General features: G+C 64.8%; 55 protein-coding genes and 1 pseudogene (2 of these 56 cut by a window edge). 33 read left to right on the top strand and 23 right to left on the bottom strand.

Going from position 1 to position 55,642, the window contains the following annotated elements; genetic code table 11:
- On the bottom strand, positions 1-1,267 hold the 5' portion of the coding sequence (gltX, locus tag LZ536_RS00590) for a glutamate--tRNA ligase (RefSeq protein ID WP_249846374.1). Its footprint begins 146 nt before the window's first position; the window shows 1,267 of its 1,413 coding nt (coding positions 1-1,267); its start codon is at positions 1,265-1,267; its stop codon lies off the left edge, out of view.
- Between the two features lie 37 nt (positions 1,268-1,304).
- Here gltX and LZ536_RS00595 point away from each other — a divergent pair, with 37 nt between their 5' ends.
- Entirely contained in the window at positions 1,305-3,434 is a 2,130-nt protein-coding gene (locus LZ536_RS00595; protein ID WP_249846375.1) for a ComEC/Rec2 family competence protein, read from the top strand.
- Here LZ536_RS00595 and LZ536_RS00600 read toward each other — a convergent pair.
- From LZ536_RS00600 to LZ536_RS13145, 4 genes and pseudogenes are all read right to left on the bottom strand, one after another.
- Entirely contained in the window at positions 3,431-3,778 is a 348-nt protein-coding gene (locus LZ536_RS00600; RefSeq protein WP_249846376.1) for a VOC family protein, read from the bottom strand. The two genes, LZ536_RS00595 and LZ536_RS00600, sit on opposite strands and share 4 nt — an antisense overlap.
- A 5-nt stretch (positions 3,779-3,783) precedes the next feature.
- Positions 3,784-4,440, bottom strand: coding sequence for a transcriptional repressor LexA (gene lexA / locus LZ536_RS00605; protein ID WP_249846377.1), 657 nt, complete (start codon positions 4,438-4,440; stop codon positions 3,784-3,786).
- Between the two features lie 69 nt (positions 4,441-4,509).
- Positions 4,510-5,079 carry an anthranilate synthase component II gene (locus LZ536_RS00610; protein WP_249846378.1) on the bottom strand — a complete coding sequence of 190 codons (570 nt, stop codon included), beginning with the start codon at positions 5,077-5,079 and terminating at the stop codon, positions 4,510-4,512.
- Between the two features lie 847 nt (positions 5,080-5,926).
- Positions 5,927-7,156, bottom strand: a pseudogene (locus LZ536_RS13145) (peptidylprolyl isomerase); the annotation flags it as partial.
- On the opposite strand from LZ536_RS13145, the gene tpiA reads away from it, so the two are divergent.
- From tpiA to LZ536_RS00635, 4 genes are all read left to right on the top strand, one after another.
- The gene (tpiA, locus tag LZ536_RS00620; protein ID WP_249846379.1) at positions 7,080-7,811 is read left to right on the top strand and encodes a triose-phosphate isomerase; all 732 of its coding nucleotides are present in this window, start codon (positions 7,080-7,082) and stop codon (positions 7,809-7,811) included. The pseudogene LZ536_RS13145 and the gene tpiA overlap by 77 nt on opposite strands.
- A gap of 59 nt (positions 7,812-7,870) precedes the next feature.
- Complete coding sequence (gene secG / locus LZ536_RS00625) at positions 7,871-8,227, top strand: preprotein translocase subunit SecG (protein ID WP_249846380.1); 357 nt, start codon at positions 7,871-7,873, stop codon at positions 8,225-8,227.
- Positions 8,228-8,296: 69 nt separating this feature from the next.
- A complete protein-coding gene (gene pyrG, locus LZ536_RS00630; protein WP_249846381.1) occupies positions 8,297-9,931 on the top strand; it encodes a CTP synthase in 1,635 nt (544 codons plus the stop codon).
- 405 nt (positions 9,932-10,336) lie between these two features.
- Positions 10,337-10,540 (top strand): hypothetical protein, encoded by a 204-nt coding sequence (locus tag LZ536_RS00635; RefSeq protein ID WP_249846382.1) that lies wholly within the window; start codon positions 10,337-10,339, stop codon positions 10,538-10,540.
- A 77-nt stretch (positions 10,541-10,617) separates the two neighbouring features.
- Here the strand turns inward: LZ536_RS00635 and LZ536_RS00640 are convergent, their stop codons facing one another.
- Positions 10,618-12,807, bottom strand: a complete 2,190-nt coding sequence (locus LZ536_RS00640) for a copper-transporting P-type ATPase (protein ID WP_249846383.1) — start codon at positions 12,805-12,807, stop codon at positions 10,618-10,620.
- An 85-nt stretch (positions 12,808-12,892) separates the two neighbouring features.
- Here LZ536_RS00640 and LZ536_RS00645 point away from each other — a divergent pair, with 85 nt between their 5' ends.
- From LZ536_RS00645 to trxB, 3 genes are read left to right on the top strand one after another with little or no spacing between them, the layout of a single operon-like run.
- Complete coding sequence (locus tag LZ536_RS00645) at positions 12,893-13,162, top strand: metal-sensitive transcriptional regulator (protein WP_249846384.1); 270 nt, start codon at positions 12,893-12,895, stop codon at positions 13,160-13,162.
- Complete coding sequence (locus LZ536_RS00650; RefSeq protein WP_249846385.1) at positions 13,159-14,571, top strand: hypothetical protein; 1,413 nt, start codon at positions 13,159-13,161, stop codon at positions 14,569-14,571. Before LZ536_RS00645 ends, LZ536_RS00650 begins: the two co-directional genes overlap by 4 nt.
- A gap of 20 nt (positions 14,572-14,591) precedes the next feature.
- Entirely contained in the window at positions 14,592-15,557 is a 966-nt protein-coding gene (gene trxB, locus LZ536_RS00655; protein ID WP_249846386.1) for a thioredoxin-disulfide reductase, read from the top strand.
- 3 nt (positions 15,558-15,560) lie between these two features.
- On the opposite strand, the gene LZ536_RS00660 is transcribed toward trxB, so the two are convergent.
- Positions 15,561-15,848 carry an acyl carrier protein gene (locus tag LZ536_RS00660; RefSeq protein WP_249846387.1) on the bottom strand — a complete coding sequence of 96 codons (288 nt, stop codon included), beginning with the start codon at positions 15,846-15,848 and terminating at the stop codon, positions 15,561-15,563.
- A gap of 56 nt (positions 15,849-15,904) precedes the next feature.
- Between LZ536_RS00660 and LZ536_RS00665 the strand changes: the two genes are divergently transcribed.
- Both LZ536_RS00665 and LZ536_RS00670 read left to right on the top strand, forming a co-directional pair.
- The gene (locus LZ536_RS00665; RefSeq protein ID WP_249846388.1) at positions 15,905-17,416 is read left to right on the top strand and encodes an acyl-CoA ligase (AMP-forming), exosortase A system-associated; all 1,512 of its coding nucleotides are present in this window, start codon (positions 15,905-15,907) and stop codon (positions 17,414-17,416) included.
- Positions 17,413-18,642, top strand: coding sequence for a pyridoxal-dependent decarboxylase, exosortase A system-associated (locus tag LZ536_RS00670; protein ID WP_249846389.1), 1,230 nt, complete (start codon positions 17,413-17,415; stop codon positions 18,640-18,642). The genes LZ536_RS00665 and LZ536_RS00670 overlap by 4 nt, the downstream gene beginning before the upstream one ends.
- Here LZ536_RS00670 and truA read toward each other — a convergent pair whose 3' ends face one another.
- Together truA and fmt are read right to left on the bottom strand one after the other, a co-directional pair.
- Positions 18,643-19,383 (bottom strand): tRNA pseudouridine(38-40) synthase TruA, encoded by a 741-nt coding sequence (gene truA, locus LZ536_RS00675; protein ID WP_249846390.1) that lies wholly within the window; start codon positions 19,381-19,383, stop codon positions 18,643-18,645. It abuts the gene before it with no gap.
- On the bottom strand, positions 19,380-20,285 hold the full coding sequence (gene fmt, locus LZ536_RS00680; RefSeq protein ID WP_249846391.1) for a methionyl-tRNA formyltransferase: 906 nt from the start codon (positions 20,283-20,285) through the stop codon (positions 19,380-19,382). Before fmt ends, truA begins: the two co-directional genes overlap by 4 nt.
- Before the next feature lie 48 nt (positions 20,286-20,333).
- On the opposite strand from fmt, the gene recR reads away from it, so the two are divergent.
- The 3 genes from recR to LZ536_RS00695 are packed head-to-tail and all read left to right on the top strand — an operon-like array spanning position 20,334 to position 21,881.
- Positions 20,334-20,930, top strand: coding sequence for a recombination mediator RecR (gene recR / locus LZ536_RS00685; RefSeq protein WP_249846392.1), 597 nt, complete (start codon positions 20,334-20,336; stop codon positions 20,928-20,930).
- Between the two features lie 31 nt (positions 20,931-20,961).
- Complete coding sequence (gene def, locus LZ536_RS00690; RefSeq protein ID WP_249846393.1) at positions 20,962-21,510, top strand: peptide deformylase; 549 nt, start codon at positions 20,962-20,964, stop codon at positions 21,508-21,510.
- Positions 21,507-21,881 (top strand): DOPA 4,5-dioxygenase family protein, encoded by a 375-nt coding sequence (locus tag LZ536_RS00695; RefSeq protein WP_249846394.1) that lies wholly within the window; start codon positions 21,507-21,509, stop codon positions 21,879-21,881. Before def ends, LZ536_RS00695 begins: the two co-directional genes overlap by 4 nt.
- Here the strand turns inward: LZ536_RS00695 and LZ536_RS00700 are convergent.
- Positions 21,878-22,276, bottom strand: a complete 399-nt coding sequence (locus LZ536_RS00700) for a four-helix bundle copper-binding protein (RefSeq protein WP_249846395.1) — start codon at positions 22,274-22,276, stop codon at positions 21,878-21,880. The genes LZ536_RS00695 and LZ536_RS00700 overlap by 4 nt on opposite strands.
- Positions 22,277-22,369: 93 nt before the next feature.
- Here LZ536_RS00700 and LZ536_RS00705 point away from each other — a divergent pair, with 93 nt between their 5' ends.
- Positions 22,370-23,704, top strand: a complete 1,335-nt coding sequence (locus LZ536_RS00705; protein ID WP_249846396.1) for a DNA recombination protein RmuC — start codon at positions 22,370-22,372, stop codon at positions 23,702-23,704.
- On the opposite strand, the gene LZ536_RS00710 is transcribed toward LZ536_RS00705, so the two are convergent.
- The 9 genes from LZ536_RS00710 to LZ536_RS00750 are packed head-to-tail and all read right to left on the bottom strand — an operon-like array spanning position 23,701 to position 30,637.
- The gene (locus LZ536_RS00710) at positions 23,701-24,705 is read right to left on the bottom strand and encodes an META domain-containing protein (RefSeq protein ID WP_249846397.1); all 1,005 of its coding nucleotides are present in this window, start codon (positions 24,703-24,705) and stop codon (positions 23,701-23,703) included. The two genes, LZ536_RS00705 and LZ536_RS00710, sit on opposite strands and share 4 nt — an antisense overlap.
- Before the next feature lie 30 nt (positions 24,706-24,735).
- The gene (locus LZ536_RS00715) at positions 24,736-25,527 is read right to left on the bottom strand and encodes an META domain-containing protein (RefSeq protein WP_249846398.1); all 792 of its coding nucleotides are present in this window, start codon (positions 25,525-25,527) and stop codon (positions 24,736-24,738) included.
- Between the two features lie 2 nt (positions 25,528-25,529).
- On the bottom strand, positions 25,530-26,339 hold the full coding sequence (locus tag LZ536_RS00720) for a TrmH family RNA methyltransferase (RefSeq protein ID WP_249846399.1): 810 nt from the start codon (positions 26,337-26,339) through the stop codon (positions 25,530-25,532).
- On the bottom strand, positions 26,339-26,611 hold the full coding sequence (locus LZ536_RS00725) for an HPr family phosphocarrier protein (protein WP_249846400.1): 273 nt from the start codon (positions 26,609-26,611) through the stop codon (positions 26,339-26,341). Before LZ536_RS00725 ends, LZ536_RS00720 begins: the two co-directional genes overlap by 1 nt.
- Complete coding sequence (locus tag LZ536_RS00730; RefSeq protein ID WP_249846401.1) at positions 26,608-27,015, bottom strand: PTS sugar transporter subunit IIA; 408 nt, start codon at positions 27,013-27,015, stop codon at positions 26,608-26,610. Before LZ536_RS00730 ends, LZ536_RS00725 begins: the two co-directional genes overlap by 4 nt.
- Before the next feature lie 14 nt (positions 27,016-27,029).
- Positions 27,030-27,947, bottom strand: coding sequence for an RNase adapter RapZ (gene rapZ, locus LZ536_RS00735; protein WP_249846402.1), 918 nt, complete (start codon positions 27,945-27,947; stop codon positions 27,030-27,032).
- Positions 27,944-28,381 (bottom strand): HPr kinase/phosphorylase, encoded by a 438-nt coding sequence (locus tag LZ536_RS00740; RefSeq protein WP_249848516.1) that lies wholly within the window; start codon positions 28,379-28,381, stop codon positions 27,944-27,946. The genes rapZ and LZ536_RS00740 overlap by 4 nt, the downstream gene beginning before the upstream one ends.
- Entirely contained in the window at positions 28,381-29,946 is a 1,566-nt protein-coding gene (locus LZ536_RS00745) for a sensor histidine kinase (RefSeq protein ID WP_249846403.1), read from the bottom strand. The genes LZ536_RS00740 and LZ536_RS00745 overlap by 1 nt, the downstream gene beginning before the upstream one ends.
- Positions 29,915-30,637 (bottom strand): response regulator transcription factor, encoded by a 723-nt coding sequence (locus tag LZ536_RS00750; RefSeq protein WP_249846404.1) that lies wholly within the window; start codon positions 30,635-30,637, stop codon positions 29,915-29,917. The genes LZ536_RS00745 and LZ536_RS00750 overlap by 32 nt, the downstream gene beginning before the upstream one ends.
- Positions 30,638-30,740: 103 nt before the next feature.
- Here LZ536_RS00750 and rfbA point away from each other — a divergent pair, with 103 nt between their 5' ends.
- From rfbA to LZ536_RS00795, 9 genes are read left to right on the top strand one after another with little or no spacing between them, the layout of a single operon-like run.
- Positions 30,741-31,619, top strand: a complete 879-nt coding sequence (gene rfbA / locus LZ536_RS00755; RefSeq protein ID WP_249846405.1) for a glucose-1-phosphate thymidylyltransferase RfbA — start codon at positions 30,741-30,743, stop codon at positions 31,617-31,619.
- Positions 31,612-32,166: a dTDP-4-dehydrorhamnose 3,5-epimerase gene (gene rfbC / locus LZ536_RS00760; RefSeq protein WP_249846406.1), complete on the top strand. Its 555-nt coding sequence runs from the start codon at positions 31,612-31,614 to the stop codon at positions 32,164-32,166. Before rfbA ends, rfbC begins: the two co-directional genes overlap by 8 nt.
- Positions 32,166-33,215, top strand: a complete 1,050-nt coding sequence (gene rfbB, locus LZ536_RS00765; protein WP_249846407.1) for a dTDP-glucose 4,6-dehydratase — start codon at positions 32,166-32,168, stop codon at positions 33,213-33,215. Before rfbC ends, rfbB begins: the two co-directional genes overlap by 1 nt.
- Positions 33,212-34,090, top strand: coding sequence for a dTDP-4-dehydrorhamnose reductase (gene rfbD / locus LZ536_RS00770; protein WP_249846408.1), 879 nt, complete (start codon positions 33,212-33,214; stop codon positions 34,088-34,090). The genes rfbB and rfbD overlap by 4 nt, the downstream gene beginning before the upstream one ends.
- A gap of 32 nt (positions 34,091-34,122) precedes the next feature.
- Positions 34,123-35,109, top strand: coding sequence for a UDP-glucose 4-epimerase GalE (galE, locus tag LZ536_RS00775; protein WP_249846409.1), 987 nt, complete (start codon positions 34,123-34,125; stop codon positions 35,107-35,109).
- Between the two features lie 14 nt (positions 35,110-35,123).
- The gene (locus tag LZ536_RS00780; protein ID WP_249846410.1) at positions 35,124-35,576 is read left to right on the top strand and encodes a GFA family protein; all 453 of its coding nucleotides are present in this window, start codon (positions 35,124-35,126) and stop codon (positions 35,574-35,576) included.
- A 1-nt stretch (position 35,577) separates the two neighbouring features.
- The gene (locus tag LZ536_RS00785; protein WP_249846411.1) at positions 35,578-35,955 is read left to right on the top strand and encodes a DUF423 domain-containing protein; all 378 of its coding nucleotides are present in this window, start codon (positions 35,578-35,580) and stop codon (positions 35,953-35,955) included.
- Entirely contained in the window at positions 35,952-37,172 is a 1,221-nt protein-coding gene (locus LZ536_RS00790) for an MFS transporter (RefSeq protein ID WP_249846412.1), read from the top strand. The genes LZ536_RS00785 and LZ536_RS00790 overlap by 4 nt, the downstream gene beginning before the upstream one ends.
- Entirely contained in the window at positions 37,169-37,933 is a 765-nt protein-coding gene (locus LZ536_RS00795) for an alpha/beta fold hydrolase (RefSeq protein ID WP_249846413.1), read from the top strand. Before LZ536_RS00790 ends, LZ536_RS00795 begins: the two co-directional genes overlap by 4 nt.
- Before the next feature lie 18 nt (positions 37,934-37,951).
- Here the strand turns inward: LZ536_RS00795 and LZ536_RS00800 are convergent, their stop codons facing one another.
- Positions 37,952-38,383, bottom strand: a complete 432-nt coding sequence (locus LZ536_RS00800) for a hypothetical protein (RefSeq protein WP_249846414.1) — start codon at positions 38,381-38,383, stop codon at positions 37,952-37,954.
- Positions 38,384-38,493: 110 nt separating this feature from the next.
- Positions 38,494-38,973, bottom strand: a complete 480-nt coding sequence (locus LZ536_RS00805) for a peroxiredoxin (protein WP_249846415.1) — start codon at positions 38,971-38,973, stop codon at positions 38,494-38,496.
- Between the two features lie 123 nt (positions 38,974-39,096).
- Between LZ536_RS00805 and LZ536_RS00810 the strand changes: the two genes are divergently transcribed.
- From LZ536_RS00810 to addB, 7 genes are all read left to right on the top strand, one after another.
- A complete protein-coding gene (locus LZ536_RS00810; RefSeq protein ID WP_249848517.1) occupies positions 39,097-39,666 on the top strand; it encodes a YqgE/AlgH family protein in 570 nt (189 codons plus the stop codon).
- An 82-nt stretch (positions 39,667-39,748) separates the two neighbouring features.
- Complete coding sequence (gene ahcY / locus LZ536_RS00815; RefSeq protein WP_249846416.1) at positions 39,749-41,158, top strand: adenosylhomocysteinase; 1,410 nt, start codon at positions 39,749-39,751, stop codon at positions 41,156-41,158.
- A 259-nt stretch (positions 41,159-41,417) separates the two neighbouring features.
- Positions 41,418-43,766: a sensor histidine kinase gene (locus LZ536_RS00820; protein WP_249846417.1), complete on the top strand. Its 2,349-nt coding sequence runs from the start codon at positions 41,418-41,420 to the stop codon at positions 43,764-43,766.
- Positions 43,763-44,197 carry a tRNA (adenosine(37)-N6)-threonylcarbamoyltransferase complex ATPase subunit type 1 TsaE gene (tsaE, locus tag LZ536_RS00825; protein WP_249846418.1) on the top strand — a complete coding sequence of 145 codons (435 nt, stop codon included), beginning with the start codon at positions 43,763-43,765 and terminating at the stop codon, positions 44,195-44,197. Before LZ536_RS00820 ends, tsaE begins: the two co-directional genes overlap by 4 nt.
- Positions 44,194-45,180, top strand: a complete 987-nt coding sequence (locus tag LZ536_RS00830; RefSeq protein WP_249846419.1) for an aminoglycoside phosphotransferase family protein — start codon at positions 44,194-44,196, stop codon at positions 45,178-45,180. Before tsaE ends, LZ536_RS00830 begins: the two co-directional genes overlap by 4 nt.
- On the top strand, positions 45,180-45,935 hold the full coding sequence (locus LZ536_RS00835) for a nucleotidyltransferase family protein (protein WP_249846420.1): 756 nt from the start codon (positions 45,180-45,182) through the stop codon (positions 45,933-45,935). The genes LZ536_RS00830 and LZ536_RS00835 overlap by 1 nt, the downstream gene beginning before the upstream one ends.
- Positions 45,928-48,828 carry a double-strand break repair protein AddB gene (gene addB, locus LZ536_RS00840; RefSeq protein ID WP_249846421.1) on the top strand — a complete coding sequence of 967 codons (2,901 nt, stop codon included), beginning with the start codon at positions 45,928-45,930 and terminating at the stop codon, positions 48,826-48,828. Before LZ536_RS00835 ends, addB begins: the two co-directional genes overlap by 8 nt.
- A 5-nt stretch (positions 48,829-48,833) precedes the next feature.
- Here addB and LZ536_RS00845 read toward each other — a convergent pair whose 3' ends face one another.
- Positions 48,834-48,980, bottom strand: coding sequence for a hypothetical protein (locus tag LZ536_RS00845; RefSeq protein ID WP_249846422.1), 147 nt, complete (start codon positions 48,978-48,980; stop codon positions 48,834-48,836).
- Between the two features lie 41 nt (positions 48,981-49,021).
- Here LZ536_RS00845 and addA point away from each other — a divergent pair, with 41 nt between their 5' ends.
- Together addA and trxA are read left to right on the top strand one after the other, a co-directional pair.
- A complete protein-coding gene (gene addA, locus LZ536_RS00850) occupies positions 49,022-52,426 on the top strand; it encodes a double-strand break repair helicase AddA (protein WP_249846423.1) in 3,405 nt (1,134 codons plus the stop codon).
- A 41-nt stretch (positions 52,427-52,467) separates the two neighbouring features.
- Entirely contained in the window at positions 52,468-52,800 is a 333-nt protein-coding gene (gene trxA / locus LZ536_RS00855) for a thioredoxin (protein WP_249846424.1), read from the top strand.
- A 29-nt stretch (positions 52,801-52,829) separates the two neighbouring features.
- Here the strand turns inward: trxA and LZ536_RS00860 are convergent, their stop codons facing one another.
- On the bottom strand, positions 52,830-53,315 hold the full coding sequence (locus LZ536_RS00860) for a GFA family protein (RefSeq protein ID WP_348538796.1): 486 nt from the start codon (positions 53,313-53,315) through the stop codon (positions 52,830-52,832).
- Between the two features lie 59 nt (positions 53,316-53,374).
- Between LZ536_RS00860 and secA the strand changes: the two genes are divergently transcribed.
- A protein-coding gene (gene secA, locus LZ536_RS00865; RefSeq protein WP_249846426.1) for a preprotein translocase subunit SecA crosses the window boundary here: on the top strand, positions 53,375-55,642 show its 5' portion. 456 nt of this gene lie beyond the right edge of the window; the window shows 2,268 of its 2,724 coding nt (coding positions 1-2,268); the start codon lies at positions 53,375-53,377; its stop codon lies off the right edge, out of view.

Genomic DNA, 55,642 nt, shown 5'->3' on the forward strand with positions numbered 1-55,642 from the left:
CCCCGGCATCCTCGGCGACTTTCCGCACCGCAGAATCGAGCGCCTCATGTTCCCAATCCGGCAATTGTGCAAGTGCAGCATGAGCCCGTTCGAGCAGGGAACGCGTGTCGTCGCCGAGAAGGTCCGCAGCTGCCGGTTCTATAGTTAGCGGCCGGGTTGCGAACAGGAAGGCGGCGCCGTCTGACAGCTGATTTAGCGTTGCCGCACGGGCCTTCAATTCCGGCATGGCGCGGACCAGCTGACTCTTCTGGTCGGCATCGATTCCCAGTCGCGGAGCGACCAGCTCGGCCAGGCGGCCATCGTCGGCCTCGCGAATGTAATGGCCGTTGAGATTTTCCAGCTTCTTGAAGTCGAATCGCGACGGAGATTTGCCGACATGGTCGAGGTCGAACCACTCGACAGCCTGTTCGCGGCTGATGATTTCGTCATCGCCGTGGCCCCAACCGAGCCGCAACAGGTAATTGGTCAGCGCCTCGGGCAGGATGCCGAGCTCGTCACGATAGGCGTCGACCCCGAGCGCACCGTGCCGCTTCGACAATTTGGCGCCGTCTGAGCCGTGGATCAGCGGGATGTGCGCATAGGTCGGCTCGGGCCAATTCATGGCGCGAATGATCCCCAGCTGGCGGAAGGCGTTGTTCAAATGGTCGTCGCCCCGGACGATATGAGTCACGCCCATGTCGTGGTCGTCGACCACCACCGCCAGCATGTAAGTCGGGGTTCCGTCGGAACGCAGGAGCACGAAGTCGTCGAGCTCGGCGTTGGCGACGGCGACGCGGCCCTGGACCAGGTCCTCGATGACGGTCTCGCCCTCGCGCGCCGCCTTGATGCGAATGACGTAGGGCTGGCCCTCCGGCTGGTCGTTGCGGTCGCGCCATTCGCTGTCGATCCTGAACGGCCGGCGCTCGGCCTGCGCCTGCTCGCGGCGCGCCTGCAGCTCTTCCGGCGTCAGGTAGCAGCGATAGGCCGCGCCCTTGGCGAGCAGGTCGTGCGCGACCTCGGCATGGCGCGTTTCAAACTCTGACTGGAAATAGGGTTGGCCGTCGCCGCTGATCCCGAGCCAGTCGAGACCGTCGAGGATGGCATCGATCGCTTCCTTCGTCGAACGCGCCTTGTCCGTGTCCTCGATCCTTAAAAGGTATCGGCCACCGTGATGGCGGGCGAACAGCCAGTTGAAGAGCGCCGTCCGCGCGCCGCCAATATGAAGAAAGCCGGTCGGGGAGGGCGCAAAGCGCGTAACAACTGCCGGATTTTTGCCGCTTGCGCTCAAGCCCGCTTTCCTTTGTGTTTCTGGCCTGATGGATTGGGTGAGCGCCCCTAACATAGAGCATCCGGCACTGCCACAGGGGCGAATCGCTCATTTGTCGGTGCGGCTAACCGCGCTTCGTGCGCGTCTCGAAGCCTTCCTCGAAGCCGAGCGAGGTCAACTCCCGATCTGGGCCATTGCCGCCTTCGGCGCCGGCATTGCCTTGTGGTTCGCGCTGCCCGATCCGCAACAGTGGTCAGGCCTGCTGTTCCTGGCAGCGGGCGTCTCCTTGTTGGGCTTCACCTTGGTAGGGGGCAGGGTGGGAGCGGCTCTCGGCTGGTTCGGCCTCGCAATGGCCGCCGGCTGTGTGCTGGTCTGGTGGCGATCCGAGCAGGTGGCGACGATCCGTCTCGAACACCCGCGCATCGTCGAGCTGACGGCCAAAGTCGCCAGGGTCGAGGAACTGGCTGCCAAGGGCGACATCCGCCTGACGCTGGCGCCGTCCGACAAGAACCTCCCGCCGCAGGTTCGGGTTTCAATCCCTGCGGACGAGGCCAGGCCCGGGCTCGCGGCCGGTGCCGTCATCGCCATGCGCGCGCGCCTTACCGCGCCGCCTCCGATGGCGCTGCCGGGGAGCCATGATTTCGCCCGCGACGCCTGGTTCCGCGGCGACGGTGCGTCCGGGCGTTCGATGGGCCCTGTGGAGATCAAGGTGCCAGCAGAAGCGAGCGGGCTCGACGACCTCCGCGCGCGCCTCGATCATCATGTCCGCACGCAGCTGCCGGGCGCCAGCGGCGGCATCGCGACGACTTTGGTCTCCGGCGACCAGAACGCGCTTGGAGAGGAAGACGCGGACGCCATGCGGCGATCGGGCCTCACGCACCTCCTGTCGGTCAGCGGCCTTCATCTCGCGGCCGTCGTCGGCGGCGTCATGTTCCTGACATTGCGCCTGCTCGCGCTCAGCCGCTTCCTGGCTCTGCGTTTCAACCTTGTCCTGGTGGGCGCTGGTGCCGGGGCGCTCGCGGGTATTGGCTACACTCTCCTGACAGGGTTGCAGGTTCCGACGGTTCGTAGCTGCGTGGCTGCACTCCTCGTCCTTGGCGGCATGGCCCTCGGCAGGGAAGCGATCAGCATGCGACTGGTCGCCGTCGGAGCCCTGATTGTGCTCTTGCTCTGGCCGGAGTCAGTCGCCGGCGCGAGCTTCCAATTTAGCTTTGCGGCCGTGACCGCCATTGTCACGCTTCACAGCATGTCAGCCGTTCGCCGCTGGCTGCGGCCCCGTGACGAAGGTCTAGCGATGCGAACAGTCCGGGGCTTCGGCTCGCTTCTTCTGACCGGCCTCGTCGTTGAATTGGCCCTGGTGCCCTTCGCGCTTTTCCACTTCCATCGCACGGGCCTTTACAGCGTCTTCGCCAACCTTTTCGCCATCCCCTGGACGACTTTTGTAGTCATGCCGCTAGAGGCCACGGCGTTGTTTCTCGACCTGGGCGGTTTTGGTGCGCCATTCTGGACCGCTACCGGTTGGGCAATCGACCAGCTGCTGGCGCTTGCCCATTGGGTGGCGGGCATGAAGGGCGCCGTCGCAACCCTACCGACCATGCCGGTCGCGGCCTTCTCGACCATGGTGGCCGGCGGCCTCTGGCTCTGCCTGTGGAACGCCCGCGTTCGACTGCTTGGCTTGGTGCCGATTGCGCTTGGAGCGGCGGGCGCGATAGCCGCTCCCGCTCCGGACCTACTCATCACCGGCGACGGTCGGCATCTCGCCGTGGTCGGGGCAGACGGGCGTCCGGCCATGCTCCGCGAGAAGAGCGGTGATTTCGTTATGAGCCTGATGAGCGAGAATAGTGGGTTCGATGGTGACCCGCTGGCTCTCAGTGACATGCCCGGAGCGGCCTGCTCACGCGATTCCTGCATTGCCGACATTAAACGGGGCGGGCGAACCTGGCGCGTGCTGGCGACGCGTTCCGGACAAAAGCTCGACTGGCAGCCGCTGACGACCGCTTGCGCCTCCGCCGATATCGTCGTGTCGGAACGTTGGCTGCCGCGCGGCTGCCATCCGCGCTGGCTGAAGCTCGACCGCGACGCGCTCGAAGCCACCGGAGGTCTCGCAATCTACCTCAAGGATTCGCCACGCGTCGCCACCGTCGCTGAGCGCGTCGGCAGCCATCCATGGAAAACCCCCGGGCCTTAATGACCTTCAGCCGATTGCCAGACGGCGAGTTCGTTGCCGCCCGGGTCGATGAAATGGAAGCGGCGCCCGCCCGGGAAGGAGAAGATCGCCTTTGCAATCACTCCACCGGCCTTGGTCACCGCCTCGAAAGCGGCATCCAGATCATCGACCCGGACCACAGGCAGCGGCGCCGAGATTCCGTCCGACGGGTCGCCCTGCAGGCCAAGATCGACATCGCCGGTCACGGTCGCCGAATAGTCCGGGGCGAAATCGGTGAACGCCCATCCAAATGCCTTGGCATAGAAGGCGCGGGTCAACTCGTGCGCCGTTGCACTCGGCAGTTCGACATAATCGATGCGGGCCATGGCGATCAATATCGGCGGATGAGGCCGGCAAGGCGTCCCTGGATGCGCACCCTGTCTTCCGAATAGCGTTGCGGTTCATAGGAACGGTTTGCAGGGTCGAGGCGGATCATCTGACCTTCACGGCGATAGGTCTTCAGCGTCGCTTCCTCGCCATCGATCAGCGCCACGACAATTTCACCGTCGCGCGCATTGTCCACCTTGCGGATCAAGGCGAAGTCGCCGTCGAGAATGCCCTCCTCAACCATCGAATCGCCCGATACCTCGAGCGCATAATGCTCACCCGCGCCGAGCAAGGCGGCGGGAACGGCAAAGCTCTCGGTGCCCTGCAGTGCCTCGATCGGCGTGCCGGCGGCAATGCGGCCGTGCAGCGGGATCTCCAGCGTGTCATTGGCAGCGGCAGGCACCACCGCCTTGGTCGCCAGCGCCGCGGCGGTGATCGGCGTAACCACTTCCGGCACCTTCAGCACTTCCAGAGCCCGCGCCCGGTTGGGCAGGCGGCGGATAAACTGCCGCTCTTCCAATGCCGAGATCAGGCGATGGACGCCGGACTTGGATTTGAGGTCGAGCGCCTCGCGCATTTCGTCGAAGCTCGGGCTGATGCCATCGGCCTTCAGCCGTTCATCGATGAACTGAAGGAGTTCACGCTGCTTGGCGGTGAGCATCTCCGGCAATCCCCTTTGCGGTTCCATTTGGAACGAATGGGGAACGTGTATCGAACAAGCGATTCGCCGTCAAGCACACAGCTTGAGGAACGCGCCGAGCATCGCATGGCCATGTTCGGACCCGATGCTTTCCGGATGAAACTGGATTCCATGCGCCGGCGCCTCGGCATGGCGCATGGCCATTACCAGACCGTCTCCGCTCCAGGCATTTGCGATCAGCGGCGGCTGCGGGTCCGGCACCGCGAGTGAGTGATAGCGGGTGGCGTCAAGCGGCGAAGTCAGGCCTGCAAAAAGTCCGGTGCCGTCATGCCGCACGTTGTTCACCTTGCCATGCACCGGCGCGACACGCTCGACTGCCGAGCCGCAAGCCACGGCCATCGCCTGATGTCCAAGGCAAATGCCAAGCAGCGGCTTCTTCGCCGTCATGCAAGCGCTCGCCAAAGCGACCGATATGCCGGCATCCTCGGGCTTTCCCGGGCCCGGCGATACCAGGACGCCGTCGAATGGCCCGGCCAGCGCTTCATCAACACCGATCGTGTCATTCTTCTCGACCTTCACTGACGCTCCCAGCGTCAGCAGGTAATCGACCAGCGTGAAGGTGAAGCTGTCGTAATTGTCGATGGCGAGGATGGCCGCCATAGCCGCCTTATTCGGCCGCGCCGCCGCCGGTGATCCGCCGCTTTGCGTCCGCAATCGCCGAATCGTTGCGTTTGACGCCGACGTCCGCGGCGATCGCCCGGCCCATCTGCTCGGCATATTCGTCCGGCACGGCCTGCTGGAACTCGCTCTGCGTCCGCGAGATCAGGCCCGGCTGCAACGAGGCATTGCCGGGCACAATCTTGGTCACCTTGATGACGATGAAGCCATGGCCGCCCGGATCGGCAACCATCCGGCTGCGGCCCTGCGCCAGGCTGAACATCATGCCCAGCGCCGGCGGTACTTTGCCGTTGGCGGCGGCCAGTTCGATGCGGCGCTTGGCGATCTTCTGCGGAGCCGGCAGCTTGACGCCGCTCGAGTCGACGGCGGCTTTCATGTCCGCGCCCTTGGAGGTCTTGCCTGCGATCGCCGCTGCGATGGCGCGGGCCTTGTCCTGCGCCTGCTTGACCCGCCAGTCGTTGGCGACCTGCTCACGGATCGAAGCGAGCGGGGCGGGGGCGGCGGGAACGATGTCATCCAGGCCGACCAGCGCATAGCCCGCATCGCCAGGCAGCGTTTCAACCACGGGTTCGTCACCCTCGCCAAGGTCGAAGCCGGATTTCACCGCCGGTGCCAATTCCGGCGCCAGCTTGTAGCCGGGCTGCGAACGGGCAACGCCGCCCGCCGTGATTGCCGGCGTCTTCATGACCTGCAGGCCCGCGGCCTTCGCGGCCTCGGCCAGGCTGGCTCCGTCAGCCAAGCTATCCTCGATCTTGCCGACCAGGTCCGTCAGCGCTTCCTTGCGCTTGTCGGCGGTGACCTTAGTGGCGATTTCACCGCGGACGGCAGCCAGCGGCTTGCCGCTGGCGGCGTTGACAGCATCGACCTTGATTACGACCCAGCCGAGGTCGGAGTGGATCGGGCCAACGACGTCTCCCACCTTGGCACCGAACGCCGCATTGGCGACGGCCTCGCCCGCGATGTCGGCCAGCTTCGCCTTGTCGACGGCCTTGAGGCTGGCCCCGGTGAGAGAGCCGCCGCGTGCCTTTTGCGCCAAGGCCCGCGCTTCGCCTTCCGACTGGACGATGGCCTGGGTAAGCGTGCGGCTCTCGGTGCCGCCATAGGTCTGCTGGTTGGCCTTGTAATAGGCTTCGATGTCCTGGTCGGTCGCCGCAATCTTGGCCACCTGCTCTGGGCCGATTGGTGCAATGCTCAGAACGCGCTGCTCCGGCACCATGTATCGGGCTGAATTCTGCTTGTAGAAAGCCTGGATGTCGGCGTCCGTCGCAGCCGGGATTCCCGCCGCGAACAGGCCGACCGGCACGATCGCGATTTCCGCCTCGCGGGCCTCCAGCATCATCGAGGCATAAGGCGTGGCGACGCCGACCGGCACGCGCGCATTGGCCGCGATCGGCGCGAGCAGCAGGCGGGTGGCGAGGGCCGTCGAAATCGTGTCTCGGACTTCCTTGTCGGTCAGTCGCTGCTGCTGAAGAAATGCCTGGTAAGCCTGGTCGCTGAACTGGCCGTTGAGACCCTTGGTGCCAGGGATCTTGAGGATTTCGGCATCGACCATGCGCTTCGAAATCAGGACGTCATGGTCGTGCGCGAATTCCAGGATGGCCCGGCTCTGGACGAGGGAATCGAAGATTTTCGGGAAATCGCCGGCCATGCTCGAATAATCGGCATTGGGGTTCTGCTGGCGGAGCTCGTTCAGCCGCCGCTGCATGAGGCTGCTGAGTTCGCGCTCCGTAACCTGGCCGTCGCCGACCTTGGCAAGCGTGCCCGGATTGAACCCGAGCGAGCCGGAGCCGACGCTGCGGATATCCTGCAGCGCGAAGCCGGCAAGGATCGCCACCAGGAAAATGACCGAAAGGGTAATGCCGATGACCGACTTGGACAGACGGCGGAACCAGGAAATCATGGACACGCACTCGCGCTTTGAAAAACTTTGGCGCCGCTTTAGGGGCGCTTCCTGAAGTCGGCAAGCAAAGGAAGGGGACGCAATGGCCTTGAAGAAACTGGTGGCGGGCAATTGGAAGATGCACGGCACCGGCGCCGATCTGGCCGAAGTCACCTCCATATCCCTGGCGGCCGAAACTGCCGCCTGCGACGTGGCCCTGTGCCTGCCGGCGACGCTCGTCGAGCGCGGCGTCCGCGCTGCGCCCGGCTTTGCGATTGGAGGGCAGGATTGCCATGCCGCCGACAAGGGCGCGCATACCGGCGACATCAGCGCGGCCATGCTGAAGGATGCGGGCGCCACTTTGACCATCGTCGGTCACAGCGAGCGCCGCGAAGCTCACGGCGAAACCGACGCAGACGTCCGTGCCAAGGCGGAGGCGGCGCTTGCCGCAGGTCTTCAGGTCATCCTGTGCATCGGCGAGAGCCTCGAAATCCGCGAAGCCGGGCAAGCCGTGAATGTCGTCTCGGCTCAGGTGGATGCCTCGCTTCCCGCTTCCAGTGAAAATCTCGCCATTGCCTACGAACCCATCTGGGCAATCGGCACCGGCAAGATCCCGTCAATGGACGACATCGCCGAAATGCACGGTGCGCTTCGCCAGCGGCTCGTGGCTGCCTATGGCGATGCGGGCAACCTGGTCCGCATTCTCTACGGCGGGTCTGTGAAGGGTTCGAATGCGGCCGAGATCTTCGCGGTGCCCAACGTCGATGGGGCACTGGTGGGCGGCGCCAGCCTCAAGGCGGCCGATTTCCTGCCGATCATCGCCGCCGCGCATTGAAAGCTTGGGGCGCGGTCGCTAAGTGCCGCGCAATTCCCGAGAATCCTGAAAGCCGCCGAATGTATACCTTCCTGCTGATCGTCCAGACCCTGATCGCTGCCAGCCTCGTTGCCGTCATCCTGATGCAGCGCTCGGAAGGCGGTGGCCTCGGCGTCGGCGGTTCTTCATCCGGCTTCATGACCGCGCGCGGCGCAGCCGACTTCCTGACCCGCTCGACGGCCGTCTTGGGCGGTGCCTTCATCATCCTGTCGATCGTCCTTGCAGCCGTTGCCGGCGCCAGCGCCAAGCCGACGAAGATCGATGCCTCGCTGGCGACGCAGCAGCCGGCGCCGATCACACAGCCGGTCACTCAGCCGACGACGAACCAAGCGGCCCCGGCCAACGATCAGGCTCCGGCCGTTCCGCTCCAGCAGTAACCTTTTTTCGCACTTTTCTGATTCTGCCGCTTGCCTAATCGGTCAGGCGGCCCCTAAGGCTCGACTCCCATGGCGCGGTATATTTTTGTCACCGGCGGCGTGGTCTCCTCGCTCGGTAAAGGTCTTCTCTCGGCTTCCCTTGGGGCGCTCCTGCAGGCGCGCGGCTACAAGGTCCGAATCCGCAAGTTCGACCCCTATCTGAACGTCGATCCGGGGACGATGAGCCCCTATCAGCACGGCGAAGTCTACGTCACCGACGATGGGGCGGAGACCGATCTCGACCTTGGCCATTACGAGCGTTTCACCGGCGTCTCGTCCCGCCAGTCGGACAATGTCACCACCGGCCGCATCTATCGCGACATCATCGCACGCGAGCGGCGGGGCGATTATCTGGGCGCGACCGTGCAGGTCATTCCGCACGTCACCAACGCCATCAAGGAATTCGCGCTGTCGGAGACCGACGGCTGCGATTTCATCATTTGCGAAATCGGCGGGACGGTCGGCGACATCGAAAGCCTGCCCTTCGTCGAAGCGATCCGGCAGCTGCGCAATGACCTTGGCCGCGACAATACCGTCAGTGTCCACACGACTCTCGTCCCGTGGATCAAAGCAGCCGGCGAACTGAAGACCAAGCCGACGCAGCACAGCGTCCGCGAAATCGCCAGCCTTGGCGTCCAGCCCGACGTCCTGCTCTGCCGCTGCGAGAAGCCGATCCCCGAAAGCGAGCGTGAGAAGATCGCGCTCTTCTGCAACGTCCCCAAGTCCGCGGTTATCCAGGCGCTGGATGCGCGCTCCATCTACGACGTGCCGCTGCAATATCATTCGGAAGGGCTGGACGACGAAGTCCTGCGCGCCTTCCGCATCGACGATGCGCCGCAGCCCGACCTTGCCCGCTGGCACGACATCATGGACCGGCTGGAGCATTACGACAGCGAGGTCACGATCGGCGTTGTCGGCAAATATGTTGGACTTCCCGACGCCTACAAGAGCCTCAACGAAGCCTTGGTTCACGGCGGCATCGCCAACCGGACCAAGGTCAACATCCGCTGGCTCGACGCCGAGCTGTTCGAGCATCCCGAAGCGGATTTCGAAGGCGAACTGGAGCCGCTTCACGGCATCCTCGTCCCCGGGGGCTTCGGTGAGCGCGGCAGCGAGGGCAAGATCGCCAGCGTCCGCTTCGCCCGCGAACAGAACATTCCCTTCTTCGGCATCTGCCTCGGCATGCAGATGGCCTGCATCGAAGGCGCGCGGAACCTCGCCGGCATCAGTGAAGCCTCGACTACCGAGTTCGGCGACACGTCCGAACCCGTCGTCGGCCTCATCACCGAGTGGATGAGCGAGGAGGGCCTGCAGAAGCGCGCAGCCGACGGCGACCTCGGCGGTACAATGCGGCTCGGTGCCTATGAGGCCAAGCTGGCCGCCAACAGCCACGTCGCCACCGTCTACGGCTCGACCGATATCAGCGAACGCCACCGCCACCGTTACGAGGTCAACGTCCATTACCGCGACGCCCTCGAAAAGGGCGGCCTGATCTTCTCGGGCATGTCGCCGGACGGCGCGCTTCCCGAAATCGTCGAGCGGCCCGACCACCCCTGGTTCATCGGCGTCCAGTTCCATCCCGAGCTTAAGAGCCGCCCGTTCGAGCCGCACCCACTCTTCGCCGGCTTCATCGGCGCGGCGCTGAAGCAGTCGCGGTTGGTTTGACCATTACGTAACTTTTCGGGTTGCCGCTGCCGGCGAGGGATCGCAGTTAAGGCGCATGCGATTGTGGCTCATTCTGATGAGCGCTCTAGCGCTGCTTGTCGTGCAGTTAGCCGCGCCCGCAGCGGCCATGCCGCTTCGGCTTGACGATTGTAGCTTGGAAATGGGGATGGCCCAGCATCAGCACCGCGGCGCCGTTCAGCATGACAATGCGCAAATGGGTTGCTGCGTCGTAGCTCCCGCGGTTCTTCCATTTGTCGAGGCGATAGAACCACCCGCGCGCGGCAAGATGTTGAGAGTGTCATTCGCTTCGCCGAGGCTCAACGGCATAGTCCTGGACGGAGACGAGCCGCCACCCCGACCCGCGTGAAAGCATCATCTGACACACTTTCACACGGAGAATTCGAAGTGAAAAAGCTTTTGACCGCGATCGCACTCTCGATCGCTCTGCCCGCCGTTGCTCACGCCCAGGCCGCGCCTGCTCCAGAAAAGCAGGACTGCTGTGAGAAAATGAAGGCGGAAGGCAAGGAATGCTGCTGCAAGGAAATGGACAAGATGGGCCATGACCAGCACGGCAAGCAGGGTGAGGAAACCACCCAGCACAAGCATTAGGTCGTAAGGGGAGCGGCTCGCCGAGAGACGGGCCGCTTCCTACTTCGAGAGCCCCGACCCGTTGCCGGCTCGCGATCCTAGAGTCGTACCGCTCGTAGTCGCAGCGAATTGGCGATCACGCTGACCGAGCTAAGCGCCATCGCCGCGCCCGCGATCATCGGGTTCAAGAGGAGGCCGAGCGCCGGATACAGAACGCCGGCCGCGATCGGCACGCCCGAAGCATTGTAGGCGAATGACAGGAACAAATTCTGCCGGATATTGCGCATCGTCGCGTGACTTAGCCGCCGTGCCCTGACGATGCCTGCCAGGTCGCCTTTGACCAGCGTCACATGCGCGCTCTCCATCGCTACGTCTGTCCCGGTGCCCATAGCGATGCCGACGTCGGCGGCGGCTAGCGCAGGGGCGTCGTTGATCCCGTCACCCGCCATCGCGACGCGCCGGCCCGCCTTGCGTAGCTCGGCGACCTTTGCCTGCTTCTGTTCGGGCAGTACTTCCGCGAGCACCTCGTCGATCCCGACTTGCCGCGCCACCGCCTCAGCCGTGCGGCGATTGTCGCCGGTCATCATGACGACGTGGATGCCAACACCCTTCAGGGCAGAGACAGCATCGAAAGCGCCGTCCTTGACGGGATCGGCGACCACGACCAACCCCGCCAGCTTTCGGTCGATCGCAAGGAACATGGCACCTTCCCCTCGCGAGCGATGCTCGTCAGCCGCGGACTGGAGCGGCGTCGTGTCGACGCCGAGGTCGGCGAGAATTGCCCTGTTTCCGAGCGCCACGTTGCGGCCCTGGACCTTCCCGGACACGCCTTTCCCCGTGTGGGACGCGAAGTCGGCAGCATCCGGGACTTGAATGTTGCGGTCGGATGCACCTGCCAGGATTGCCGCAGCGAGTGGGTGCTCGCTTCCTTTTTCGAGCGCAGCGGCCATTGCCAGGACCTCATTTTCGCTCGCGCCCGGCACCGTCTCAACGGCAACCAGCTTCGGCTTGCCGAGCGTTAGCGTGCCCGTCTTGTCGACAACCAAGGTGTCGATCTTCTCTATTAGCTCAAGCGCTTCGGCGTTTTTCACCAGTACTCCGGCGGTCGCCCCACGACCGGTACCGACCATGATCGACATTGGTGTCGCCAGGCCGAGCGCGCAGGGACAGGCGATGATCAGGACAGCGATAGCGTTGACCAATGCATGGCTCAATCGGGGTTCAGGACCAACCAGCGCCCAGACGATGAAGGTTGCGACGGACACGAGAACCACCGCCGGAACGAACCAGCCGGAAACCTGGTCTGCCAGTTTCTGGATCGGCGCCCGGGAGCGCTGGGCCTCTGCAACCATGCGGACGATCTGGGAGAGCATCGTGTCGCGGCCGACGCGCTCCGCCCGCATCAGCAGGCTGCCGGTACCATTGACTGTCGCGCCTGTGACTTTTTCTCCGGTCGTCTTTTCAACCGCGACGGGTTCGCCGCTGACCATGGATTCATCAACTGAACTGTGACCTTCGGCGACGACGCCATCGACCGGTATTTTTTCGCCCGGCCGGATGCGAAGCAGGTCACCCACATGGACGTGCTCCAGAGGAATATCTTCTTCGCTCCCGTCCGCATTCACGCGTCGCGCGGTTTTCGGTGCAAGGCCGAGCAATGCACGGATGGCTTTGCCGGTCGCGGACCGTGCCCGCAGTTCCAGCACCTGACCCAGCAGGACAAGCGTGGTGATGACCGCTGCCGCTTCGTAATAGACCGGAACGAGGCCGCCCATCGTCCGTAACGAGAGCGGAAACGCCTGTGGCCTCAGCGTCGCGACCAGGCTGCATCCATAGGCAACGCCAACCCCGAGTCCGATGAGCGTGAACATGTTTAGGTTGCGGCTCTTGAGCGACGCCCAGAACCTCTCGAAAAACGGCCAACCGCCCCACAGCACGACCGGCGTGGCAAGCGTCAGCTGCAGCCAGATGGAAGTCTGCATTGGCAGTAACCCGATGCCAAGAACCTCAGCGCCGAAGGTCAGCAGCATCAAAGGAATCGAAAGCGCCGCGCTGATCCAAAATCGGCGGCTCATGTCGATCAGCTCGGGATTTGGACCGTCCTCGAGGCTCGGCTCCAGGGGCTCAAGCGCCATGCCGCAAATCGGGCAGTTGCCGGGGTGGTCCTGGCGGATCTGCGGATGCATGGGGCAGGTCCAGATCGTTCCTTCGGCGACGGTCGCGGGATCGACCGGGGGGCCGGCGCGATCCTGGTGGCTGTGGTGATGGCAGTTGTGGTTGTTTTCCATGCAGCAACCCTTGTGTTTGCGGACTTCCCGTTATACCCCCATTAGGTATATTGCAAGATACCCACATGGGGTATATGAGGTAGGCATGACAGACCATGACCCGAAACTATTGAACCGCCTGCGTCGAATAGAGGGGCAGGTTCGCGGCATTAGCCGCATGGTTGAGGAAGGCCGGTATTGCGTGGATATTTTGACTCAGTTGCAGGCGATCCGAGCCGCGCTCGGCAAGGTCGAAGGCGCAATCCTGCAGGACCACCTCAATAAATGTATCGAGGGCGCGATCACGAGCGGCGACACCGCCGACCAGCGCGCCAAGGTGAATGAACTCATTCAATTGTTGGAGCGTAGCCGGTGAAGTTGTTCGCGTTGAATTCGACCGTCGCTTTTCTCGCATTGGTCACCGGCACCACTGCTTTCGCACAGCATGAGGGGCACGGCATGTCGATGCCCATGCCGGCTGAGCCGACGAAGCCGGAGACGGCGACCGCGCCCACGCCGGACCCGCATGCCGGGCATGACATGGGCGGCATGGAGATGCCCGCTGAGCCCGCGGAGGAAAGCCCGCCCGCCCATGACATGGCGACCATGCCGGGGATGGATCATTCCTCTCATGGCGGCGCGATGAAAGGTGCGCTCGGCTCCTATGGAATGACCCGGGAGGCGTCCGGCACCTCATGGCAGCCCGATTCGTCGATGCATGACGGCATCCATTTGGCGAGCGGCGACTGGACCTTCATGATCCACGGGAATCTCGACCTGGTTTATGACTGGCAGGAGGGGCCGCGCGGCGATTCCAAGACCTTTGTCGCGGGTATGCTGATGGGCATGGCGCGCCGTCCTGTCGGCGACGGATTACTCCAGTTCCGGGCGATGGTCAGCCCCGACCCGCTGATGGGCAAGAAGGGCTATCCGCTCCTGCTCGCCAGTGGCGAAACCGCCAATGGCACCGATCCTCTCGTCGACCGCCAGCACCCGCATGACTTTTTCATGGAACTGTCGGCGAGCCTGTCCCAGCCGCTCTCCCGCAACACCAGCGTCTTCATCTACGGCGGCTTGCCGGGAGAGCCGGCTTTCGGCCCGCCCGCCTTCATGCATCGACAGTCGATCAGCACCTCGCCGGAGGCCCCGATCAGTCACCACTGGCTCGATTCAACCCACATCACGTTCGGCGTCCTCACCGCCGGACTGGTCCACAACAATTTCAAGCTCGAGGTTTCACGCTTCAACGGTCGCGAACCCGACCAGCATCGCTGGGACATCGAGACCGGTCCCCTCGATTCGACGTCGGTCCGCCTCTCGTGGAACCCGACGCACACGCTGTCCCTGCAAGGCAGCTGGGCCCATCTCGAAGAGCCGGAGCAGCTCGAGCCGGGCGTCAACCAGCGCCGCTGGTCGGCAAGCGCCATCTACACGCGGCCGATCGCCAACGGCTGGTGGTCGACGACCTTGGCCTGGGGCCGCAAGAGCTTGGAGGGCCTGAATTTGGATGCCGTTGCGCTCGAAAGCTCCGTCAACTGGAAGGACTGGACCCTGTTCGGCCGCGGCGAGATGACCGAGAATAACGAGCTGACCACCGATCATCACGACAGCTTTCGCGTCGGCAAGATCAGCCTCGGGCTCATCAAGGATTTTGCGATCGCCAGGCATCTGAAGTTCGGCCTCGGCGGTCTTTACGCCTTCAATTTCGTCCCGAATTCGCTTGAAGACGCCTATGGCGGCGACCCCCAAGGCGCCATGGCTTTCGCCCGTTTGAAGATCGACTGAATCGACCCTAAGTGAGCGCCATGACCAACATCGTTTCCACTCGAATGCTGATTCTCGGTTCCGGCCCGGCCGGAATGACAGCAGCCATTTATGCCGCGCGCGCCGGCCTCGCGCCGGTCGTTGTCCAGGGCATCCAGCCCGGCGGCCAATTGACCACGACAACCGACGTAGAAAATTACCCGGGCTTCCGCAGCGTCATCCAGGGTCCCTGGCTGATGGAGGAGATGCAGGCCCAGGCCGAGCATGTCGGCACCAAAATGGTCTGGGACCATATCAGCAGCGTCGATCTGTCGCGTCGGCCGTTCGTCGTGAAGGGCGACGGCGGCACGGAATATCATGCCGATACCCTCGTCATCGCTACCGGCGCCCAGGCCAAATGGCTGAACCTGCCGAGCGAAGAACATATGAAGGGCCGGGGCGCGTCGGCGTGCGCGACCTGCGACGGCTTTTTCTACCGCGGCAAGAAGGTCGCGGTGATCGGCGGCGGCAACACCGCTGTCGAAGAAGCGATCTACATGACCAACCACAGCCAGAACGTGACCCTGATCCATCGCCGCGATTCGCTCCGCGCCGAGAAGATCCTGCAGGACCGGCTGTTCGCCAATCCGCACATCAACATCATCTGGAATGCCGAGGTCGCCGAATTCCTCTCCGGCGGCATGCCCGAGGCGCTCACCGGCCTCCGCCTCCGCGACACCCAGAACGGCTCTCTGCGCGATATCGAAGTCGAGGGCGCGTTCGTCGCTATCGGCCATGCTCCAGCGACCGAGCTTTTCGGTGGCCAGCTGGAGCTCGACGATGACGGCTACCTAAAGGTCGAAATCGGCTCGACCCGCACCAACATCCCCGGCGTGTTCGCCTGCGGCGACGTCATGGACAAGATCTACCGCCAGGCGGTCACGGCTGCCGGCACCGGCTGCATGGCAGCTTTGGATGCAGAGAAGTTCCTTGCGGCGCAGGAGTATGAAGCGCTCGCCGCGGAGTAGCGGCTAGGCGACTTTCCGCCTCACGAAATGCAGCAAGCGGCCATAGGTCATGAAGTCCTCGGCCTCGACCTCGTCATCCTCGATCAGGATACCGAGCCGCTCCTCCATCTCCGTGAGGAAATTGGCGACGGCCATCGAATCGAACTCGGGCAGGGACCCGAACAGCCCGGTTGAAGCATTGAAGGCCGCGACCAGGCTCTCCGGCAGGCCCAGCACATCGCTCAACAGCCCGCGCAGCGCCGTATCGGCGGCATCGGCTGTTTCGCTGGGTCTCTGAGCGGGCTGCTGCATCGGACGCGCCCCTAGGGCCTGTTACGCGAGGCGGCAAGCTTTGCTAGGCGGAGAGTATGGCGGGGCCTGATCCGACACCATATCCCCTGGACCACCTCGCCCTGCGCGGCGAGGCGGAGGCACCGGCGCTGATCACGGACGGCCAGGCCATCACCTTTTCCGAAATGAACGAGCAAGTCGGTCGGATTGCGTCCGCATTGCTCGGCCATGGCCTGAAACCTGGCGATCGCGTCGCCAGCTGGATGGGCAAGACCCGCCTGGCCTGCCTCCTGCCGCTAGCCGCAGCGCGAGCGGGGCTTGTCCACGTCCCGGTCAATCCCATTCTCCGCCGGGCCCAAGCCGGGCACATCCTCGCCGACAGCGGCGCGCGGCTGTTAATCGCCAACCAGGCGAGGCTCGATAGCCTGACCGCCGAAGACCGAGCCGATGCGGCGACAATCGCATTGGAGGGCTGGCAAGACGGTTCAGTGGCGCTGCCGGCGTCGGCCCAAGACCCAACGAGCCTTGCTGCGCTCTTCTACACGTCCGGCTCTACCGGCCGCCCCAAAGGCGTGATGCTGAGCCACGCCAATCTCTGGCTCGGTGCGATTAGCGTTGCCCACTATCTCGGCCTGTCCGCCGACGACCGCACTCTCTGCGTGTTGCCGCTCGCTTTCGACTACGGCCAGAACCAGCTGCTATCGACCTGGGCGGCCGGGGGCTGCGCCATCGCCTTCGATTACCTTCTTCCCAGAGACGTCGCCCGCGCGGTTCGGCGTCATGACGTCAGCGTGCTCGCCGGCGTGCCGCCGCTGTGGCATCAGCTCGCCGAGGCCGACTGGTCGGGTGGGGAGGGCGCCAGCCTCCGTACGCTCACCAATAGCGGCGGTCATTTGCCGCTGCCGCTTGTGCAAAAGCTGCGAGACCTGTTCCCGCGGGCGAACCTCCACCTCATGTACGGCCTTACCGAGGCCTTCCGCTCAACCAGCCTCGATCCGGCTCTCGTCGACGAACACCCCGAATCCGTCGGCACCGCCATTCCCTTCGCCGAAGTCATGATCGTCCGCCCTGATGGCACCGAAGCCGCTCCTGGCGAGGAAGGCGAACTCGTTCACGCGGGCCCGCTCGTCGCTCAAGGCTACTGGCGCGACGACGAGCGGACGGCCCAGCGTTTCCGTGCCGCGCCAGCCTTCTCGAAACTCGGCGGCCCAGCCGTTTGGTCCGGCGACACCGCCCTCAAGGGCGCGGACGGCCTGATTCGCTTCCGCGGCCGCGCCGACGCCATGATCAAGACCAGCGGCAATCGCGTCAGCCCGACCGAGATCGAGGAAGCAGCGCTGGCTTCCGGCGCCGTCGCCCAGTGCGCCGCGTTTGGGATCCCCGACGCCGAACTAGGGCAGGCGATCCTGCTGGTCGCCGAGCCCAAGGGCGAAGATCCTGAAAACAGGCTGAAAAACCATTTCGCCGCCGAACTGCCGGCCTTCATGCGGCCCAAGCACATCGTCTGGCGGGACAAGCTTCCCGTCGGACCCAATGGCAAGCTGGACCGGACCGCGATACAGCACGCCATCGAGGAGGAGCTTCCATGAAGGGGATGGGGCCGATTCCGCCCGGTTTTGACGTCAGCCAGCAGGGGCGGCTGGCGATCGGGGGCTATGATTGCGAGGAGCTGGTCGCCGAAGCGCGCGGCACACCGCTGTTCGTCTATGACAATAATCTCGTTGGCGCCAAGATCGCCCGCTTCCGGCACTGCATGCCGGCCGGCGTCCTTCTGCATTATGCTGTTAAAGCAAATCCTTATCCGCCATTGTTGGAATGGCTCTGCAGGTATGTCGATGGCTTCGACGTTGCATCCGTGGGGGAACTACTGGCGCTGGAGAAAGCAGGCGCCGATGTCGTCGCCGTCAGCTTCGCCGGGCCCGGCAAATCCAATAATGAGCTGAAGGTCGCGATCAAGGACGGCGCCACCATCCACCTCGAAAGCGAAGGCGAGGCCCGCCGCGCGCTCGATATCGCCGGCCAACTCGGCAAGCGTCCTCGTCTGTCGGTCCGCGTCAATCCGCCCTTTGCCCTCAAGGGCGCCGGGATGAAGATGGGCGGTTACGCGTCCCAGTTCGGCGTCGACCATGACCGCGTGCCCGATCTTGTCCGCGGCATCATCGACGCAGGCGCAGAATGGCGGGGCCTTCACCTGTTCGCCGGTTCGCAATGCTTGGATTGGACGGCGATTGCTGAGACCTACCGCCAGGCGCTGCAGCTCGCCGGAGACATTTCTGACGCGGTCGGTGTCCATCCAACCGAGGTCAATCTCGGCGGCGGCCTTGGCATTCCCTATTTCGAGGGTGACGAGGAGGTCGACCTCGATTGCCTTGGACGGGCCTTGGGAGACCAGCTGGCCGACGGGCCACCGGCATTGGCGACGACGCAGATCATCGTCGAGCTTGGCCGCTGGCTGGTCGGGGAGGCGGGAGTCTATCTGACGCGGATCGTGGATCGCACCACCAGTCGCGGCAAGACCTTCCTCGTCACCGATGGTGGTCTTCACCATATGCTCGCCGCCAGCGGGAATTTCGGCCAGCTGCTGCGGCGCAATTTCCCGGTCGCCATCGCCTCGCGCTTCGGCGAGGCCGCGACCGAGGAGGCCAGCATCGTCGGTTGCCTGTGCACGCCCCTCGACATGCTGGCTGACGAGGTGGCGCTTCCCAATGCGGACGTCGGCGATTTGGTCGCCATCTTCTGCGCCGGCGCCTACGGCCTCTCGGCTAGCCCGCAGGCGTTCCTCAACCAGGCCCATGCCCAGGAAATGCTCATCTAGTCAGGGATAGACCGCCTCGACGAAGTAGAGGCCGTCAGGCGGCGCATTCAGGCCCAGCGCGGCCCGGTCCTTGGCCTCCAGCGCCTTGCGCATGTCCTCGGGCTCCCAGCGCCCCAGGCCGACCATGGCGAGGCAGCCGGTCATCGACCGCACCTGATGGTGCAGGAAGCTGCGCGCCTCCGCACGGATGTGGATCTCCTCGTCCTCGCGCTCGACCGAAAGCACATCCAGCGTCTTCACCGGGCTATCCGATTGGCAATGCACGGACCGGAATGTCGTGAAGTCATGACGTCCGACGAGATAAGACGCGCCCTCGCGCATTGCGCCAACGTCGAGGTGCGGCCCGATCCGCCACGCCTTGCCCGCTTCCAGCGTCAGCGGCGCGCGGCGGTTGGCGATTCGATAGAGATAGCGCCGGCCGATACACGAAAAGCGCGCGTGCCAGTCGTCGGCCACCCTTTCGACCCGCAGCACGGCAACCGGATCGGGCCGCAACAAAGCGTTCAACCCTTCTCGCAGCCGGTGCTCGGTCACATCCTTGGCTAGGTCGATATGCACTGCCATCGCCAGTGCATGCACCCCCGCATCCGTCCGCCCCGCCGCATGCGCCGTCACCGTCTCGCCGGTCATCTGGAACGCCGCCCGCTCGACAGAGGCCTGCACGGACGGCCCATGGTCCTGCCGCTGCCAGCCCATGAACGGCGCCCCATCCCACTCCAGGATAAGCTTCCACCGCGTCACGGCAGGATCGTGCCTTTCGAAACCGGGAACCCGCGCAAGAGTTCGTCCGGCGTCATTGCGCCCTTGCCGGCGCGCTGGACGAGCAGTGGCCGCAATGCAGCTTCACCGCAGGCGATGGTGAGGCCGTCGTCCAGCACTTCGCCCGCTTTGCCATCCCCGTCGACGACTTGGGCGTCGAGCAATTTCACCCTCTCGCCATTGGCCTCGAACCAGGCGCCGGGGAAGGGCGCCAGCCCGCGCACTTGGTGCAACACCTGCAGTGCCGGGAAGGCCCAGTCGATCCGGGCCTCTTCCTTGCGGATCTTGGCCGCATAGGTGACGCCCTCCTCGGGCTGGGCGACGTGCGGGTAGGAGTCGAAGTCCGAAAGCACCTGCATCATCAGCTGCGCGCCAATTACACTCAGTTCCTTAGTGACTTCGCCAGCATTCCTGTTACCGATTGCGAACTCTTGTGCGGCCAGCATCGGTCCCGTGTCGAGCCCGGCCTCCATCTCCATGATGGTCACGCCGGTGATGGCGTCGCCGGCCATGATCGCCCGCTGCACCGGCGCCGCGCCCCGCCAGCGCGGCAGGAGCGAGCCGTGGACGTTCAGGCAACCTAGCTTCGGCGCAGCCAGGATCGGCTTCGGCAGGATCAGCCCATAGGCCGCCACCACCGCAAACTCGGCGCGCAAGGCCTCGAACTCTTCCTGCTCGGCCGCGCCCTTCAGGCTCACCGGCGAATGGACCGGTATCCCCATCAATTCGGCCGCCCGCTGCACCGGCGTCGGCTGGATCGCCTTGCCGCGTCCGGCGGCCCGCGGCGGCTGGCAATAGACCGCCGCCACCTCATGCTTCGCCGCCTGCAACGCATAGAGCGTCGGCACCGCAAAGTCCGGGGAACCCATGAAGATTACGCGCATCGGCAGCGCCTATGGCCTAGGCGCGGCGAAATTCCTATCAGGCGGGCGATGGCAAGCCACGAAATCGAAGCTCTGAGCCAAGCCCTGGCGCGCCTGCCGGGCCTCGGGCCGCGTTCGGCGCGGCGCGCGGTGCTGCACCTGATGAAAAAGCGCGAGGCGGCGCTGCAGCCGCTACTGGCGGCGCTCAAGCAAGTCTCGGACAAGCTCTCCACCTGCTCGATCTGCGGCAATGTCGACACCAGCGACCCTTGCGGCATCTGCTCGGACCCGCGCCGCGACCTGAAGAGCCTGTGCGTGGTCGAGGAAGTGTCCGACCTCTGGGCGCTCGACCGCTCGCGCCTTTTTCCGGGCCGCTACCACGTCCTCGGCGGCCGTCTTTCAGCCCTCGAAGGCGTCCGCCCCGAAGACCTCAGCATCGACAAGCTGGTGAAGCGCGTCGCCGAGGGTGGCATTGACGAGGTCATCCTCGCCATGAATGCCACGCTTGAAGGCCAAACGACCGCTCATTACCTCGCGGAAAGGCTGGAGAAATTCCCCATTCGCCTGACCCAGCTCGCCCATGGCCTGCCGGTCGGCGGTGAGCTTGATTATCTCGACGAAGGCACGCTCGCCCAGGCCCTGCGCGCCCGCCGCCCCGTCGCTTGAACGCCCCCTCCTGAAAGACTAAATCCTCACCATGGCCATTCGCCCGATTTTCGAGACCCCTGATCCCGTCCTCCGGCAGATTTCCAAGCCGGTGGAAGTGTTCGACGACGAGTTGAAGACTCTCATCTCCGACATGTTCGAAACCATGTACCACGCGCCCGGCATCGGACTTGCGGCGGTGCAGGTGGGCGAGCCCGTCCGCCTGCTCGTCATGGACCTCCAGGAGAATGAGGATCCGGACGATCCGGAAAGCCCGATCGTCAAGGATCCGCGCGTTTTCATCAACCCGGAGATTCTGTCCCATTCGGACCATGAGGTGCCCTACACCGAAGGCTGCCTGTCCGTGCCGGACCAATATGCCGAGGTGATGCGCCCTGACCGCATCAAGGCACGCTGGCTGGACGAGAAGGGCAAGAGCCATGAGCAGGATCTCGACGGACTGCTCGCCGTCTGCCTCCAGCATGAGATGGACCACCTCGAAGGCGTGCTCTTCATCGACCATTTGTCGAAGCTGAAGCGTGACATGGTGCTGAAAAAGCTCGCCAAGCAGCGCAAAGAGCGCTCACTCAGGGCCGCATGAGCGACGCGCCCTATCACGCCCATATCTATTACTCGGAAGAGCAGGGGCCGGCCGCGCGCGCCCTTCGCGACCGCTTCATCGGCGCTCAGCCCCGTGTTCTCTTCGTTGGGGGCATGACCGATCGGCCGGTCGGCCCACATCCCATCCCACAGTTCGAGGTGCATTTCCGCGAGGACAACCTTGCTGAAGTCTTGACCGTCATCGAGGCCTCGGGCCTCCGCGCGCTCGTCCATCCGCTGACCGAGGACGATCTCGCCGATCACACGACGCTCGCTTACTGGATCGGTGATCCGGTGGAGCTGGACGTCGAAGTCCTCGACCCGCCCGGCATGAACCAGGGCGTCGAGCGCTTCGGCAAGACGGATTTCTAAGCCGGCTCCAGCACCGACGCTTCGGCATTGCGACAATCCGCCGCGCACTCCGGGCAAATCTGTGCGCACAGCCTGCAATGCTCGTGATCATGCTTCTCGCACTCCGCCGCGCAGGCGTCGCAGGTGCGGGCGCAGAGCTCCAGCAATTCCCTGACCACCGCCTCGTTCTGGCCGGTTTGGCGCAGCGCCACCCGCGCCGTCGTGTCGCAAATGTCCGAACAGTCCAGGCAGACGCGGATGCACTGGGTCATATCCATCTGCTCGGCAAGACAGGCATCGGCGCAGCTCGCGCACATCTTCGCGCAATACATCAGGTGATGCACCGCATCGCCGAGCGCCTGGTTGACATGCTCGCGGCCGTTCGGGTGAAGCCCGATCATCTTGCGAATGGACATTTTGCCTCTCCTTCGAAGGGAACAACCATCGACTTGCCCGGACGCTCCGGCACGCGTAGGTTCGCTTTTCGTTCCGCGTAAGGGTCAGGGGCAATGGACGCGACTGTTTCGATCATACTCGCACTTATCGTCGGCGTCGCCCTGGGCGCGCTGATCGGCTGGCTTTATGCAAGCCGAACGTCCGCCGCCGATGCCGCGCGGGCGGGCCGGGCGGACGAGCTGCAGAAGCTACTCGACGCCGTCACTGCCGAGCGAGATGGCGCCCTGCAGGAACGTGCAACGCTGCAGGCAGACGCCCGCAATTTCGAAACCCGCATGGCCGACCTGCAAAAGTCGCGGGATGAGCTGATCAACCAGTTCCGCGAGATTGGCGACAAGCTGCTGGAGAAAGCCCACCAGGACTTCCTTGCCAAGGCCGGTGAGCGCTTTTCGGAGGCCGACAAGGCCAGCGAGACCAAGCTCAAAGCGCTGCTTCAGCCTGTTGAGGCTACGCTAAAGCGCTACGAGGAAGGGTTGCAGCGGGTCGAAAAGGAGCGCGTCGACCATTATGCCGGCTTGCGCGAGGCCGTTGAACTGGTGCGCGCCGGCCAGGGTCAGGTTCGTGACGAGACCCGCAATCTGGTCAACGCCCTCCGTTCCAGCCCCAAGGCGCGCGGCCGCTGGGGCGAGCAAAGCCTTCGCAATGTTTTGGAACAAGCCGGCCTAAGCCCTTACGCCGATTTCCGTTCCGAGGTTTCCGTGGAAGGCGAGGAGGGGCGCCTGCGCCCCGACGTGGTGGTTCGCCTTCCCGGCGGACGGCAGCTGATCATCGACGCGAAATGCTCGCTCAACGCCTATCTCGATGCCTGCGACGAGGTTGACGATGACAAGCGCGAGGCTTGCTTTCGCGCGCACCTGGCGTCGATCCGCAACCATGCCCAGCAACTGGGATCCAAAGCCTATTGGGCGCAGTTCGGCGACGCCGCCGACTATGTCGTCATGTACATTCCCGGCGAGCATTTCCTGACTGCGGCGCTGGAGCGCGACGATGGCCTGTGGGATTGGGCCTTCGAACGGCGCGTGCTGCTTGCGACTCCGACCAACCTCGTGGCCATCGCCCGTACCGTCGCCAGCGTCTGGCAACAGGAAAAATTGGCCGAAGCCGCCGGCGAAATCGCTGCGTTGGGCAAGGAATTGCACTCGCGCCTTGCGACCATGGCGCAGCATATGGAGCGCGTCGGCAAAAACCTGTCGACGGCCAATTCCGCCTACAACCAGATGGTCGGCAGCTTCGAAAGCCAGGTGCTGACGCAGGCGCGGCGGTTCGAAACGCTTGGCGCCGGCAGCGCCAAGGAGGTGCCCATGCCACCGATGATCGAAGCCAGTCCGCGTCCGCTGACCAAGAGTGTCGGCAAGGCGCCCTCCAACGAGGACGACGCCGCGGCCTAGCGCCGCCGGATCAGTTCGATCGTCCCGCCGCTGCCCGACAAGGTGATGCGATTCGGGTCTAGCATCGTCACCTGCAAACCCGGCTTCAGCACCGCCGAGCCTTGGGTCTCCCAGCTCATGTCCGGGCATGCCATGCGCGTCGCCGCGACCGGCCCGAGGTCGAGAGCATTGCCGTTCTGCGTGTAGGTGCCGTTTAGGCTGTTGCAGCCCAGGCGTGCGCTGATGCGGCCATTGTCGAATTCGACCGAATAGTCGCCGTTCGGCGGCACCGGGCGCCCGTTGATCGCCAGCACCGTCCAGCGAGTCCGGTCCAAGGGTGGCGCCGCCATGCCCGGCACGCCGGCCTGTGGCGGATAATTCTGGGGCGGGTAACCGTAATTGGGCCCGCCTTGCGGGTAGCGGCCCTGCGGCGGGTAGGGTGCCGGCGCGGCGGTTCCGGGCGCGATCGGCGCCAGCGGGTCATTTGCGCCCGCCGTGTCGACGGCGCCTTCGCCGCAGCCGCGATACAGCTTGCCGTCGACATAGACTTGCACTGTGTCCGGGTAGGTGCGGTCGCTCATCCCGTCATGGCAGGCGGCATGGACAATGTTCACTTCCACCCGCTGGGTCCTGTAAATCTCTCCCGCGGTGCCGACCGTTACCTTGGGCGTCGCCTCGCTGACGGTCTGGCCGGTGCCGCGGTCGTTGAAGACCATGTCGCGGCCGATGCTGATGTCCCAGAAGGGCTCGGTGCCTTGGGCATGATAATCGCCTGCGCCCGGCGGAGCCGGATAGCCGTAATTCGGACCATTCTGCGGGTAGCCCGGCTGCGGATAGCCATAGTTCGGCCCATTCTGCGGATAGCCTTGCGGCGGGTAGGGCTGCGGATAGCCTTGAGGCGGATAGCCTTGGCCATAAGGCCCCTGCGGCGGGTAGCCGCTTTGCCCGTAAGGATCGCCATAAGGGGTCATGCAGGCGCCGAGCGCCAGGACCAGCGGCAGGGTTGCAAGCATCTTCCTCATACGCGGAAAACTCCCTCTCGAACCAATAGCTTAGCCTTGCTTCAACTCGATAGTGCCTGCTTCGCTGACCAGCCGCAAGCCGGTGGCGGTCTTCTCCACCCGGAGGTTACCGCGCAACGCCATTGAGCCCTCGCGTTCCAGGCTCATCGCCGGCTCGGGGCAGGCCATTTGCGTCCCGATCAAATTGCCGACGGTCAGGTGGTCGCCGTTGATCCGGTAATCGCCGCCGATCGAGTTGCAGCCGAATTTCGCGCTCACCTGCTTGTCGCTGAAGCGGATGTAATAATTGTCCGGCGTCGGGGCCGGCTTGCCGTTGACTGCGACCACGACCCAATTCGTGCCCGCCAACATGTTGGAAGCGATGGTCCCGCCGCCGCAGCCGCTGACGGTCCGGCCGTCGGCGATAACCTGCACGGTCTGGCGGTACATCGTGTCGCTCATGCCGTCGCTGCAGGGCCCGGGCGAAATCTTCACGATAAGCTTGCCGCTGCGATACGTGCCTTGCGCGGAGCGGAAATCGGGCGGCGTCGGCTCGGCGATATTCTCCTGACCATAATCGCCCGAATAATCCATTCGCGCCGGTCGCACCGTCAGGGTCCAGCCGGGCTCCGTTCCCAGCGCCTTGTACAGGACCGCGCCCGCATCCTCCGGATCGGGCAAATCGGACGCGCCAGTGATCGTCTCGCTTTCGACATTGCCGTTGTCGAGCACCGCCGGCGTCTGCGCGACCGACGCGTCCGCATCGGACAGCTTGTCCTGCGGGTCGCCCCCACATCCGGCGAGCAGAAGGGCGGAGGCGCAAATGGCGGCAATTGTCTTCATCGTCACAATCCTGCCAGCTTCCAGCTTGCTCGCACATGAAAGGCCATGACGGCCGCCGCGACGGCGGCGTTGAGACTGTCGGCGCGGCCGAGCATCGGCATCTTCACCAGCAGGTCGCACGCCGCCTCATAGTCCGCGGGCAGGCCCTGGCTCTCATTGCCGATCAGCAGGAAGCAAGGTTGCTGGTAATCGGCCCCTAGATAGTCGGTGTCGGTCTTTAGGCTGGTGCCCACCAGCTGGCCGGTGCCGGATCGCAGCCAGGGGAGGAATTCGTCCCAGCGCGCCATCGCCACCTTCTGCGTGAAGATCGCACCCATTGAAGCCCTAACCGCTTCGACGGAATAAGGGTCCGCGCTGTCGTCGATCAGGATCAGGCCGCCGGCCGCCACGGCGTCACCGGTCCTCAGGATCGTCCCGATATTGCCGGGATCGCGAAGGGACTGGGCCACGATCCACAAAGGCGCCGAGTTGCGGTTGATGGCCGCAAGCCCCGTCGACGGCGGGCGGAAAGCGCCAAGCAGCATCTGCGGATTGTCCTTGCCGCTCATCTTGCTCAGCAAATCGGCGGGCACTTCGATCGCCTCCGCGCCCTGGGCCTCGGCGGCTTCGATGATTTCGGCCGCAAGCGGATGCGCCGCGCCTTGCCGCGAGAAGGCCAGGATCTCCGGCAGCATGCCGCTGTCCCGGGCTTCGGTGATGATCCTCAAGCCCTCGGCGAGGAACAGCCCTTCCTCGCGCCGCGTCTTCTTGTCGCGCAGAGAGCGGATCCGCTTGACCGTCGTATTGGAAAAGGCCGTGACCTCGCGGGGCATTACTCTTCCCCGAACCGATCCTCGATCATTTGCACGAGCTGGGCCAGCGCGCTCTCCGCGGCGACGCCTGAAACGTGGATGATGACATCGTCACCCATGGCGGCGCCCAGCATCATCAGGCCCATGATCGATGTGCCGCAGACCTTGTTGCCATCCTTCTCGACTTCGATGGACGCGTCGAGCTGGCTGGCGAGGTTGACGAACTTGGCGCTGGCGCGGGCGTGCAGCCCCCGCTTGTTGTTGATTCGGACCGTGCGGCTCAGCGGACTCAAGCCGCTGCTTCCCCAAGGATTTCGGAAGCGACGGAGATATATTTGCGTCCGGCCTCGCGGGCGGCGGCGACGGCGGCGCGGACGCCCATCACCTTGCGGGCACCTTCGAGGCGGATCAGCATCGGCAGGTTAACGCCGGCGATGACCTCGATATCTTCGCTCTTCATCAGGCTGATGGCGAGGTTCGACGGCGTACCGCCGAACAGGTCGGTCAGGATGATGACGCCCTTGCCGCGGTCGACGCGCGAAATCGCCGCGGCGATATCCGCGCGGCGGGCTTCCATATCGTCGTCGGCATCGATGCAAATGCCCTCAACCGCTTCTTGCGGTCCAACGACATGCTCCATTGCCGTGATGAACTCGGCCGCGAGACGGCCGTGGGTCACCAGCACTAGTCCGATCATTCACTCACCAACTGCTACTCGCCCTTGTCGGGACGAATGTCTTCGACGCTATCGCTCGGCGTCGAGGCGAGGTCGCGGTGGCGGATATTCGCCGGAAAGCCGGCTTCACGCAACCGTCCTGCCATCTCCACCGCTGCTGCAACCGACCGGTGCCGTCCCCCAGTGCATCCAAACGCCACGGTCAGGTAGGTTTTGCCGGCGGCCCAATAGCGGGGAATGAGGTCCTTTAGAAGAGCCTCGATATGACCCATCGCCTGGCCCCACGCCGGGTCCTCGGCGCAGTAGTCCTGCACGGCCGGGTCCAGCCCGGTCTGCGGCCTCAACTCCTCGACCCAGTGTGGGTTGGCAATGAAGCGCATGTCGAACATCAGGTCCGCGGTCCGCGACACCCCGCGCGAATAACCGAAAGAAGCGATGGTGATGACCGGCTGGTCGCGGTCTTCGCCATAGCGGCGGCGAAGCTCTTCGCGCAGCTCGGCGGGCGTCAGGTCGGTGGTGTCGAGGATGCTGTCGGCGGCGGTGCGCAATTGCGCCGTAATGCCACGTTCCCGGGCAATGCCGTCCTCGGCCGGGCGATCTCCGGCCAGCGGATGGCGGCGGCGGGTCTCGTCGAAGCGGCGCGCCAGCTCGGCGCCTGAGCAGTCGAGGTACAGGATTTCCGGCCGGAAGCCTGCCATCGACCGGACGATTTCCGGCAGTTTCTCGGCGTCGAAGCCCCGGCTTCGGGCATCCATGCCGACGGCGATCGGTTTCCTGGCGACGCCTTCCTCGGCTTTTGCAAATTCCTTCAACAGTCCGACCGGCAGGTTGTCGACACAGTCCCAGCCCATGTCCTCCAGCGTGTCCAGCACGGTGGACTTGCCGGCACCCGACATGCCCGTGACCAGCAGCAGGCGAGGGGACTGGCCGCCGGCTTGCCCCTCTTTGCTCATCGGAGTTTGAGGCCCAGCCGGTCCAAGCCGACTGCAACTTTCGACGGTGCCGAGGCGGTCATGGCATCGACAGTGATGAGCGGAATCCGCGCATCGAGGATGAGCCGCTCGCGGCTGTCATCGGGAAGCCTTTGCATGTCGCTGGTCAGTTCGACGAATAACGCGACGGGGACATCCATCACGCTCTCCATATCAACGATGCCGATCCCGCGAATCTCGAGCTTTCCCCGGATCGTTGGAGGCGAAGAGGCAATCAACCTGCCCTCATCATCCATTCGGAGATAGGTCTGGTCGTCGCTCACCAGCTTGAACCCACGACCCAGCAGCCGAAGCGCTAGGTCCGACTTGCCCGACCCCGAAGGGCCGGAAATCACCACGGCCCGGCCATCGATCGCGACGGTGCTGGCGTGGAGCGTCTCCGACGACAGGCGCATCACGACAGATCGGCCGCGGGCAGGATGATGGTGAAACGGGCGCCCGAGGGCGCGTCGTCACGGTCGGCCACGTCAATTTCTCCGTCATGGCCTTCGACAATCGCCCGTGCGATCGCCAGTCCGAGGCCTGAATGGCGACCGAAATGCTCGGTTAGCGGCCGTACTGAATGGAAGCGGTTAAAAATGGCTTCGCGCTGTTCGGACGGGACGCCGGGGCCCTCGTCGTCGATGCGGATCAGGATCCTGTCATCGACATGGATGGCGGCGATCTCGACCAGCCCGCCGGCCGGTGAGAAGCTGATGGCATTGTCGATGATGTTGTCGATAGCGCGGGCAAGACGGCCCGGTTCGCCCATGACGATGGTGCTTTCGCGACGCGGGCGGGCAAAAGCGAGGCGGACATTGCCGGTCTCGCGCCGCGTCTCCCAACTCGAGACGAGGGTCTCGATTAAAGGTCCCAGATCGACCGGCTCGAAGCGGGCGCGGGCGAGCTCGGCATCGGTCCGCGCCGCCTCGCTGACATCGTTGATCAGCCGGTCGAGCCGGACCACGTCCTGGCGAACGACATCGAGCAGCCGCTTGCGCACCTCCAGGTCTTCAACCCGTTCCAGGCTGTCGACCGCACTCCGCAAGGAAGCGAGCGGGTTCTTCAGTTCGTGGGTCACGTCGGCGGCAAAGGCCTCGATATTGTCGATCCGGTGCCTCAGCGACTGGCTCATGTCCGACACAGCGCGAGCCAGCGAGCCGATTTCGTCCCGCCTCGACGGTAGTCGCGGCACTTTCACCTCGCGTGCGCGGCCCAGCCGCACCCGATGAGCGGCAAGCGCGATCCGCCGCAACGGCCGGACAATCGTGCGCGCCAGGAAGAAAGAGAGCAGGGCGCTCGCTAGCACCGCAATGGCCATGGCGATGGTCAGGGATCCGCGCTCCTTGCGCACCGTCTTGGTGAAATTGCGGTCGTTGACGGTCAGCAGCAACTGGCTGCCGTCGCCGATGGGCGTTGCCGCGGAAAACACGGGCGTGAGATCCGGCGCATTTCGGACCGCATGGGCAATTTTGCCGCTCCGCTTCGCTTCCCCAACCTCGTGCCAAGCGGATGCCTGGTCCTTGGCGGGCTCAACGAAATCGTCGAGTTGCGTGGCACCGACCAGCGCGTTGAAGCCGCGATCCAGAGCGCGCGCCACGTCCTTCTTCCACTTTTCGTTTTCCGGATCGCGGAAGTGGTAAGTCTGCCCGGTGATGCTCCAGCTGTCGGCCGCGCGCTTGCCGCCGGCATCGTATATCCTGGCGCGTGTCTGGCCTGCCATCTTGCCGAGGAGCGCCTCGCGATCCGCCGGCGGGATGGACGACAGAGCCGCGGCCTCGACCTCTGCTTCCCTTGAAAGCCGGTCGATCCGCTCTTCCTGCAGCTGGTTCCGGAACGCGTCGAGGTAGAGAACCAGGACCGCGAAGACGATCACGATCAGCAGGTTGAGCGCCAGGATCCTGTGCGCGATGGTCCAGTGCCCCTCCCAGGGCCGGAACCGGCGCGCCTTATTCTTCGCCGAATTTGTAGCCGACGCCATAAAGGGTCTCGATTGCATCGAATTCGGGGTCCACGCTGCGGAACTTGCGGCGCACGCGCTTGATGTGGCTGTCGATGGTCCGGTCATCGACATAGACGTCGTCCTGATAGGCGATGTCCAGCAACTGGTTGCGGGATTTCACCACGCCCGGGCGCTGCGCAAGCGCCTCCAGGATCAGGAATTCGGTGACGGTCAGGGTCACGTCCTTGCCGTCCCAAAGGACCTTGTGCCGCGCCGAATCCATGACCAGCCGTCCGCGTTCGATCAGCGGCTCTTCCGGGTCATCCTCGTTCGGCTCGGCGGCACCGCGCTCCAGTTCCTGGCGCCTGAGGATGGCGCGGATGCGGGCGATCAGCAGGCGCTGGGAGAAGGGCTTGGAGATATAATCGTCCGCGCCCATCGCGAGGCCAAGCGCTTCGTCCAGCTCGTCATCCTTGGACGTCAGGAAGATGACCGGCATGGCGCCGATCGCGCCGCCCATCTCGCGGACACGGCGCAGCAATTCCATCCCGTCCATCTGGGGCATTTTGATATCGAAGACGGCGAGGTCGGGCGGATTGTCACCGAACGCTTTCAAGGCCGTCGCGCCATCCGAATAGACACGCGTCACGAACCCCTCTGCCTGGAGGGCTATGGAAACCGACGTAAGGATGTTGCGGTCGTCGTCGACGAGCGCGATCACCTGGCTCATTCGCTCCCCTTGGCTACCGTTCATCGGGATTAGCCACCGGCTGTTGCAGGGGCAAGCGCTGGAAGGCTAGACCCGCAGCATTCTTGGCTGCTCGGAGTAAGGCGTGAAAGGGATCATCCTCGCGGGCGGAAGCGGCAGCCGGCTCTACCCGGCGACGCTCGCCGTCTCCAAGCAATTGCTCCCGGTCTTCGACAAGCCGATGATCTACTATCCGCTTGGCGTGCTGATGCTTGCCGGCATCCGCGAGGTGCTGGTCATCTCGACGCCTACCGATCTCCCACGCTTCGAGGCGATGCTCGGTGACGGCAGCGACTACGGCATATCGCTCTCCTATGCCGAACAGGCAGCACCGAACGGCCTTGCCGAGGCCTTCCTCATCGGCCGCGATTTCGTCGGCGACGGCCCGGTGGCGCTGATCCTCGGCGACAATATTTTCTACGGCGCGGGCCTCGTGGAATTGCTGCGCCAGGCGGCTGCGCGAGATAGTGGCGCCACCGTCTTCGCTTATTCCGTTGAGGACCCTGAGCGCTACGGCGTCGTCGGCTTCGACGCGCAGGGCATCGCCACGTCGATCGAGGAAAAGCCCGCCGACCCCAAGTCCAACTGGGCGGTCACCGGCCTCTATTTCTACGACAATGACGTCCTCGACATCGCCGCCGGCCTGAAGCCCTCCGCGCGCGGCGAATTGGAAATCACCGACGTCAACCGCGCCTACCTCGACCGCGGCGACCTCCACGTCACCCGGCTCGGCCGTGGCTTTGCCTGGCTCGACACCGGCACCCACGACAGCCTCCACGACGCCGGTTCCTATGTGCGGACGATCGAGAAAAGGCAGGGCCTCAAGGTCATGTGCCTCGAAGAGATCGCGCTCGAGCTCGGCTACTTGACGCCTGACCAGGTCCGCCGCCGCGCCGACCAGCTCGGCAAGACCGATTATGCCGATTACCTCCGCCGCCGCGCGAGCGAGATCGGCCTTGCTTGAGGTCCGTCCTCTCGGCCTCGACGGCGTCGTGGAAATTCGCCCTGTCCGACATGGCGACGACCGCGGCTTTTTCTCCGAAGTCTGGAACCAGCGCGACTTCGCCGCTGCCGGAATCGACGTCGCATTCGTTCAGGACAATCATTCGCTGTCACGCGAGCCCGGCGTGCTTCGCGGCCTGCATTATCAGGCGCCGCCATTCGCCCAGGACAAGCTGATTCGTGTCTCGCGCGGCGCGGTCTTCGATGTCGCCGTCGATATCCGCAAAGGCTCACAGACTTTCGGCCAATGGGCCTCGATCATCCTTTCCGCCGCTGAATGGAACCAGATGTTCGTGCCCGCCGGTTTCGCCCACGGTTTCCTCGCGCTCGAGCCGGACACGGAGGTTCAATACAAGGTGTCGGCGCCCTACAGCCGCGAGCATGACCGGGCGATCCGGTTCGACGATCCCGCCATCGGCATCGAATGGCCGATCGACCGGGCGGCGTTGATCCTTTCAGACAAAGACCGCGCCGCGCCCTTGCTGGCTGAAATCGAGACGGGGTCCTGATGGAACGCGTGCTTGTCACCGGCGGCGCGGGGTTCATCGGCAGCGCGGTTGTGCGCCTGCTCGCCGGACAGGGCATCCGTGTCGTCAACGTCGACAAGCTGACCTACGCCGGCAATCTCGCGTCACTCCGCGACGTCGCCAACCGCCTCAACTATCGCTTCGTTGAGGCCGATATCGCCGACGCGCCGCGCATGCTCGCCTTGATGCAGGAAGAGCAGGTCGACGCGGTCATGCATCTCGCGGCGGAAAGCCATGTCGACCGCTCGATCGATGCGCCGGGCGTCTTCGCCGAAACCAATGTCGTCGGCACCGTCCGGCTGCTCGATGCCGCGCTCGCTTACTGGCGCGACTTGCCTGACGAGGGACGGGCCGCCTTCCGTTTCCATCACATCTCTACCGACGAGGTCTTCGGCGACCTGCCATTCGACAGCGGCCTGTTCACCGAGGAAACCGCTTACGCACCGTCCTCGCCTTATTCGGCGTCCAAGGCGGCGGCGGACCATTTCGTCCGCGCATGGCACGAGACCTACGGCCTGCCGGTCGTTCTCTCCAACTGCTCAAACAATTACGGACCCTATCATTTCCCCGAGAAGCTGATCCCGCTGACCATCCTCAATGCCATCGAGGAGAAGCCGCTGCCGGTGTACGGACGCGGCGAGAATGTCCGCGACTGGCTGCATGTCGAGGATCACGCCCGCGCGCTCGTCACGATCGTCACCGGCGGCCGGATTGGCGAAAGCTATAATGTCGGCGCCCGGTCGGAGCGAACCAACCTCCAGGTCGTCGAGGCGATCTGCGATCTCGTCGACGAGCGTCTCATTGGCGGCCCGCGCCGCGACCTCATCACCTTTGTCGAGGATCGCCCCGGTCACGATCGCCGCTACGCCATCGATCCCGCCAAGATCGAGCGCGAGCTCGGCTGGCGGCCGCAACACAGCTTCGAAGCCGGTCTGGCCACCACCGTCGACTGGTTCATCGCCAATGACTGGTGGTGGCGACCCATCCGCGAGAAGACCTACGGCGGCGATCGCCTGGGTGTCGCCGGATGAGAATTCTGGTCCTCGGCCGCGAGGGCCAGCTGGCGCAAAGCCTCGCCGAGCGCGCCGCTGAGTTCCCGGACCTCCAGCTCGCTTTCACCTCGCGCTCCGACGTGGATTTGTCTTCCTCGGGCAGCGCGGCGCGGTTCATTGTCGCGGCGAAGCCGGACCTCGTCATCAACGCCGCCGCCTACACCGCCGTCGATAGGGCAGAGGAGGAGCCCGCGCTCGCCTTCCGTACGAACGGCGAAGGGGCAGGGGAGGCCGCCGCCGCCGCGCGTCAGGTGGGTGCCGCGATCATCCATGTTTCGACCGATTACGTCTTCGACGGCGCTTCCTCGTCGCCTTACGATGAGGAGGCCGAGCCCAATCCGCTCAACGTCTACGGCAGGTCCAAGCTGGCGGGAGAGGAGGCAGTTCGCGCCGCCAATCCGCACCACCTCATCTTGCGCACCGCCTGGGTCTACAGCCCGTTCGGACGCAATTTTGTGAAGACCATGGTCCGGGCGGCGCAGGATCGGGACGAGCTCAGCGTCGTTTCCGACCAGCACGGCTGCCCCACGAACGCGCTCGATCTGGCCGCGGCGCTCCTGCGCATTTCCCGGGACTGCGAAGGCTTCGGCGAGACCTATCACCTCGCCGGGTCGGGTAGCGCCAGCTGGTCCGACCTCGCCTCGGAAGTCATGGCCAATTGCAAGCGAACAGGCCTGCCCGCCGCCAAGATTCGGCCAATCACCGCTGCCGAATGGCCGACGAAAGCGGTCCGCCCCGCCAGCACGATCCTGGATTGCGGGAAAATCGAGCGCACGCTCGACATCCGGCTCCCCGACTGGCGGGAGTCGGTCGCCGCGACCGTCGAACGCCTCGCCGCACAAATCTTGGCCTAGGCGATGGCGCGCATCACCCCTAGGGCCGCTTCATGAGCAGCAATTGCACCGTCCTCGTGACCGGCGGCGCCGGCTTCGTCGGCTCCCACGCCTGCAAGGCGCTGAGCCGCCGCGGCTTCACGCCCGTCGTCTACGACAATCTCTCCTATGGGCACGAGGACGCGGTACGCTGGGGCCCACTGGAACGCGGCGACATCCTCGACCGCACCCGCCTCGACGAAGTCATCGCTACCCACCATCCGGCGGCGATCATGCATTTCGCCGCCTTCATCGCCGTCGGCGAGTCTGTCACCGATCCCGGCAAATATTACCGCAACAATGTCGCCGGCTCGCTCGGTCTGATGGAAGCCGCGCGCGATCACGGCATCTCTGCCTTCGTCTTCTCCAGCACTGCTGCCGTCTACGGCTTGCCCGAAGTCGTGCCGATCCCGGAAAGCGCACCGAAGCTACCAATCAATCCCTACGGTCATTCGAAATGGATGGTCGAATGTATGCTGCGCGACTTCGGCGAAGCGCATGGCCTGAAGTCGATGGCCCTTCGCTACTTCAACGCCGCGGGCGCCGACCCCGACTGCGAGACCGGCGAGCGCCACGATCCCGAGACGCACCTCATCCCGCTGGCGCTCGATGCGGCGGCTGGTGTCGGCAAGCCGCTGACCGTCTTCGGTGAGGATTACGACACGCCCGACGGCACCTGCATCCGCGATTACATTCACGTTGCCGATCTCGCCGAAGCCCATGTCGCCGCGCTCCAGGCGCTGCTCGGAGGGGCGGACAGCAACGCCTACAATCTCGGCACCGGGAACGGTTTCACCGTCCGCCAGGTTATCGACGCGGTCGAAAAGGTCACCGGCCGCGCCGTGCCGCACAGCATCGGCCCGCGCCGACCCGGCGACCCGGCAGCGCTCGTCGCCGATCCGTCCGCAGCCAATCGCGATCTCGGTTGGCGGCCACGCATCAGCGACCTCGATTCCATCGTTGCAACCGCTTGGGCCTGGCATCAGAAGGTCAACGGCTAAAGACGGAGGGGCGCATGGCCGGAGCCACGACGATGCAGGGCGGTTGCGCTTGCGGAAAGGTGCGTTTCGAGGCCGATGTCGACAATGACGAGGCCTATCTCTGCCATTGCCGCATGTGCCAGCGCGCCACCGGCAGCATCTCCATCGCCTTCAAGAATATGCCGCAAGCCAAGGTCCGCTGGATGAGCGGCCCCGACTGGTACAAAAGCTCACCGATCGCGCAGCGGCCTTACTGCCGGGAATGCGGCACCTCGCTCGGCTTCCAATTCAAGGAAGGCAGCCAGAACCTCGACCTAACCGTCGCCGCCTTCGACGACCCGTCGCGCTTCAAGCCCAAGCATCACTTCGGCGCCGAGAGCATTCACCGCGCCTGGCTCAACACCGACGGCCTGCCCGAACAACGCACCGAGGATTATCAGAAGCTCGTCGACAAATGGGTCGACGCGACCGGCAGTTTTCCGGGCTGAAATGAATAGACCCGGCACCCCGATCGATCGCCGGTTGACGGTAGCGGGAGCCACTCTCGGCGGACTCGCAGTGATGCTCGGCGCATTCGGCGCCCATGCGCTGAAGTCACGGCTCGACCCGGAAGAGCTGGGCTGGTGGCAGACCGCGGTTCAATATCAGATGTGGCACGCGCTTGCAGTGCTCGCAGTCGGCTTTTCCGGGCTGGCTTGGGCACGACTTCCGGCCCTGATGATGGCAGGAGGAGCCCTGGTTTTCTCGAGCACCCTGTTCGCGATGGCACTCGGCGCCCCTCACTGGCTGGGGGCCGTGACTCCGATCGGCGGCGCGGCGATGATCCTTGGCTGGGCTGTCCTTGCGTGGCGGGCAACCCGCGGATGAGGCGCTTCCACCATCCCGCCGTTCCGATCGTCCTGATGATCCTGCTTCTGGATTCGATCGGTTTCGGCATCGTCCTGCCGGTGTTGCCCGGCCTCGTCGTTCACCTCGGCCACGTTTCGCTCACGGAGGCGACGCGGATCGCCGGCTACATGCTGGTGGCCTATGCCATCGCGCAGTTCTTCGCTGGCCCGATCCTCGGCAATCTCGGCGACAAATATGGCCGCCGCCCGATCCTGCTTTTCTGCGTCATCGGTTTCGGCATCGATTATCTGCTGATGGCGGCCGCGCCGACGCTCGCCTGGCTGTTCGTTGGGCGTACGATCGCCGGCATCGCCGGAGCGACCTACGGTCCCGCCAATGCCGTGCTCGCCGACGTCACGCCGCCGGAAAAGCGCGGCGCCACCTTCGGTCTGATGGGCGCCGCCTTCGGCTTGGGCTTCATCATCGGACCAGCGCTTGGCGGCCTGCTTGCAGGATTCGGCACGCGCACGCCATTCGTCGTCGCCGCCGCGCTCGCCGGGGTGAACGCCATCTGGATTGCGATGCAGCTGCCCGAGACGCTGAGCGCGGAGAAGCGCCGCCAATTCCGCTGGCGCGAAGCCAATATCATCGGCACCTTCAAGCCATTGTTCCATGCCGGCGGCGCCACGCCGTTGCTGGTCGCGGCCCTGCTCTGGCAGCTCGGCCACTTCGTCTATCCCGCCACCTGGGCCTTCTGGGCAGAGCTCGCCCACGGTTGGACCGCGGCGCAAATCGGCTGGTCACTGGCCGCTGCCGGCCTAGCCATGGCGATCGTGCAGGCGGGGCTCACCGGGAAAATCATCGCCCGCGTCGGCGAAGCGAAAGCGGTGCTCATCGGCATGACGGTCGGAGGCCTGAGTTTCCTCGCCTACGTCTTCGCCGAGCAGAACTGGACCATCTACACCATCATCTTCGTGTCGGCGCTGCAGGGCCTTGTCTGGCCTTCGCTCAACGCCTTGCTGTCGCGCATGACCGACGCCTCGCACCAAGGCGCCTTGCAAGGCGGCATGGCGAGCATTTCCAGCATCGCGAGCATCATCGGGCCGCTGGCAATGACCCAGGCGCTGGCGTTCGGCGCGGAACGCGGCCAACCGGGCGGCGCTTTCCTGCTCGCGTTCACATTGGTCCTGATTGCCCTTTTGACCGTTGTTTTCGGCGTGGTTCGCAAAGTCCAAGCTGCACCGGAGCCGGCATGACCGACGTCACCTTCTTCACCTCCTCAGACGGCATTCAGCTTGCGTGGCGCGAAGTCGGGCAGGGGCGGCCCATCATCCTGCTCCACGGCCTTTTTTCCGACAGCAACGTCAACTGGGTGAAGTTCGGCACGGCCGAACGCATCGCCCGCGAAGGCTATCGTGTCATTGCCCCCGACCTCCGCGCGCACGGCCAGAGCGGTAAGCCGCATGAAGCCGTTCATTACCCGCAGCTCATCCTCGTCCGCGACCTCCGCGAGTTGATCGAGCACCTTGGCCTCGACGATTTCGACCTCGGCGGCTTTTCCTTGGGCGCCCGCACCACCATCGAGGCGGTGCTCAGCGGCCTTAAGCCGAAGCGCGCCATCCTCGCCGGCACTGGCCTCGACGTGTTCACGAACTGGGAAAAGCGCAGCCATTTCTACGTCCACGCCATCGACTTGTTCGGCAAGGTCCAGCGTGGCGATCCCCACTGGCTCGCCATCCAGTTCATGAAGACCATGAACATCGACCGGGAGGCGGCCAAGCTGCTGCTCGGCACGATGCGCGACCGGGAATCCAAGGCAGCCCTTGCCGAGGCATTCTCCATGCCGACGCTCGTCGTTTGCGGCGACAAGGACGACGACAATGGTTCGGCGATCGAGCTCGCCAACGCGCTTCCCAATGCCGACTATGCCGAGATTCCCGGCACGCACATGAACTCCGTCACCCGGCCTGAGCTTGGCGAGGCGATTGCCCGCTTCCTCGGGAAGGGGGGACGCTAAGCAGCGCCCCCTCCTAAATCAGGAATAAGCCTTGGCGCCGGCCTTGGCCTCCTGGTTGCTCTCGGCGATACCGGCCTTGATGTCCTGCTGCGCGATTGGGCCTCGCGACCCCTTCGACTTCCTGCCGGTCTCCTTCAGCGTCATCGCCTCTTCGGCAATGTCGCTCTGGTCGCGATTTTCTTCACCGTCCCAGCGCTCGGCCTTCAGCTGCTCGAGCTTCTCCATGCCGCTGTCGATCGCCTCGCCGATCTGGCTGCGCTTCGACCAGAGGAAGGCGCTCGCCGCCGCGACTCCGGCGACGCCCGCGGCGACGCCCGCCGCCGCATAAGGGCGGTCCTTCAGCGCGCCCAAGAAGCTGCCGTCGTTGTTGGTTCGTGAATTGCTCGTGCTGCTCGTGCTTGAGCTACGGCTGCGGCCTCCGCCGCCGCGGCTGGATTGGGTACGTGCCATTTCGCTCTCCTTGTTACGCAAGTTCCCCCACCCGGTGAACGAACGTCTCATCGCGCCGGCCGTTGCGCTAGAACGGCCAGCGGAGAGGAAAAATCGGCGGCTCGTGAAGCCTAGAGCTGTTCTAGCATATATTCGGCGCTGGAGGCACGATATTCGCCCGGCGCCTCGACGTTCAGCTGCTCGACAACGCCGTCATTGACGACCATCGAATAACGCTGGCTGCGCTGGCCCATTCCGAACTTCGAAGCGTCCATCTCAAGGCCAACCGCATGCGCGAACAGGCCGTTGCCGTCGGCGATCATGGTGATGTCCTGGCTGCCCTGCGCCTGGTTCCAGGCCCCCATGACGAAGGCGTCGTTGACGGATGTGCAGGCGATCTCGTCGACGCCCTTGGCCTTCAGTTCCCCGGCCTTTTCGACGAAGCTCGGCAGGTGCCGCGCGGAGCAGGTCGGCGTGTAGGCGCCCGGAACCGCGAACAGCGCCACCTTCTTGCCGGCGAAATAATCGCTGCTGGTCGTCGCTTCGGGCCCATCGGCCGTTGCAATGGTCAAGGGCACGTCGGGAATGCGGTCGCCAACCTGGATCGTCATTGGGAATTCTCCTTTTGTCGCGTGGCGGCGACATAGGGCCGCAGGGTGACTGTCTCAAGCCTGCGCTGAGCTTGTCGAAGTGGCTTGCTCCCTTTTCATGCGCGGAGCATTTTGATGCCTGAGATGGAGCAACCGCCTTTCCTGTCCGGACGACTGCTGCTGGCCATGCCCGGCATGTCCGACCCGCGTTTCGACCATGCCGTCATTGCGCTCGCCGTCCATGATGAAAATGGCGCGGTCGGCATCGGCATCGGCCACAAGCGCGCCGGCATCCGCTTCCGTTCGCTCCTGAAGCAGCTCGGCCTCGATCCCGGCGAGGCGCCGGATCGCGCCGTCCTCCATGGCGGGCCGGTCGAGCCGGGCAGGGGCTTCGTCCTCCACAGCGAGGATTGGGGCGGCCAGGACACGGTCCATGTCGCCGGGCCGAACGGCAATTTTGCGCTGACCGGGACGATCGATGTCCTGAAAGCCATCGCCGAGGGCAAGGGCCCGTCGCAATGGCTGATCGCGCTCGGCTATGCCGGCTGGGGCGAAGGTCAGCTCGAAGAGGAAATGACACGCCACGGCTGGTATCCGGCGGCCGGCAACAACGCGATCCTGTTCGACACGCCGTCCGACGAGCGCTGGGTCACGGCCTTCCAGGCCGAAGGTATCGATCCGCGCCTGCTAGTCGGCGAAACGGGCGCCGCCTGACATATAAAGAATTCTTTATATTTGCCTTCCGGCGCGCTCGGCGCTAGGGCGCCCGCGACTTCTAACACCGGAGAACTGCACAGTGGCCGACACCGCTACCCTGACCCGCGACTATGTCATCAAGGACATTTCCCTCGCCGATTTCGGCCGCAAGGAGATCGAGATCGCCGAGACCGAAATGCCGGGCCTGATGGCGCTGCGCGACGAGTTCGGCGCATCGAAGCCGCTGAAGGGCGCGCGCATCACTGGTTCGCTGCACATGACCATCCAGACGGCCGTGTTGATCGAGACGCTGAAGGTCCTTGGCGCCGACGTCCGTTGGGCCTCGTGCAACATTTTCTCGACCCAGGACCATGCTGCCGCCGCCATCGCCGCCGGCGGCACGCCCGTCTTCGCCGTCAAGGGAGAGACGCTCGAAGAATATTGGGACTACGTCGTCCGCATCTTCGACTGGGGCCAGGACACGACCTGCAACATGATCCTCGACGACGGTGGCGACGCCACCATGTTCGCGCTCTGGGGCGCACGCGTCGAAGGCGGTGAGGCTCTCTTCACTCCGTCGAACGAAGAAGAGGAAATCTTCGCGGCGACGCTGAAGCGCTTCCTCGCGGAGCGTCCGGGCTATCTCACCAAGACCGTCGAAGCCATCAAGGGCGTCTCGGAAGAAACCACCACCGGCGTCCACCGCCTTTATGACCTCGCCAAGAAGGGCAAGCTCCCGTTCCCGGCGATCAACGTCAACGACAGCGTCACCAAGTCGAAGTTCGACAACCTCTACGGCTGCAAGGAGTCGCTGGTCGACGCCATCCGCCGCGCGACGGACGTCATGCTCGCCGGCAAGGTCGCCTGCGTCGCCGGCTTCGGCGATGTCGGCAAGGGCTCGGCCGCCTCGCTCCGCAACGGCGGTGCACGTGTCCTCGTCACCGAAATCGACCCGATCTGCGCGCTGCAGGCGGCGATGGAGGGTTATGAGGTCGTGACGATGGAAGAGGCGACGAAGCGCGCCGACATCTTCGTTACCGCGACCGGCAACATGGACGTGATCACGCTCGATCACATGCGGGCGATGAAGAACATGGCGATCGTCTGCAACATCGGTCACTTCGACAGCGAGATCCAGATTGGTGCGCTCGCCAACTACAAGTGGACCGAAATCAAGCCGCAGGTCGACGAGGTCGAATTCCCCGACGCCAAGAAAATCATCGTCCTCTCGAAGGGCCGCCTCGTGAACCTCGGCAACGCCACCGGCCACCCGAGCTTCGTGATGAGCTCCAGCTTCACCAACCAGGTGCTGGCGCAGATCGAGCTTTGGACCAAGAGCGACCAGTACGGAAACGACGTCTACGTGCTGCCCAAGCACCTCGACGAGAAGGTCGCCCGTTTGCATCTCGGCAAGCTGGGGGTGCACTTGACGGAGCTGAGCAAGACCCAGGCCGACTACATTGGGGTCAAGCAGGAAGGTCCGTTCAAGCCGGATCATTATCGTTACTGAGCGAAGCACCGAGGCTAGCGAAGAAATTGCGCAGCGATTTCTAGCTGGTCGAGAGATGCGAAGCTCCGGCCGGCCTGCCGCGTAGCGGTCAGGACCGACGTCACGTGGTAAGCGTCAGCGATGCAGGAGCATCGCGAGAGCGAGCCTCAAGTGACTGCCAGTCAAAAACAGGGCGGTGCCATCGCGGTGCCGCCCTTTTTCTTTGTGCAGCCGCGCCTTATGACCCATTCATGGCGGGTGGGCTCAAGCAGCGGCGATCATGAGTAGCAGCACGGCGATGGTCGTCATCATCCTTGCCGCCTTCTGGCTGGCGATCGCGGCGCTCATCCTCATCATGGCGACGCGGCGCATCGCCCGCGCCAATGCCGTTCTCGCCAGTGCCCGCACGACTGCGGCCTTGCTGCGCTCTGCGCCTGCGCGGGCCTTGCTCATCCACACGAACGGCAAGGTCGAGATCGATTCCCATCTCCAGCGCGACCTCGGCCTCAAGGACGAGCCGAAGACGCTCGACCAGCTGACCGGAAACGACAGCGGCATCCGCGCCGAGGACCTTGAAGTCCTGCGTGGCGACATCGCCTCGGCGGCCATTGGCGGCCCGCCCATCGAGCGGCAGGTCCGCATTGCCGGTTCGGAACGCGTTCTTGAGGTGCGGGGAGGGCCCGCAGGCGCACCGCATCCGCACGGCACCCTCTTGCTCTGGCTGTTCGACACCAGCGGCGCAGAGGCGGAGCGGCTGAAGCTGACGACGCAGCTCCACCAGACGGAACTCGCCCTCGACAGCCTGACCCACCTCATCGAAAGCGCGCCATTCCCCATGTGGTACCGCGGGCCGGACATGAGCCTCGGCCTGGTCAACAGCGCTTTCGTTGCAGCCGTCGAGGCACGCGACGCCGCCGAGGTCATCGCCCGCGGCAGCGAGCTGATCGACAGCCCCGGCGACGACAGCGCTCGTGCCGGCGCGCTTGCGGCGCTGGAGGCTGGGCGGCCGTACGTCCGCACCGAGCCCGCCACCATCGGCGGCGAGCGGAGAATGCTGAAGCTGGTCGACGTCCCGCTGCCCACCGGTGCCGTCGCCGGCTTCGCCATCGACATCCAGGACCTTGAGGACGCACGTTTCGAACTGGCCCAGCATGTCGAATCCCAACGCGAGCTGGCCGACCGCATGACCGCCGGCGTCGTCCAGTTCGACGCAGACCGGACCTTGGGCTTCTTCAACCAGCCGTTCGCCGTCATGGCGCAGATTGAGCCCGAATGGCTGGCCGAAAAGCCGGAGTTCGACCGGCTGCTGGAGCGCATGCGCGAGAATGCCCGCCTCCCGGAAGTCCGCGACTTTCCGGCATGGAAGGCCGAGCGGCGCGAGTGGTTCATCTCCACGGACGAGGTGATTTCCGAGGACTGGATCCTCGCCAGCGGCGACCACTGGCGGATCGTCGCCCAGCCGCTGCCCGACGGCGGCGTCCGCATGATCGTCGAGGACCGGACCGAGCAGGTGCGTCTGGCCTCGGCTCGCGACACCCTGCTTCGCGTCCGCACGGCGACCTTCGACAACCTCTTCGAAGCGATCAGCGTCTTCGCCAGCGACGGACGCCTCTACCTCTGGAACAAGCGTTTCAGCGAGGTGTGGGAGCTGGACGAGCAATGGCTGTCCGAGCACCCGCGCGTCGACGAATTGGTGCCGGCCATGGCCCGCCGCCTGGTCAATCCGACCGCCGCCGCCCAGGTTCGCGAAATGGTCCGCTCGACGACCAGCGGCCGCCGCTCAGGCACCGGCCGCGTCTCGATGACCGACGGCCGCCACTTCGAGTTCGCCGCCGTGCCGCTTCCTGACGGCAACGCGCTCTTCACCATGATCGACGTCACGGACTCCACGCGCATTGAGGCGGCATTGCGCGAGCGCGCCACCGGTCTTGAAGAAGCCGACCGCATCAAAACCGACTTCGTCGCCAACATGAGCTACGAACTGCGTACGCCGCTGACCTCGATCGGCGGTTTCGCGGAGATGCTGGCGGCAGGTTACGCGGGCAAGCTTGCGCCGGCGGCAGCCGATTACGTCTCGGCAATCCTCGAATCCGTCGAGCGCCTCGCCAAGCTCATCGACGACGTGCTCGATCTAACCCAGGGCGACCGCAAGGGCGTGGTGCTGGAGAAAGAGCGGATCGACATGGCCGGCCTCGTCCGGACCGCGATCGATGCTCTCACGCCGCGCGCCGCCGAGAAAAAGCAGAAGCTGGATCTTTCCGTCGACGGCTCGACCGGCGTCGTCGTGGGCGACAGCCGCAGACTCCGTGAATCCATCGAGCATGTCCTGCGCAACGCGGTCAGCTACACGCCCGATCGCGGCAAGATCAAAGTCTCGGCCGGCGGTGACGAGGAATGCGTCACCATCAGCGTCACCGACAACGGACCGGGCATCTCGCCGGAGGACCAGGAACAGGTCTTCACCCGCTTCCATCGTGTCGGCGGCAATGCCCGTGGCGACGCTGCATTCGGCCTCGGCCTGCCGCTGACCCAGCAATTCGTCGAAGCGCACGGCGGCAAGGTCGAACTCGAATCCGCGCTCGGCAAGGGCACGACGATCACACTGAAGATCCCGCGGGCGCCGCAATGATTCTCGAAGACGAGGCGGCGACGGTCGCTGTCGGCAAAGCGCTGGCCAGCCAACTGCGGCCCGGCGACGTGGTCGCGATGACCGGCGACCTCGGCGCCGGCAAGACGACGCTCGTGCGCGGCCTGCTCCACGCGCTCGGTCATGACGGCGAGGTGCCGAGCCCAAGCTTCGCCATCGTCCAGCCCTACGAGGATCTGGATCCGCCGGTCTGGCACGCCGACCTCTACCGCGTCGAAAATCCGGCGGAACTGGCCGAGCTCGGGCTGGATTCGCTCGGTGACGGCATATTGATTGTCGAATGGCCGGAGCGGGTAGGCGAGGGCGCTTGGCCCGATGCGCTGCGCCTGTCGCTCGAAATCCTCGATCCCCAGCGCCGCCGCTTGACAGCCGAGGTCCCGGCGGCATGGGAAGGGCGATGGCCTCCCCAATGATTCCGCCCGAATCCGCTGACGATTTCCTTGCCGGTTGCGGCTGGGCAGGGGCGCGGATCGAGCCGCTTGCCGGCGATGCCAGCTTCCGCCGCTATTTCCGTGTGTTCCAGGACGACCGCCAGGCCGTCCTCATGGACGCGCCGCCCCCGCACGAGGATCCGCGGCCCTTCATCTCGGTCGCCGAATGGCTGTTGTCCGTCGGTTTGAGCGCCCCCGAAATCCTCGCCCGCGACCTCGATCGCGGCCTCTTGTTGCTCGACGACTTCGGCAACGACCGCCTGCGGGAGACGCTCGACACATCGCCGGACCGTGAGCGCGAGCTCTACGAGATGGCGACTGACGTCCTCGTCCATCTCCACGAACATGCGCCGATGGGCAGCCTGCCGCCGCATGGCCTGGCGCAATGGCTCGACGAGCTGATGCTCTTCACCGACTGGTATTGCCCGGCGGTCGGCCTCGATGTCGACAAAGGCAGCTACCGCGCCGCCTGGACCGAAGTCCTTGGACCCGTCGCCAACGACGGCCTCGGCCCGGTCACCGTTCTTCGCGACTACCATGCCGAGAACATCATGCTGGTCCACGGCCGCGACGGCGTTGCCCATTTCGGCCTGTTGGATTTCCAGGACGCGCTCGCCGGCCACCCGGCCTACGACCTCTGCTCGGTCCTCGAAGACGCCCGCCGCGACGTCCCCGAAGAGCTCGAACGCGCGATGCTCGACCGCTACATCGCCGCCACCGGTCACGGAGAAGTCTTCGAACGCGCTTATTGGGCCCTCGCTGCACAGCGCAACACGAGGATCCTCGGAGTGTTCACAAGGCTTTGGAAACGCGACGGAAAACCCGGATATCGCCGCTTCCAGCCGCGCATGTGGGGCCTGTTGGAACGCGATCTTTCGAAACCGCTGCTGAGTCCGGTTCGCGACTGGTTCGACGCTAACATCCCGGTCTCGGCCCGCCGCGCGCCCTGGTTGGAGGCCGCCTGATGCCGGCCCGCCGCTCGCTTCGCCTCCGGCCCGAGATAGCCACGGCTATCCCCGACACGGCGATGGTCATGGCGGCGGGGCTCGGCAAGCGCATGCGGCCGCTGACCGCGACGCGCCCCAAGCCGCTAATCGAGGTCAACGGCAAGCCGCTGATCGATCATGTCTTCGACCACCTCCGCGCCGCCGGCATCACCAAGGCCGTCGTCAACGTCCACTATCTCGCCGGCGCCCTGGAGGCCCATCTCCAGAACCAGAAGGACGTCGAGGTCAGCTTCTCCGACGAGCGCGACCTGCTGCTGGAAACTGGTGGCGGCATGGTCAAGGCTGAGCCGCTGATCCACTGCGACCCCTTCTTCGCCATCAACAGCGACAATTATTGGGTCGATGGTCCGACTGACACCCTGCGCCTCCTCGCATCGCAATGGGACGGCGACGCGATGGACGCGCTGCTCCTCCTCGTCCCTCACGCTCGGGCCTACAACCATCGCGCGCTCGGCGATTTCCACATGGACCGCTTCGGCCGCCTCCAGCGTCGCAACCGTTCCAAGGTTGCCCCCTACGTCTACACCGGCATCCAGCTGGTCTCGAAGCGCCTCCTGAGGGACGCGCCGGAGGGGGCGTTCTCGACCAACATCTTCTGGGATCGGGCCATTGCCGAGGGCCGCTGTTTCGGCGCTGTCCACCAGGGCCTGTGGTTCGACGTCGGCACGCCTTCCGCAATCCGCCAGACGGAGGCCACCCTCGTCGATGCTTGAGGAGCGCGAGCGCGCGGCGCGCCCCTCGGTTTACACGATCCCCTCGCATCGCAGCTTTGCGGACAGCCTGGTCGCCGGCCTGATGCGCCGGCACGGCAATGAGCCGATGTCCTTGGCCAATGGCCGCATCCTGCTCCCCAATAACCGCGCGGTCCGGACCGTGACCGAGGCATTCGTCCGCGCGAGCGGCGGCGGCCTTATTCTCCCGCGCCTCATCGCGGTCGGCGATCCGGACCTAGATGATCGTGTTGGTGGCGCACTCGACCCCGCCGACAGTTCCGAACTATTGCCTCCGGCGATCGAGCCTCTGGCCCGCGAACTTGCACTGGCGGGGATCATCCGGGCGGAGGGCGAGGGAGCGGCAGAGGTCGTCCGGATCGCCGTCGAGCTTGGCCGCACCCTTGACGCGCTGACAATCGAGGAAGTGCCCGCTTCCCGCCTCGCGGAAATCCCGATCGACGATCCGGAAGTCGCCGGCCACTGGCACGCCTCGCTGCAGCGCCTGCGGGCGATCATCCATGCCTGGCCCGCGGAATTGCAACGGCGGGGTCTCACGGACCTGGCGGAGCGTCGCAACCGCTTACTGCGCGCCACGGCTGCACGGTGGTTGGAGCGCCCGCCAGTAGGCTTCACAGTCGCTGCCGGCATCACGACCGCGGCCCCGGCGGTCGCCGCCTTGCTGGCCGCTGTCTCACGACTACCGAAGGGCTTGATTGTCCTGCCCGGCCTGGCGCTTGCCCGCAGCTTGCCCGATGAAGAATGGGACGCACTCGGCCCTGACGAGAAGGGCCGCGGCGAGGAATCTCATCCGCAATACCACTTGAAGCTGCTGCTCAACCGCATCGGCGTGGCCCGTGGTGAAGTCGAGGAATGGCGGGGCGCAGGCCGGGCCTCGTCTCCGGCGGCGCGGGGCCGCGCCATCGCCAATGCCATGACCGCCGCCGATTTCAGCGACAAATGGAGCCGCCTGTACCCGGCCGAGCGACGGCTGACGGGAATCCGATCCGTCGAGCTCGCGGATCCCTCCTCCGAAGCCACCGCGATTGCATTGGCATTGCGCCAGTCCGTCGAGACGGAAGGCCAGACCGCCGCGCTTGTGACTCCCGACCGCACGCTCGCCGCCCGGGTTTCGGCATTGCTCGCCCGCTGGGGCATTGAAGCCGACGACAGCGCCGGTCGAGCTTTGTCGCAATGGCCGGCCGGCACGCTCCTGCTCAGTATTGCTTCCGCCGCCGCCGAGAGCCTCGCGCCCGTCGCGTTACTGGCACTGTTGAAGCATCCGCTTGTCGGCGGCGAGGGCGAAGAGCGCCTGCGTTGGCTCGACGAAATACGAATCCTCGACGAGAAATTGCGAGGCCCACGCCCCGCGGCGGGAATCGAGGGCCTCGACCGACACTTTGCCGACAAGGCCGCAACCAATTGGGCCAACCTCAGGCCGCTCCTTGCCATGATGGAGCAAAGGTTCGCGACCTCGCTCACCCTGTCGGACCTTGCCGCTGCCCTGCGCGAGATGGCGACCCTATTGTGCGGCGATCGCGCGTGGACGGGACCCGACGGCCGCATGGCCGGGGAATTGGTCGCCGAACTGGAAGCCTCCACCGATGCCAGCACCTTGCGGCTCGACCCGGAGGAATGGGTGCCCCTTCTCCGGCAGATGCTCGACGCCCGGCCGGTTCGCCCGCCTTACGGCGGCCATCCGCGCGTCTCGATCTGGGGCGTCCTGGAAGCGCGACTGCAAAAGGCGGACCTGCTGATCCTCGGTGGTCTCAATGAAGGCGTCTGGCCGGCACTGCCTGCGCCGGACCCCTGGCTAGCGCCGAAGATCCGGTCGGAGCTCGGCCTTCCCGGGCTCGAATTCCGCATAGGGCTGGCGGCTCACGATTTCGCCAGCGCACTCGGTGCGCCGAAGGTGCTGCTGACTCGCGCCCGCCGCGATGCCAAGTCACCGACGGTCGCTTCGCGCTTCTGGTTGAGGCTGGAGGCGATGACCGGTGGCATCGCCCGCGACCACAAGCTGGAACGGTTGGTACGGGCGCTCGACGATCCGGGCGCGCTGAAACCGGTGGACCGGCCCGAGCCGAATCCACCGGCCGAGCAGCGGCCAGATCGAATTTCTGTCACCTCTGTCGACCGGCTCAAAGCGGATCCCTTCGCCTTCTACGCGCAGGCGATCCTCAAACTGCGCGCGCTCGAGCCCGTCGACGCCGACCATACTGCCGCCTGGAAGGGCAGCGCCGTTCACGACGCCTTCCAGCAATGGCTGCAGCTCGACGATTGCGACCCGGACAAGCTGCGGCCGCGCGCCGAACAATTGCTGCAGGACGCGGCCCTTCATCCCATGCTCCGCGCCCTATGGGCGCCGCGCCTGCTTGAGGCGATCGACTGGATCGCCGACCTCGAACGCGCCAATCAGGCCGAGGGGCGCCGCCCGCTGGCTGCAGAGGCCACTGGCGAGACGCCGCTCTCGGGCATCACCGTCCACGGCCGCGTCGACCGGATCGATCGGCTCGCGGACGAGGGCCTCGCGATCATCGACTACAAGACGGGAGCGCCGCCGACGCAAAAGGCGGTGGATGCCGGCTTTGCGCTTCAGCTCGGGCTGCTCGGCCTGATCGGCCGCGCCGGCGGTTTCGAGCATGTGCGCGGCGATCCAGAGGCTTTCGAATATTGGTCGCTACAGCGGCACAATGGAAAATTCGGACGGCTGATGCGACCCGACAAGGACATGGCGCCGGGAGACTTCCTCAAGCACGCCTCCGACAATTTCGCAGAGGCTGCGGCGCGCTGGCTCACCGGCGACGAGCCTTTCACGGCCAAGCTCAACCCGGCCTACGCACCCTATGGCGACTATGATCAGCTGATGCGGCTGGAAGAATGGTACGGCCGCAAATGAGCCGCTCAGCGCTTCTTTTTCTTGACCTTCGACGCATAGAGCAGCGCCGCGACGATCGCCGCCGAGCCGATGCCGACGGCGACGCCTGCCTTCACAAGCTTGGCACGGCGCTCTTCATTTCCCTTGTCGAATTCGTCGTTCTGATCGGTCATGGCGCTTTCTCTATTTCCTCCCGCTTGAGTTGGAAAGCCGCATGAGCGCGCGCTTCAAGACCCTGCCGCAGCTGAAGGGCGAGCAGGCATTGGCGTCGGACCCGGCGGTTCATGCGGCGCTGTCCGCTTCCGCCGGCACCGGCAAGACCCAGGTCCTGACCGCGCGAGTCCTGCGCCTCCTGCTGAAGGGTGCAAGACCGGAATCGATCCTCTGCCTGACCTTCACCAAGGCGGCCGCGGCGGAAATGGCCAACCGCATCGGCGCGCGGTTGGCCGCCTGGGTCCGGCTCAAGGACATCGAACTGGCGGCAGACCTCGAGGCGCTCGGTGAGGATAGCGGCGAGCGAATGCGTGACCGCGCCCGCCGGCTTTTCGCAAAGGTGCTGGACTGCCCCGGCGGACTCAAAATCCAGACCATTCACAGTTTCGCGCAGTCGCTCCTTGCCGCCTTCCCCGAAGAGGCCGGCATTGCCCCCGGCTTCCGCCCGATCGAAGGCCGGGCCGAGCAGGAACTGGTGCGGCTGACCCTGGCCGACCTGATGGCCGATGCCGAAGGCACTGGCGACGACAGCCTGATCCGCGACGTCCAATGCCTCAGCCGCCGGCTCGGAGAGGCGGGCGCAATCGAATATCTGCAGGCATCCTCCCGCCGCGCCGACGCTCTCAAGGAATTCGGCCCGCGGGACACAATCGAGCCAGCTGTTCGCAAGCTGGTCGGCCTGCCGGAAGGCTCGGTCGACGAGTATCTGGCGCTGAGCTGCGCCGACGACGGCTTCGATTGCGACCTGCTGAGAGCAATCGCCAGCGCCAACAGGGCGTGGGCCGCGGCGACGGGCGCCAAGATCGTCGAGACGATCGAGGCTTGGCTTGCAATGGCTCCGACTGCCCGCGCCGCAGCACTGCCGGACCTGGCGTCGATCGTCTTCACCGCCAAGGGTGAACTCAAGAAGGTCCAGAAGGGCCAGCTCTCGGCTGACCCGGATTATGAGCACCATGCGGAGCGGCTTGCGGCAAAGGTCGGGGATCTGCTTCGGGTCCAGCGCAGCGCACGTCTCGCTGCCGACATTGCCGCCGGTTTGCGAGCCGGGCAGGCATTCGCCAAGACTTATACTCAGGCGAAACGCGCCGCCGGCGTCGCCGACTTCAACGACCTCATCGAATGGACGCGCCATTTGCTTCGGCAACCGGGCATGGGGGATTGGGTACGGTATAAGCTCGATCGCCAGGTCGACCACGTGCTGGTCGACGAGGCCCAGGACACCAATGCCGCGCAGTGGCAAATCGTCGGGGATTTGGTGGAGGAATTCTTCAGCGGCCGCAGCGAAAGCGAGGAACGGCACCGGACTCTGTTCATGGTCGGCGACCTCAAGCAGGCGATCTACGGTTTCCAGGGAACCGATCCGAAGCGGTTCGAAGAGGCCCGCAAGGTCTTCAGGACCCGCGCCGAAGATCTCAGCGAGTCAGACTTTCCGACCGAGTTCCGCGACCTGTCCATCGCCGCCAGCTTCCGTTCTGCGCAGCCCGTGCTGGATGTCGTCAATTCGGTCATAGACACGGTCGGCCATGAGGCATTGGCGCTGGACGAAGCACCGCCGGCTCATCGCGCGCATCATTCCGACAGGCAGGGCATGGTCGAACTCTGGCACCCCTTCGCCGTCGAGCAATCTCCCGACGATTCGGACGAGGGGGAGGAGCGCTGGGTCAGCGTCCGCGACCGTCACTATGCAACCGCGCTGGCCGATCGGATCCGGCAGATGGTCGACGATGCGCCTGTCCTCGCCTCGACGGGTCGCCCGCTCACCCCCGGCGACATCCTTGTCCTTGTCCGCAGCCGCGGCGAACTGGCCTCGCTAATCGTCGCCCGGCTGTTCTCCGCCGGGGTGCCGGTGGCCGGCGTCGACCGCTTGCACCTGCACGAACCGCTCGCCGTCCAGGACCTGCTGGCCGCCGTGAAATTCGTGGTGCAGCCGCACGACGACCTCAGCCTGGCCTGCCTGCTGGTCTCGCCGCTCATCGGCTGGGATCAGGACCAGCTTCGCGACCTCGCCTTTGGCCGCAAGGTGAGCCTCTGGCGCGAACTTCGCCGCAGGGCAGGGGAAAGCCACCTCTTCGGCACCGCCCATGAGGCTCTGTCGGCATTGCTCGACATGGCGGACTTCACCACGCCGTCGCGCTTCCTCGAAACGATCCTGACGGGCCCCATGCAAGGCCGCCGCAAGCTCTACTCCCGGCTTGGCCTGGCTGCTCGCGACGCCATCGACGAACTGATGAACAGTGCGCTGGAATTCGAGCGCAACGAGATCGCCTCCCTCGACCGTTTCCTCGCCTGGTTCTCGCGCGGGACGGTCGACGTTCAGCGTGACCCGGGGCAGGCCGGCAGCGAAGTCCGGGTCATGACCGTTCATGGCGCCAAGGGATTGGAAGCCCCGGTCGTCATCCTCGCCGACGCGACAGGCGATCCGGCGAAACTCGGCCGGACGCCGCTTACTGTGGACCTAGACATCGCGGGTATCGGCACCGCGCCATTTCTACGCCCGAAAAAGGATGAGCGTTGCTCGCCCTTCACAGAGATCATCGAAGCGCAAGAGACGCGAGACACGCAGGAGCATTTGCGGCTGCTTTACGTCGCCCTCACCCGCGCCGCCGATCATCTCATCGTCAGCGGCGTCCGGCCGAAGGAGAAGAAGGACGGCTCCGACCCAAGGCCCGCCAATTGCTGGCACCTGATCGTCGAACAGGCGATGTCAGCAATGGGCGCGCTCCTTGGCGATGGGCACACGGCGCTTCATCACAGCGGAGGAGAGCCAGCAAAAGCTCGAAAGGCGAAGGCAAAAGTCGCCCAGCCTCGGATAGAGATTCCGGAATGGGCGGAGTTGCCCGCGCCCGTCGAGGCCCGCCCGCCGCGTCCCTTGGCTCCGTCCGCGATCCTCGACGACGGCCAGCCCGCGCCGCCGCCGAGCCCTGCGCAAGTGGAATCAGGCCAGCGCGGTACATTGCTGCACAGCCTCTTCGAGCGGTTGCCCGGAGTTGAAGCCAGTCACCGTCACGACGCGGCCCTTGCCTGGCTCGAGCGTTCGGCCTGCGCATCCGACTTGGCCCGCCGCCGGGAGATTGCTGACGCCGCCTGCAGAATTATCGGCAATCCCTCGTTCGCCGACCTTTTCGGCCCGGACTCTTTCGCCGAAGCTCCGCTCGCGGCCACATTGTCCGACGGACGCGTCATCGCCGGCACCGTCGACCGGCTGCTCGTCGGAGAGGGCAAAGTTCGCGTTATCGACTTCAAGACCGGCAACCGGGTGCCGTCATCGGCGGCCGATGTTCCGCGCGGCCATGCCGCACAGATGCGGGCCTATGCCGAAGCACTGAGAGTCATATTTCCCGGCCGTACGGTGGAGGCAGCGCTCCTCTACACTGCCGGACCGGCTCTCATTGCACTCGAGGTTTGACCATCCCATATGACCGGCAACACTTATTAGGAGAATTGCTCATGGCCACCCGCAGCGTCACCGATCAGAGCTTTCAAACCGACGTTTTGGGCTCGGAAAAGCCGGTGCTGGTCGATTTTTGGGCGGAGTGGTGCGGACCCTGCCGCATGATCGCTCCGGCGCTTGAGGAAATCGCCGGTGACATCGGCGACAAGGTCGAGATCGTGAAGCTCAACATCGACGAGAATCCCGACACGCCGGGCAAATACGGCGTCCGCGGCATCCCCACCATGCTGCTGTTTAAGGGCGGCCAGCCAGTTGCGCAGAAGGTTGGCGCGGCGCCGCGCAGCAATATCCAGCAATGGTTGGAAGGTGAGCTTGCGGGGCAAGCTTGACCTGACAGCCATGTGGAAGGTGAACTCGGCTAAGTCGGCGGTTCCGTTGAATTCAGGCCCGGCGTTTCCGGCCTGAACCTCTCATATTTCGGCAAATCGTCGCCGGGTTCGAACCAGGCGACCTTGCTCGACCAGAAAATGTGGAATCCCGGCGCAACCGCGTCGGGATCGTCCAGCGTCGCGATGCTGAAATCGACGGTTTCAGGCTGGTGATCGACCTTCATGTAGAGCGGCGTCCCGCACTTCCCGCAAAAGCCGCGATGGCCGAAGCCGCTAGACTTCACCATGCGCACCGATTCCGCGCCTGAAATCGCCACCCAATCGCCGGCCCTCACGCTCGCGAAAGCCATTGCCGGCGCTCCGGAATTAAGCTGGCATGTCCGGCAGTGGCACCAGCCGGCATCTAAAGGCTCGCTTTTCAGTTCGAAACGCACGGTTCCACAAAGGCATCCGCCGGTCCGGTTCAATTGACTTGCCATAGGCCCAACCCTACATCGCCCGCGACTTTTCGCCATAGCGAGCCGCCACGCACAAAAGACGCTGAAGGGCTCCTTCGCTTGACTGGGATTTTCGAATGATCGCCGCACTGGCCAAGACCATCTTTGGATCGGCTAACGACCGCTATGTCCGTTCTCTGGGCAAGCATGTCGACGCCACCAATGCCTTCGAACCGACGATCAGCGCACTCACCGACGAAGAGCTGCGCAACCAGACCCAGGTATTCCGCCAGCGCCTCGCCGAGGGCACCAAGCTCGACGACCTTCTCCCCGAAGCGTTCGCGACCGTCCGCGAGGCGGCAAAGCGCACGCTCGGCCAGCGTCACTATGACGTGCAGCTGATCGGCGGCATCGCCCTTCATCGTGGCGAAATTGCCGAAATGAAGACCGGCGAGGGCAAGACCCTGGTTGCGACGCTCGCGACCTATTTGAATGCCTTGCCCGCCAAGGGCGTCCATGTCGTCACCGTCAACGATTACCTCGCCAAGCGCGACGCCGACTGGATGGGCCAGATCTATCGCTTCCTCGGCCTGACGGTCGGCGTGATCGTTCCCGGCCTCACCGATGACGAGCGGCGCGAGGCCTATAACGCCGACATCACCTACGCGACCAATAACGAGCTCGGCTTCGACTACCTGCGCGACAATATGAAGTACACGCGGGCACAGATGGTCCAGCGGCCCTTCGCCTACGCCATCGTCGATGAAGTGGACTCGATCCTCATCGACGAAGCTCGCACGCCACTGATCATCTCGGGCCCGACCGACGACAAGTCTGAGCTGTACGCAGGCGTTGACGCCATCGTGAAGCAGTTCGTCGAAGCCGATTACGAGATGGACGAGAAGCAGAAGAGCATCGTCCTTACCGAGGACGGCACCGAAAAGGCCGAGCGGATGCTCGAGGCGGCGGGCCTGATCGAGGGGCAGAACCTCTACGACATCGCCAACACCCAGACGGTCCATCACCTGAACCAGGCCCTCAAGGCCAACAAGATGTTCAAGCGGGACATCGATTACATCGTCAAGGACGACAAGGTCGTCATCATCGACGAGTTCACCGGCCGCATGATGGATGGCCGCCGCTGGTCCGATGGCCTCCACCAGGCTGTGGAAGCCAAGGAAGGCGTTCGCGTCGAGCCGGAGAACCAGACGCTCGCCTCCATCACCTTCCAGAACTATTTCCGCATGTATCCGAAGCTCGCGGGCATGACCGGCACGGCGCTGACCGAGGCACCGGAATTCTTCGACATCTACAAGATGAACGTCGTCTCGATTCCGACCAACGTACCGGTCCAGCGCGTCGATGAGGACGACGAGTTCTACAAGAACATCAACGACAAGTTCGGCGCCATCGCCAAGGAAATCCGCGCACGACAGGAAAAGGGTCAGCCGGTCCTGGTCGGTACCGTCTCGATCGAGAAGTCGGAAATGCTTTCCGAATATCTCGAGAAAGAGAAGATCCGGCACTCCGTGCTCAACGCCCGCTTCCACGAGAGCGAGGCGCATATCGTCGCCCAGGCCGGCCGCATCGGCGCGGTCACCATCGCCACCAATATGGCAGGTCGCGGCACAGACATTCAGCTTGGCGGCAACCTAGAGTTCCGCATGCAGGACGAGTTCCCCGACCTCGTCGCCGGCACCCCGGAATATGAGGCTCGCGCCGAAAAGATCCGCGAGGAGATCATCGCCGAGAAACGGCACGTGCTCGAAATCGGCGGCCTTTTCGTGCTCGGTACCGAGCGTCACGAGAGCCGGCGTATCGACAACCAGCTCCGTGGCCGTTCAGGCCGTCAGGGCGATCCCGGCCTCAGCCGCTTCTACCTCAGCCTCGACGATGATCTGTTGCGTATCTTCGGCCCGCAGACCGCATTCGCACGCCTGATGAACAAGAACCTCGAGGACGGAGAGGCAATCGTCAGCCCGTGGATCTCCAAGGCGATCGAGACCGCGCAAAGGAAGGTCGAAGCGCGCAACTACGACATCCGCAAGCAGGTCGTCGAATTCGACGACGTCATGAATGACCAGCGCAAGGTCATCTACGAACAGCGCGCCGAGATCATGGAAGCCGAACATGTCAGCGACGTCATCGCCGACATGCGCACGGAAACCGTGGCTTCTTTGGTGGCCGCGCACTGCCCGCCGGGCACTTTCCCGGAGCAATGGGATGTCGCGGGCTTAAAGGAAAGCATCGACGCCGTTCTTGGCCTCCAGCCGCCGATCGACGATTGGCTCCAGGAAGAAGCGGTCGACCAGGAATTGTTCGTCGAGCGCATTCAGCAGATGGCGGACGATGTCATGGCCGAGAAGGTCAAGGGCGCCGACCCCGAACGCTGGATCGAGATCGAA

Origin of the sequence: Sphingomonas alba (assembly GCF_023516555.1) — a bacterium.
GTDB classification, from domain to species: domain Bacteria; phylum Pseudomonadota; class Alphaproteobacteria; order Sphingomonadales; family Sphingomonadaceae; genus Sphingomicrobium; species Sphingomicrobium album.

Excerpts from the sequence above, each read along its gene's own strand:
- LZ536_RS00600 (WP_249846376.1), bottom strand. The coding sequence starts at position 3,778 with ATGGCCCGCATCGATTATGTCGAACTGCCGAGTGCAACGGCGCACGAG.
- lexA (WP_249846377.1), bottom strand. The coding sequence starts at position 4,440 with ATGCTCACCGCCAAGCAGCGTGAACTCCTTCAGTTCATCGATGAACGG.
- LZ536_RS00610 (WP_249846378.1), bottom strand. The coding sequence starts at position 5,079 with ATGGCGGCCATCCTCGCCATCGACAATTACGACAGCTTCACCTTCACG.
- tpiA (WP_249846379.1), top strand. The coding sequence starts at position 7,080 with ATGGCCTTGAAGAAACTGGTGGCGGGCAATTGGAAGATGCACGGCACC.
- secG (WP_249846380.1), top strand. The coding sequence starts at position 7,871 with ATGTATACCTTCCTGCTGATCGTCCAGACCCTGATCGCTGCCAGCCTC.
- pyrG (WP_249846381.1), top strand. The coding sequence starts at position 8,297 with ATGGCGCGGTATATTTTTGTCACCGGCGGCGTGGTCTCCTCGCTCGGT.
- LZ536_RS00640 (WP_249846383.1), bottom strand. The coding sequence starts at position 12,807 with ATGGAAAACAACCACAACTGCCATCACCACAGCCACCAGGATCGCGCC.
- LZ536_RS00645 (WP_249846384.1), top strand. The coding sequence starts at position 12,893 with ATGACAGACCATGACCCGAAACTATTGAACCGCCTGCGTCGAATAGAG.
- trxB (WP_249846386.1), top strand. The coding sequence starts at position 14,592 with ATGACCAACATCGTTTCCACTCGAATGCTGATTCTCGGTTCCGGCCCG.
- LZ536_RS00660 (WP_249846387.1), bottom strand. The coding sequence starts at position 15,848 with ATGCAGCAGCCCGCTCAGAGACCCAGCGAAACAGCCGATGCCGCCGAT.
- LZ536_RS00665 (WP_249846388.1), top strand. The coding sequence starts at position 15,905 with ATGGCGGGGCCTGATCCGACACCATATCCCCTGGACCACCTCGCCCTG.
- LZ536_RS00670 (WP_249846389.1), top strand. The coding sequence starts at position 17,413 with ATGAAGGGGATGGGGCCGATTCCGCCCGGTTTTGACGTCAGCCAGCAG.
- fmt (WP_249846391.1), bottom strand. The coding sequence starts at position 20,285 with ATGCGCGTAATCTTCATGGGTTCCCCGGACTTTGCGGTGCCGACGCTC.
- recR (WP_249846392.1), top strand. The coding sequence starts at position 20,334 with ATGGCAAGCCACGAAATCGAAGCTCTGAGCCAAGCCCTGGCGCGCCTG.
- def (WP_249846393.1), top strand. The coding sequence starts at position 20,962 with ATGGCCATTCGCCCGATTTTCGAGACCCCTGATCCCGTCCTCCGGCAG.
- LZ536_RS00695 (WP_249846394.1), top strand. The coding sequence starts at position 21,507 with ATGAGCGACGCGCCCTATCACGCCCATATCTATTACTCGGAAGAGCAG.
- LZ536_RS00700 (WP_249846395.1), bottom strand. The coding sequence starts at position 22,276 with ATGTCCATTCGCAAGATGATCGGGCTTCACCCGAACGGCCGCGAGCAT.
- LZ536_RS00705 (WP_249846396.1), top strand. The coding sequence starts at position 22,370 with ATGGACGCGACTGTTTCGATCATACTCGCACTTATCGTCGGCGTCGCC.
- LZ536_RS00710 (WP_249846397.1), bottom strand. The coding sequence starts at position 24,705 with ATGAGGAAGATGCTTGCAACCCTGCCGCTGGTCCTGGCGCTCGGCGCC.
- LZ536_RS00715 (WP_249846398.1), bottom strand. The coding sequence starts at position 25,527 with ATGAAGACAATTGCCGCCATTTGCGCCTCCGCCCTTCTGCTCGCCGGA.
- LZ536_RS00720 (WP_249846399.1), bottom strand. The coding sequence starts at position 26,339 with ATGCCCCGCGAGGTCACGGCCTTTTCCAATACGACGGTCAAGCGGATC.
- LZ536_RS00730 (WP_249846401.1), bottom strand. The coding sequence starts at position 27,015 with ATGATCGGACTAGTGCTGGTGACCCACGGCCGTCTCGCGGCCGAGTTC.
- rapZ (WP_249846402.1), bottom strand. The coding sequence starts at position 27,947 with ATGAGCAAAGAGGGGCAAGCCGGCGGCCAGTCCCCTCGCCTGCTGCTG.
- LZ536_RS00740 (WP_249848516.1), bottom strand. The coding sequence starts at position 28,381 with ATGCGCCTGTCGTCGGAGACGCTCCACGCCAGCACCGTCGCGATCGAT.
- LZ536_RS00745 (WP_249846403.1), bottom strand. The coding sequence starts at position 29,946 with ATGGCGTCGGCTACAAATTCGGCGAAGAATAAGGCGCGCCGGTTCCGG.
- LZ536_RS00750 (WP_249846404.1), bottom strand. The coding sequence starts at position 30,637 with ATGAGCCAGGTGATCGCGCTCGTCGACGACGACCGCAACATCCTTACG.
- rfbB (WP_249846407.1), top strand. The coding sequence starts at position 32,166 with ATGGAACGCGTGCTTGTCACCGGCGGCGCGGGGTTCATCGGCAGCGCG.
- rfbD (WP_249846408.1), top strand. The coding sequence starts at position 33,212 with ATGAGAATTCTGGTCCTCGGCCGCGAGGGCCAGCTGGCGCAAAGCCTC.
- galE (WP_249846409.1), top strand. The coding sequence starts at position 34,123 with ATGAGCAGCAATTGCACCGTCCTCGTGACCGGCGGCGCCGGCTTCGTC.
- LZ536_RS00780 (WP_249846410.1), top strand. The coding sequence starts at position 35,124 with ATGGCCGGAGCCACGACGATGCAGGGCGGTTGCGCTTGCGGAAAGGTG.
- LZ536_RS00785 (WP_249846411.1), top strand. The coding sequence starts at position 35,578 with ATGAATAGACCCGGCACCCCGATCGATCGCCGGTTGACGGTAGCGGGA.
- LZ536_RS00790 (WP_249846412.1), top strand. The coding sequence starts at position 35,952 with ATGAGGCGCTTCCACCATCCCGCCGTTCCGATCGTCCTGATGATCCTG.
- LZ536_RS00795 (WP_249846413.1), top strand. The coding sequence starts at position 37,169 with ATGACCGACGTCACCTTCTTCACCTCCTCAGACGGCATTCAGCTTGCG.
- LZ536_RS00800 (WP_249846414.1), bottom strand. The coding sequence starts at position 38,383 with ATGGCACGTACCCAATCCAGCCGCGGCGGCGGAGGCCGCAGCCGTAGC.
- LZ536_RS00805 (WP_249846415.1), bottom strand. The coding sequence starts at position 38,973 with ATGACGATCCAGGTTGGCGACCGCATTCCCGACGTGCCCTTGACCATT.
- LZ536_RS00810 (WP_249848517.1), top strand. The coding sequence starts at position 39,097 with ATGGAGCAACCGCCTTTCCTGTCCGGACGACTGCTGCTGGCCATGCCC.
- LZ536_RS00820 (WP_249846417.1), top strand. The coding sequence starts at position 41,418 with ATGAGTAGCAGCACGGCGATGGTCGTCATCATCCTTGCCGCCTTCTGG.
- tsaE (WP_249846418.1), top strand. The coding sequence starts at position 43,763 with ATGATTCTCGAAGACGAGGCGGCGACGGTCGCTGTCGGCAAAGCGCTG.
- LZ536_RS00830 (WP_249846419.1), top strand. The coding sequence starts at position 44,194 with ATGATTCCGCCCGAATCCGCTGACGATTTCCTTGCCGGTTGCGGCTGG.
- LZ536_RS00835 (WP_249846420.1), top strand. The coding sequence starts at position 45,180 with ATGCCGGCCCGCCGCTCGCTTCGCCTCCGGCCCGAGATAGCCACGGCT.
- addB (WP_249846421.1), top strand. The coding sequence starts at position 45,928 with ATGCTTGAGGAGCGCGAGCGCGCGGCGCGCCCCTCGGTTTACACGATC.
- LZ536_RS00845 (WP_249846422.1), bottom strand. The coding sequence starts at position 48,980 with ATGACCGATCAGAACGACGAATTCGACAAGGGAAATGAAGAGCGCCGT.
- addA (WP_249846423.1), top strand. The coding sequence starts at position 49,022 with ATGAGCGCGCGCTTCAAGACCCTGCCGCAGCTGAAGGGCGAGCAGGCA.
- trxA (WP_249846424.1), top strand. The coding sequence starts at position 52,468 with ATGGCCACCCGCAGCGTCACCGATCAGAGCTTTCAAACCGACGTTTTG.
- LZ536_RS00860 (WP_348538796.1), bottom strand. The coding sequence starts at position 53,315 with ATGGCGAAAAGTCGCGGGCGATGTAGGGTTGGGCCTATGGCAAGTCAA.